This is a genomic window from Streptomyces sp. BR123 (assembly GCF_013401435.1).
In the GTDB taxonomy this organism is placed as follows: domain Bacteria; phylum Actinomycetota; class Actinomycetes; order Streptomycetales; family Streptomycetaceae; genus Streptomyces.
Window position 1 is genome coordinate 1 of sequence record NZ_JACBGN010000013.1, and the last position, 54,457, is coordinate 54,457.

At 72.9% G+C, this 54,457-nt stretch carries 55 protein-coding genes, 4 tRNA genes and 1 pseudogene; 27 read left to right on the forward strand and 33 right to left on the reverse strand.

The window, feature by feature from the left end:
* Window positions 1-255: 255 nt before the first annotated feature.
* Window positions 256-330 (reverse strand) — tRNA-Val (locus HYE82_RS03705).
* Window positions 331-394: 64 nt separating this feature from the next.
* Here HYE82_RS03705 and HYE82_RS03710 point away from each other — a divergent pair.
* Together HYE82_RS03710 and HYE82_RS03715 are read left to right on the forward strand one after the other, a co-directional pair.
* The gene (locus tag HYE82_RS03710) at window positions 395-1,684 is read left to right on the forward strand and encodes a hypothetical protein (RefSeq protein WP_179172461.1); all 1,290 of its coding nucleotides are present in this window, start codon (window positions 395-397) and stop codon (window positions 1,682-1,684) included.
* A gap of 324 nt (window positions 1,685-2,008) precedes the next feature.
* On the forward strand, window positions 2,009-2,548 hold the full coding sequence (locus tag HYE82_RS03715; protein WP_179172508.1) for a DUF4383 domain-containing protein: 540 nt from the start codon (window positions 2,009-2,011) through the stop codon (window positions 2,546-2,548).
* A gap of 9 nt (window positions 2,549-2,557) precedes the next feature.
* Here HYE82_RS03715 and HYE82_RS03720 read toward each other — a convergent pair whose 3' ends face one another.
* Window positions 2,558-3,721: a winged helix-turn-helix domain-containing protein gene (locus tag HYE82_RS03720; RefSeq protein WP_256986898.1), complete on the reverse strand. Its 1,164-nt coding sequence runs from the start codon at window positions 3,719-3,721 to the stop codon at window positions 2,558-2,560.
* A 78-nt stretch (window positions 3,722-3,799) separates the two neighbouring features.
* Between HYE82_RS03720 and HYE82_RS03725 the strand changes: the two genes are divergently transcribed.
* Window positions 3,800-4,816 carry an aldo/keto reductase gene (locus HYE82_RS03725; RefSeq protein ID WP_179172462.1) on the forward strand — a complete coding sequence of 339 codons (1,017 nt, stop codon included), beginning with the start codon at window positions 3,800-3,802 and terminating at the stop codon, window positions 4,814-4,816.
* A gap of 30 nt (window positions 4,817-4,846) precedes the next feature.
* Window positions 4,847-5,050 (forward strand): zinc ribbon domain-containing protein, encoded by a 204-nt coding sequence (locus HYE82_RS03730; protein WP_179172463.1) that lies wholly within the window; start codon window positions 4,847-4,849, stop codon window positions 5,048-5,050.
* Between the two features lie 55 nt (window positions 5,051-5,105).
* Here the strand turns inward: HYE82_RS03730 and HYE82_RS03735 are convergent, their stop codons facing one another.
* From HYE82_RS03735 to HYE82_RS03750, 4 genes are all read right to left on the reverse strand, one after another.
* The gene (locus tag HYE82_RS03735) at window positions 5,106-5,768 is read right to left on the reverse strand and encodes an O-methyltransferase (protein WP_179172464.1); all 663 of its coding nucleotides are present in this window, start codon (window positions 5,766-5,768) and stop codon (window positions 5,106-5,108) included.
* Window positions 5,769-5,832: 64 nt separating this feature from the next.
* Window positions 5,833-6,651, reverse strand: a complete 819-nt coding sequence (locus HYE82_RS03740; protein WP_179172465.1) for an HAD family hydrolase — start codon at window positions 6,649-6,651, stop codon at window positions 5,833-5,835.
* Window positions 6,648-9,182: a phosphoribosyltransferase gene (locus HYE82_RS03745; RefSeq protein ID WP_309144186.1), complete on the reverse strand. Its 2,535-nt coding sequence runs from the start codon at window positions 9,180-9,182 to the stop codon at window positions 6,648-6,650. The genes HYE82_RS03740 and HYE82_RS03745 overlap by 4 nt, the downstream gene beginning before the upstream one ends.
* A 57-nt stretch (window positions 9,183-9,239) precedes the next feature.
* Window positions 9,240-10,415 (reverse strand): HpcH/HpaI aldolase/citrate lyase family protein, encoded by a 1,176-nt coding sequence (locus HYE82_RS03750; protein WP_179172467.1) that lies wholly within the window; start codon window positions 10,413-10,415, stop codon window positions 9,240-9,242.
* A gap of 194 nt (window positions 10,416-10,609) precedes the next feature.
* Here HYE82_RS03750 and HYE82_RS03755 point away from each other — a divergent pair, with 194 nt between their 5' ends.
* Window positions 10,610-11,401, forward strand: a complete 792-nt coding sequence (locus HYE82_RS03755; RefSeq protein ID WP_179172468.1) for a TerD family protein — start codon at window positions 10,610-10,612, stop codon at window positions 11,399-11,401.
* A gap of 19 nt (window positions 11,402-11,420) precedes the next feature.
* Here HYE82_RS03755 and HYE82_RS03760 read toward each other — a convergent pair whose 3' ends face one another.
* The 6 genes from HYE82_RS03760 to HYE82_RS03785 all read right to left on the reverse strand — a co-directional run bounded on the left by HYE82_RS03760 (window position 11,421) and on the right by HYE82_RS03785 (window position 15,954).
* Complete coding sequence (locus HYE82_RS03760; protein WP_179172469.1) at window positions 11,421-12,158, reverse strand: Tellurium resistance; 738 nt, start codon at window positions 12,156-12,158, stop codon at window positions 11,421-11,423.
* Between the two features lie 153 nt (window positions 12,159-12,311).
* On the reverse strand, window positions 12,312-13,424 hold the full coding sequence (locus HYE82_RS03765; RefSeq protein ID WP_179172470.1) for a DUF475 domain-containing protein: 1,113 nt from the start codon (window positions 13,422-13,424) through the stop codon (window positions 12,312-12,314).
* A gap of 25 nt (window positions 13,425-13,449) precedes the next feature.
* Complete coding sequence (locus HYE82_RS03770; protein ID WP_179172471.1) at window positions 13,450-14,025, reverse strand: TerD family protein; 576 nt, start codon at window positions 14,023-14,025, stop codon at window positions 13,450-13,452.
* Window positions 14,026-14,169: 144 nt separating this feature from the next.
* Window positions 14,170-14,745, reverse strand: coding sequence for a TerD family protein (locus HYE82_RS03775; protein WP_179172472.1), 576 nt, complete (start codon window positions 14,743-14,745; stop codon window positions 14,170-14,172).
* Between the two features lie 167 nt (window positions 14,746-14,912).
* Window positions 14,913-15,371: a peroxiredoxin gene (locus HYE82_RS03780; RefSeq protein ID WP_179172473.1), complete on the reverse strand. Its 459-nt coding sequence runs from the start codon at window positions 15,369-15,371 to the stop codon at window positions 14,913-14,915.
* Between the two features lie 154 nt (window positions 15,372-15,525).
* Window positions 15,526-15,954, reverse strand: a complete 429-nt coding sequence (locus HYE82_RS03785; RefSeq protein ID WP_309144187.1) for a DUF3052 domain-containing protein — start codon at window positions 15,952-15,954, stop codon at window positions 15,526-15,528.
* A 444-nt stretch (window positions 15,955-16,398) separates the two neighbouring features.
* Here HYE82_RS03785 and aceE point away from each other — a divergent pair, with 444 nt between their 5' ends.
* Window positions 16,399-19,131: a pyruvate dehydrogenase (acetyl-transferring), homodimeric type gene (gene aceE / locus HYE82_RS03790; RefSeq protein WP_179172475.1), complete on the forward strand. Its 2,733-nt coding sequence runs from the start codon at window positions 16,399-16,401 to the stop codon at window positions 19,129-19,131.
* 202 nt (window positions 19,132-19,333) lie between these two features.
* Window positions 19,334-20,152, forward strand: a complete 819-nt coding sequence (locus tag HYE82_RS03795) for a potassium channel family protein (protein WP_179172476.1) — start codon at window positions 19,334-19,336, stop codon at window positions 20,150-20,152.
* A gap of 2 nt (window positions 20,153-20,154) precedes the next feature.
* On the opposite strand, the gene HYE82_RS03800 is transcribed toward HYE82_RS03795, so the two are convergent.
* Both HYE82_RS03800 and HYE82_RS03805 read right to left on the reverse strand, forming a co-directional pair.
* Complete coding sequence (locus HYE82_RS03800) at window positions 20,155-20,613, reverse strand: peptidase inhibitor family I36 protein (RefSeq protein ID WP_179172477.1); 459 nt, start codon at window positions 20,611-20,613, stop codon at window positions 20,155-20,157.
* A 188-nt stretch (window positions 20,614-20,801) separates the two neighbouring features.
* The gene (locus HYE82_RS03805; protein WP_179172478.1) at window positions 20,802-22,436 is read right to left on the reverse strand and encodes an MFS transporter; all 1,635 of its coding nucleotides are present in this window, start codon (window positions 22,434-22,436) and stop codon (window positions 20,802-20,804) included.
* Between the two features lie 210 nt (window positions 22,437-22,646).
* Here HYE82_RS03805 and HYE82_RS03810 point away from each other — a divergent pair, with 210 nt between their 5' ends.
* The 3 genes from HYE82_RS03810 to HYE82_RS03820 all read left to right on the forward strand — a co-directional run bounded on the left by HYE82_RS03810 (window position 22,647) and on the right by HYE82_RS03820 (window position 25,660).
* A complete protein-coding gene (locus HYE82_RS03810) occupies window positions 22,647-23,300 on the forward strand; it encodes a TetR/AcrR family transcriptional regulator (RefSeq protein ID WP_179172479.1) in 654 nt (217 codons plus the stop codon).
* A gap of 302 nt (window positions 23,301-23,602) precedes the next feature.
* Window positions 23,603-24,751 carry an alpha/beta hydrolase gene (locus HYE82_RS03815; protein ID WP_179172510.1) on the forward strand — a complete coding sequence of 383 codons (1,149 nt, stop codon included), beginning with the start codon at window positions 23,603-23,605 and terminating at the stop codon, window positions 24,749-24,751.
* A gap of 57 nt (window positions 24,752-24,808) precedes the next feature.
* Window positions 24,809-25,660, forward strand: a complete 852-nt coding sequence (locus HYE82_RS03820) for a DUF4429 domain-containing protein (protein WP_179172480.1) — start codon at window positions 24,809-24,811, stop codon at window positions 25,658-25,660.
* A 78-nt stretch (window positions 25,661-25,738) separates the two neighbouring features.
* Here the strand turns inward: HYE82_RS03820 and HYE82_RS03825 are convergent, their stop codons facing one another.
* Both HYE82_RS03825 and HYE82_RS03830 read right to left on the reverse strand, forming a co-directional pair.
* Entirely contained in the window at window positions 25,739-26,755 is a 1,017-nt protein-coding gene (locus HYE82_RS03825) for an aldo/keto reductase (protein WP_309144189.1), read from the reverse strand.
* A complete protein-coding gene (locus HYE82_RS03830) occupies window positions 26,752-27,138 on the reverse strand; it encodes a MerR family transcriptional regulator (protein WP_256986899.1) in 387 nt (128 codons plus the stop codon). The genes HYE82_RS03825 and HYE82_RS03830 overlap by 4 nt, the downstream gene beginning before the upstream one ends.
* A 70-nt stretch (window positions 27,139-27,208) precedes the next feature.
* Here HYE82_RS03830 and HYE82_RS03835 point away from each other — a divergent pair, with 70 nt between their 5' ends.
* Window positions 27,209-28,036, forward strand: a complete 828-nt coding sequence (locus tag HYE82_RS03835) for a serine hydrolase (protein WP_179172513.1) — start codon at window positions 27,209-27,211, stop codon at window positions 28,034-28,036.
* A 46-nt stretch (window positions 28,037-28,082) separates the two neighbouring features.
* On the opposite strand, the gene HYE82_RS03840 is transcribed toward HYE82_RS03835, so the two are convergent.
* Window positions 28,083-28,736 carry a pirin family protein gene (locus tag HYE82_RS03840; protein ID WP_179172481.1) on the reverse strand — a complete coding sequence of 218 codons (654 nt, stop codon included), beginning with the start codon at window positions 28,734-28,736 and terminating at the stop codon, window positions 28,083-28,085.
* A gap of 69 nt (window positions 28,737-28,805) precedes the next feature.
* Here HYE82_RS03840 and HYE82_RS03845 point away from each other — a divergent pair, with 69 nt between their 5' ends.
* From HYE82_RS03845 to fabF, 5 genes are all read left to right on the forward strand, one after another.
* Window positions 28,806-30,011, forward strand: coding sequence for a helix-turn-helix domain-containing protein (locus tag HYE82_RS03845; protein ID WP_179172482.1), 1,206 nt, complete (start codon window positions 28,806-28,808; stop codon window positions 30,009-30,011).
* A gap of 89 nt (window positions 30,012-30,100) precedes the next feature.
* Window positions 30,101-31,018 (forward strand): ACP S-malonyltransferase, encoded by a 918-nt coding sequence (locus tag HYE82_RS03850; RefSeq protein ID WP_179172483.1) that lies wholly within the window; start codon window positions 30,101-30,103, stop codon window positions 31,016-31,018.
* A 19-nt stretch (window positions 31,019-31,037) separates the two neighbouring features.
* Window positions 31,038-32,042, forward strand: a complete 1,005-nt coding sequence (locus HYE82_RS03855; RefSeq protein WP_179172484.1) for a ketoacyl-ACP synthase III — start codon at window positions 31,038-31,040, stop codon at window positions 32,040-32,042.
* A 57-nt stretch (window positions 32,043-32,099) separates the two neighbouring features.
* Window positions 32,100-32,348: an acyl carrier protein gene (locus HYE82_RS03860; RefSeq protein WP_179172485.1), complete on the forward strand. Its 249-nt coding sequence runs from the start codon at window positions 32,100-32,102 to the stop codon at window positions 32,346-32,348.
* A gap of 79 nt (window positions 32,349-32,427) precedes the next feature.
* On the forward strand, window positions 32,428-33,693 hold the full coding sequence (gene fabF, locus HYE82_RS03865) for a beta-ketoacyl-ACP synthase II (RefSeq protein WP_179172486.1): 1,266 nt from the start codon (window positions 32,428-32,430) through the stop codon (window positions 33,691-33,693).
* A gap of 136 nt (window positions 33,694-33,829) precedes the next feature.
* On the opposite strand, the gene HYE82_RS03870 is transcribed toward fabF, so the two are convergent.
* Window positions 33,830-34,324, reverse strand: a complete 495-nt coding sequence (locus HYE82_RS03870) for a DUF3145 domain-containing protein (RefSeq protein ID WP_179172487.1) — start codon at window positions 34,322-34,324, stop codon at window positions 33,830-33,832.
* Window positions 34,325-34,572: 248 nt separating this feature from the next.
* Between HYE82_RS03870 and HYE82_RS03875 the strand changes: the two genes are divergently transcribed.
* Both HYE82_RS03875 and HYE82_RS03880 read left to right on the forward strand, forming a co-directional pair.
* On the forward strand, window positions 34,573-35,469 hold the full coding sequence (locus HYE82_RS03875) for an SGNH/GDSL hydrolase family protein (RefSeq protein ID WP_179172488.1): 897 nt from the start codon (window positions 34,573-34,575) through the stop codon (window positions 35,467-35,469).
* 109 nt (window positions 35,470-35,578) lie between these two features.
* The gene (locus tag HYE82_RS03880; protein ID WP_179172489.1) at window positions 35,579-36,292 is read left to right on the forward strand and encodes a carbon-nitrogen hydrolase family protein; all 714 of its coding nucleotides are present in this window, start codon (window positions 35,579-35,581) and stop codon (window positions 36,290-36,292) included.
* Between the two features lie 138 nt (window positions 36,293-36,430).
* Here the strand turns inward: HYE82_RS03880 and HYE82_RS03885 are convergent, their stop codons facing one another.
* From HYE82_RS03885 to HYE82_RS03895, 3 genes are all read right to left on the reverse strand, one after another.
* Entirely contained in the window at window positions 36,431-38,038 is a 1,608-nt protein-coding gene (locus HYE82_RS03885; protein WP_179172490.1) for a DUF2142 domain-containing protein, read from the reverse strand.
* A 13-nt stretch (window positions 38,039-38,051) separates the two neighbouring features.
* On the reverse strand, window positions 38,052-38,261 hold the full coding sequence (locus tag HYE82_RS03890) for a hypothetical protein (protein WP_179172491.1): 210 nt from the start codon (window positions 38,259-38,261) through the stop codon (window positions 38,052-38,054).
* A gap of 347 nt (window positions 38,262-38,608) precedes the next feature.
* Complete coding sequence (locus HYE82_RS03895; protein ID WP_256986900.1) at window positions 38,609-39,253, reverse strand: DUF1707 and DUF4190 domain-containing protein; 645 nt, start codon at window positions 39,251-39,253, stop codon at window positions 38,609-38,611.
* A gap of 123 nt (window positions 39,254-39,376) precedes the next feature.
* On the opposite strand from HYE82_RS03895, the gene HYE82_RS03900 reads away from it, so the two are divergent.
* Window positions 39,377-40,102, forward strand: coding sequence for a hypothetical protein (locus tag HYE82_RS03900; protein ID WP_179172492.1), 726 nt, complete (start codon window positions 39,377-39,379; stop codon window positions 40,100-40,102).
* 156 nt (window positions 40,103-40,258) lie between these two features.
* Here the strand turns inward: HYE82_RS03900 and HYE82_RS03905 are convergent, their stop codons facing one another.
* Window positions 40,259-40,603 carry a helix-turn-helix domain-containing protein gene (locus HYE82_RS03905; protein WP_179172493.1) on the reverse strand — a complete coding sequence of 115 codons (345 nt, stop codon included), beginning with the start codon at window positions 40,601-40,603 and terminating at the stop codon, window positions 40,259-40,261.
* 96 nt (window positions 40,604-40,699) lie between these two features.
* On the opposite strand from HYE82_RS03905, the gene HYE82_RS03910 reads away from it, so the two are divergent.
* A complete protein-coding gene (locus HYE82_RS03910) occupies window positions 40,700-41,590 on the forward strand; it encodes an NAD(P)-dependent oxidoreductase (protein WP_179172494.1) in 891 nt (296 codons plus the stop codon).
* A gap of 306 nt (window positions 41,591-41,896) precedes the next feature.
* On the opposite strand, the pseudogene HYE82_RS03915 reads toward HYE82_RS03910, so the two are convergent.
* The 3 genes and pseudogenes from HYE82_RS03915 to HYE82_RS03925 all read right to left on the reverse strand — a co-directional run.
* Window positions 41,897-42,610 (reverse strand): annotated as a pseudogene (locus HYE82_RS03915) (EI24 domain-containing protein); the annotation flags it as partial.
* Between the two features lie 72 nt (window positions 42,611-42,682).
* Window positions 42,683-43,105 (reverse strand): organic hydroperoxide resistance protein, encoded by a 423-nt coding sequence (locus tag HYE82_RS03920; RefSeq protein WP_179172496.1) that lies wholly within the window; start codon window positions 43,103-43,105, stop codon window positions 42,683-42,685.
* 66 nt (window positions 43,106-43,171) lie between these two features.
* Window positions 43,172-44,200 (reverse strand): NADP-dependent oxidoreductase, encoded by a 1,029-nt coding sequence (locus HYE82_RS03925; RefSeq protein ID WP_179172497.1) that lies wholly within the window; start codon window positions 44,198-44,200, stop codon window positions 43,172-43,174.
* A gap of 90 nt (window positions 44,201-44,290) precedes the next feature.
* Here HYE82_RS03925 and HYE82_RS03930 point away from each other — a divergent pair, with 90 nt between their 5' ends.
* Window positions 44,291-44,713, forward strand: coding sequence for a MarR family winged helix-turn-helix transcriptional regulator (locus HYE82_RS03930; protein ID WP_179172498.1), 423 nt, complete (start codon window positions 44,291-44,293; stop codon window positions 44,711-44,713).
* 29 nt (window positions 44,714-44,742) lie between these two features.
* Here HYE82_RS03930 and HYE82_RS03935 read toward each other — a convergent pair whose 3' ends face one another.
* Window positions 44,743-45,504, reverse strand: a complete 762-nt coding sequence (locus HYE82_RS03935) for a hypothetical protein (protein ID WP_179172499.1) — start codon at window positions 45,502-45,504, stop codon at window positions 44,743-44,745.
* Window positions 45,505-45,583: 79 nt separating this feature from the next.
* Between HYE82_RS03935 and HYE82_RS03940 the strand changes: the two genes are divergently transcribed.
* The gene (locus HYE82_RS03940; protein ID WP_179172500.1) at window positions 45,584-46,216 is read left to right on the forward strand and encodes a hypothetical protein; all 633 of its coding nucleotides are present in this window, start codon (window positions 45,584-45,586) and stop codon (window positions 46,214-46,216) included.
* A gap of 24 nt (window positions 46,217-46,240) precedes the next feature.
* Here HYE82_RS03940 and HYE82_RS37625 read toward each other — a convergent pair whose 3' ends face one another.
* Window positions 46,241-46,444: a hypothetical protein gene (locus HYE82_RS37625; RefSeq protein ID WP_256986901.1), complete on the reverse strand. Its 204-nt coding sequence runs from the start codon at window positions 46,442-46,444 to the stop codon at window positions 46,241-46,243.
* Complete coding sequence (locus HYE82_RS03945) at window positions 46,432-46,971, reverse strand: triacylglycerol lipase (RefSeq protein WP_256986902.1); 540 nt, start codon at window positions 46,969-46,971, stop codon at window positions 46,432-46,434. Before HYE82_RS03945 ends, HYE82_RS37625 begins: the two co-directional genes overlap by 13 nt.
* Before the next feature lie 222 nt (window positions 46,972-47,193).
* On the opposite strand from HYE82_RS03945, the gene HYE82_RS03950 reads away from it, so the two are divergent.
* On the forward strand, window positions 47,194-48,231 hold the full coding sequence (locus tag HYE82_RS03950; RefSeq protein ID WP_179172501.1) for a rod shape-determining protein: 1,038 nt from the start codon (window positions 47,194-47,196) through the stop codon (window positions 48,229-48,231).
* 46 nt (window positions 48,232-48,277) lie between these two features.
* Window positions 48,278-48,418: a hypothetical protein gene (locus HYE82_RS03955; protein WP_179172502.1), complete on the forward strand. Its 141-nt coding sequence runs from the start codon at window positions 48,278-48,280 to the stop codon at window positions 48,416-48,418.
* A gap of 117 nt (window positions 48,419-48,535) precedes the next feature.
* Here the strand turns inward: HYE82_RS03955 and HYE82_RS03960 are convergent, their stop codons facing one another.
* Window positions 48,536-48,988, reverse strand: coding sequence for an Lrp/AsnC family transcriptional regulator (locus tag HYE82_RS03960; RefSeq protein WP_179172503.1), 453 nt, complete (start codon window positions 48,986-48,988; stop codon window positions 48,536-48,538).
* 70 nt (window positions 48,989-49,058) lie between these two features.
* On the opposite strand from HYE82_RS03960, the gene HYE82_RS03965 reads away from it, so the two are divergent.
* Window positions 49,059-49,736: a LysE family transporter gene (locus HYE82_RS03965; RefSeq protein WP_179172504.1), complete on the forward strand. Its 678-nt coding sequence runs from the start codon at window positions 49,059-49,061 to the stop codon at window positions 49,734-49,736.
* A 17-nt stretch (window positions 49,737-49,753) separates the two neighbouring features.
* Window positions 49,754-51,094 (forward strand): carboxyl transferase domain-containing protein, encoded by a 1,341-nt coding sequence (locus HYE82_RS03970; protein WP_179172505.1) that lies wholly within the window; start codon window positions 49,754-49,756, stop codon window positions 51,092-51,094.
* 45 nt (window positions 51,095-51,139) lie between these two features.
* Here HYE82_RS03970 and HYE82_RS03975 read toward each other — a convergent pair whose 3' ends face one another.
* Window positions 51,140-52,573 (reverse strand): MFS transporter, encoded by a 1,434-nt coding sequence (locus HYE82_RS03975; protein WP_179172515.1) that lies wholly within the window; start codon window positions 52,571-52,573, stop codon window positions 51,140-51,142.
* Between the two features lie 74 nt (window positions 52,574-52,647).
* On the opposite strand from HYE82_RS03975, the gene HYE82_RS03980 reads away from it, so the two are divergent.
* Window positions 52,648-53,847, forward strand: a complete 1,200-nt coding sequence (locus tag HYE82_RS03980; RefSeq protein WP_179172506.1) for a glutamate--cysteine ligase — start codon at window positions 52,648-52,650, stop codon at window positions 53,845-53,847.
* A 178-nt stretch (window positions 53,848-54,025) separates the two neighbouring features.
* Here the strand turns inward: HYE82_RS03980 and HYE82_RS03985 are convergent.
* The 3 genes from HYE82_RS03985 to HYE82_RS03995 all read right to left on the reverse strand — a co-directional run bounded on the left by HYE82_RS03985 (window position 54,026) and on the right by HYE82_RS03995 (window position 54,452).
* Window positions 54,026-54,099 (reverse strand) — tRNA-Ile (locus tag HYE82_RS03985).
* 202 nt (window positions 54,100-54,301) lie between these two features.
* A tRNA-Asn gene (locus tag HYE82_RS03990) sits at window positions 54,302-54,374 on the reverse strand.
* Between the two features lie 5 nt (window positions 54,375-54,379).
* Window positions 54,380-54,452 (reverse strand) — tRNA-Asn (locus tag HYE82_RS03995).
* Between the last annotated feature and the right edge of the window lie 5 nt (window positions 54,453-54,457).

Sequence of the window (54,457 nt, forward strand, 5' to 3'; positions counted from 1 at the left end):
CGACCATCCCACGCCCCCGCCAGCTGCCGACACCCCTCCGCCGGGATGCGTTGATCTGCCGGGCGGCGCGCGCCGTCCGGTCCGGGTGGTCCGCGTGGTGCGGGGCAGCCTGCCGTTCACGCTCGGCTGCCGCCCCGCTTCGACTGCGGGTGGCGCGGCACACCCTGGCGGTGCCGGCGGCCGGCCGAGTAAGCCACTGGCGTCACTCATAGCCGTCAAAGGCCCCCAACCATGATCGGTTGGGGGCCTTTTCCCTGGTGGGCGCGGACGGTTTCGAACCGCCGACATCTGCTTTGTAAGAGCAGCGCTCTACCCCTGAGCTACGCACCCGCGGTGAATGGACAGCCTACATGCCAGCCGCACCCCCCACGCAAATGCGTTCCCGTGGGGGAGAATGGACCGGGCACGGCGGTGGCGGGCGCAGTACGGGAGAGGGATTGTGACGACGGCATCCCGGCGGTGGTTCGGCGGGCGGGACGACAGTCGGCGGGCGGATGCTCAGGCGGCCAAGGATGCCGCGGCCGCCGCGTTCTACGAGCTGGACACGGCTCAGCGGGATCTGCGGATCTCGATCGAGACCATCGCGGCGGCAGACGGTTCGCCGGCGGCCCGGCAGGCGGGCGAGGCGTTCGCCGCGCTGGGGCAGCGGATCGACCAGGCCAGCCATGTGTACATCGAGGCCGTCGACGCGCACGACCTGGACCGGCCGGAGCTGGACGGTGCCGTGGCGACGCGGGCGCGGGACCAGCTGACGCGGGCGCGCGAGGAGCTGGTACGGGCCAAGGGGGAGCTGGACCGGTTCGCGCAGGGGATCCAGCCGCTGCTGGACCGGGCGGAGACGCAGCTCGCGCAGGTGGCGCCGGCCCGGGAGCGGGCGAAGGCGGCGCTGCTGGCGGCGAGCACGGCGCTGGACGAGGTGCGCGGGTCGGGGATGCGGGCCGATGACCTGGCGGTGCGGCTGGCGGCGCTCGCCCCGGAGCTGACCTTGCTGAACCAGGGCGTCGCCCGGCACGGGGTGCAGGACACCCTGCAGCGTGCGGACCGGATCCTGCGCGATGCCGAGGCGATACGGGCCGAGCTGGCGCGGCTGCCGGAGCGGGCGGCGGAGATCGACCGGCGGTTGGTGAGCCTGCAAACCCGGGCTCAGGCGCTGCGCAACCGGGCGGACCGGGTGGATCCGGTGCTCAGTGAGCTGCGCCGGCGGTTCAGCGCGGCGTGCTGGCAGGACCTGCAGAACGTGCCGGAGCAGGCCGTACGGGACGTCTCGCGGGCGGAAGAGCAGTTGCGGGAGGCGGCCGGGGCACGGGAGGAGCAGCGCTGGGCGGATGTGACGGCGCTGATCGAAGCGGTGCGGGCGGCCCTGGACGCCACGGGCGAGGCGGTGTCGGCCGCGCAGGACCGGCTGACCCGGCTGGAGGCGGTGGCGCGGGATCCGCAGCAGGAGGTGCAGCGGACCCGGTTCGTGATCCGGGACGCGCAGCGGCTGGCGATGGAGGGCCGCAGCGTACCGGATCCGCGGCACGCGGGGCCGTTGGACGAGTCGGTGGCCCGGGTGGAACGGGCGCTGGCCTCGCTGGAGGGCCGCCACCCCGACTACTGGCACTTCCTCCAGGAGATGGAGGAGGTCCGGGCGGTGGTGGGCCGGGTGGTGGCCGACGTACGGGGTGGGCGCGCCACCGGCTGAGCCGGGCCGGACCGGGTTGCGGCCGGAGTTGTCCGGGGCTGGGCATCGGGCGGATGCTGGGGGGACAGGGTCGGAGCAGAGGAGGGCGGTATGGCTGCCCACGCTTCACGCACTTCCCGCGTTTTCCGCACTTCCCGCGCGGCTCGTTCCTCCCGTGCGGCGCGTGCGTCCGCGGCTGGGCCTGCGCCGCGTGAGGGGTATGCGCCGCATGCGGTCTACGGGTGCCACGAGGCCCACGACAATTACGCGCCTTACGTGCCCCATGAGCCTTACGGGCCGCAGGTGCCGCAGGAGACCCACAGGCTTCGGCGCCGCGTGCGCCGCATGATGCATCCCGTCGAGGCGCAGCTCGACGAGCACCTGCCCGTCGACCACAAGCTCAGCATGGTGTACCGGGTCGGTGCCGGCCTGACCGGGATCCTGCTCGTCGTCTTCGGGATCCTCGGGCTGACGAACCGGATCGGGTTCTTCGACACCGGCGGCGACCAGGTCCTCTCCCTGAACACCAATGGCGCGCTGAGCGTCCTGTCGATCTGTGTCGGCCTGCTGCTCATCGTCGGGATGGTGGTCGGCGGGAACTTCGCGTCGACGCTCAACATCGTGCTGGGGCTGGCCTTCATCGCGAGCGGTTTCGTCAACCTGGCCCTGCTGGACACGGGCCTGAACTTCCTCGCCTTCGAGATCCAGAACGTGCTGTTCAGCTTCGTCGTCGGCGTGATGCTGATGTGGTTCGGGATGTACGGGCGGGTGGGCAGCGCGCTGCCGCACGACAACCCGTACTGGCGGGCCCGTCACCCCGAGCAGGCGGCCCGCGAGGACCGGGCCGGGATCCGGGCCCGGTCGAGCCCCGCCGCCGGCCGTTGACCCCTGCTCCTACCCCGCCCCCGGTCCCTGCCGGCCGCCCGGCGAGGCTGCGGCCAGCAGGGCTTCGGCGGCCGCAGTGCGCGCGTACAGCACGGTGCGGCCCGCCCGGTGGGCGCTGGCCAGGCCCGCGTCGCGCAGCGCGGTCAGACACTGGGAGACCCGCGCCGGGGAGAGGCCCGTGCGGCCGGCCAGCTCGGTGGTGGAGGCCGGGCTGTCCAGCTCTGCCAGGAGCGTGCTGCGGGAGTGTCCGAGTACGGCGGCGAGGGCCGCGGAGGCGGTGCGCGGCCGCGTCTCCCACAGGGAGCCGACGCCGCGGGCGGGGTAGACGAGCTGGGGCGGGTCCGGCGGCGCCACCCGTGTGGAGAGGCCGGATGGTGTGAACGCCGAGGGGATGAGGAGCAGCCCCGGGCCCGCCGCCTCCCGGCTGAGCGCGCGCTGCCGGGACGGTGGGTGCGCGAGCCGCAGGGCGACGCCGTCCCAGTCGGCCTGCGGGTCCAGGTGGGTGAGGAGGCGGGCGGCACCGTGCTCGGCGGCCTGCCGGGCCCGGTGCAGCACGTCGGCGTCGAGCACGGTCCGTATCCGTGCCCAGTAGGGCGCCAGGGCCAGCTCCCAGAAGGCCTCGGCCTCCTCCGCGACCCGGGCCAGCCGGGCGGGCGGATCCGCGTGCAGTGCCCGCAGCCGGGGGCCGGGCCGACCGTGGTGGTGCGCGAGGTGTTCGAGGTCCCGGCGTACCCGCTCCGCCGGGGTGGCCGTGATCGCGGCGAGTTCCCGGTCCAGTGCGGGGGCCGGGGCGGACGGCGCCGGGGTGAGGAAGTCGGGGGCGTAGCGGGAGGCGGCCGGGACCAGCTCGGCGAGCAGGCCGCGGTCCAGCCCGGCGGCCGCCACCCGCGGCCGCACCTGTGCGAGCCACGGGCCGTGCACGGGATGCCCGGCAGCGGCCGCCGGACCGGCTGTGGCCCGCACCGCCGCGGCCCGCACCGCCGTGGCCCGCCCGGCCGGCACCCGGCCCGCCGTCGTGCCCTCGGCCGCCGGCGTCGGCCGTACGCCGCCCGCCCCGCCCGAGGACCGGGCCAAGAGCCGGAACGCGGCCATGAGCTGCCACATCGGCGAGACCGCGAACCGCATGTGCGCCAGATCGTCCGCCGAGAACGGCAGCACCGTCGGCCGGCCCATGGCGGTCCCCCCGGGGCTCGGATTCAGCTGGAACCGAATCATTGGCCGCCCACCCTATCCCTCGTTGATCATTCCGGCATGACCCCACAAACGATCACCGCAGCAGCATCGGGCACCTGGAACCTCGGCGACCTCCGCGTCAACCGGATCGGCTTCGGCGCGATGCGGATCACCCAGGACGGCGCCGCCTTCGACCCTGACGCCGCCCCCGCCGACCGCGACCGCGCGATCCGCGTACTGCGCCGCGCGGTCGAGCTCGGCGTGAACCACATCGACACGGCCGCCTTCTACTTCTCCCGCCTGCGCTCCGCCAACGAGCTGATCAACCGGGCGCTCGCGCCCTACCCGGACGGTCTCGTCATCGCCACCAAGGTCGGACCGGGTCGCGACCCGTCCGGCGCCTGGATGCACCACGCCACCCCCGGGCAGTTGCGCGGCCAGGTCGAGCAGAACCTGCGCGAACTCGGCCGCGACCACCTCGACGTGGTCAACCTGCGCATCGTGGGGACCGGATCGATCGCCGAACGCTTCGGCGCGCTCGCCGAACTGCGCGAGGCCGGGCTCATCCGGCACCTCGGCCTGTCCAACGTCCGGCCCCATCACCTCGCCGAAGCGCAGGCCATCGCCCCGGTGGTGTGCGTGCAGAACGCGTTCGGCCTCGGGTTCACCCCGGAGCAGCAGGCCGAGCAGCGCGCGTTCATACGGCTCTGCGGGGAGCAGGGTGTCGCGTACGTCCCCTTCTACGCGCTGGCCGGGCAGCGCCGCGAGGCCGGCCTGCGCCCCGCCGACGCCCCCGCCGGAACCCCCGATGACGGAGACGGGACCGCCGCCGACAGCCAGGCCGACGCCGTCTCCGCTGTCGCGCAGGCCCGCGGGGTGAGCCCGGCGCAGCTGCGGCTGGCGTGGACGCTGCACCTCGGGGACAACGTCCTGGCCATCCCGGGCACCGGAAATCCGGAGCACCTGGCCGAGAACATCGCCGCGGGTGCGCTGCGCCTGTCCGAGGAGGAGCTGAGGCTCCTGGATCCTGCCGGTCAGGACGATCAGGACGGTGAGGACGGGCGGACCGGAGACCGGGCCGGGCTTCCCGGGTAGCCGGCGGGGCTTCCTCGGTAGCCTTGGCGCATGCCTCGATACGAATTCCGCTGCCGGACCTGTGACGACACCTTTGAGGTCAGCCGTCCCATGGCCGAGTCGTCCGCGCCCGCCGACTGCCCCGCCGGCCACTCCGACACCGTCAAGCTGCTCTCCGCCGTCGCCGTCGGCGGGACCAGCAGCGCCCCCGCCCCTTCCGGCGGAGGCTGCTGCGGTGGCGGGGGTTGCTGCTAGCCACCGGGGCACGCCCGCGCCGTACTCCCGATGCGCCGGGGCGGCGGGGCCGGCGTCAGCGCTTGCGCGACAGGGTGAGCCCGTCCGAGATGGCCAGCAGCACGGACTCCATCCGCGGGTCCGCCGCGACGTGGTCGTTGTAGGCGCGGACGCCGGCCGCGGACCCGCTCGTCGCCGTCTCGTCCACGACCGTGCCGTGGAACAGCGTGTTGTCGGTGACGATCAGCCCGCCCGGCCGCATCCGCGGCACGAGCTCCTCCCAGTACGCGATCTGGTTCTCCTTGTCCGCGTCCACGTACGCCATGTCGATGTGCGGCTCGGCGGGCAGGGCGCGCAGCGTGTCCAGCGCCGGGGCGATGCGCAGGTCGATGCGGTCGGCGACGCCGGCCTCCTCCCAGGCCCGGCGCCCGTACGCGGTCCACTCGTCGGAGATGTCGCAGGCGGTCAGGACGCCGTCCGCTGGCATCGCCTGGGCCATGGAGAGGGTGGAGAAGCCGGTGAAGGTGCCGATCTCGACGATGCGGCGCGCGCCGGTCAGCCGGACCAGGAAGGCCAGCAGCGGGCCCTGCTCCTCCGCGGACTGCATGCCCGCCACATCGGGGAACGTGGCGTACGTGGTTTCCACGAGCCCCCGCTGGATCTCGTCCAGCGGGGGGTTGTGGTCGAGCATGTACCGGTAGAGCTCGTCAGTCATCTTCGTCGTGTTGCCCGTGGTCATGCGGCAAGTGTGCCTGCCTCACGGACAGTCCGGCGGTCCGGCGGTCCGACAGCCCGTCAGCCCGTCAGCCCGTCAGCCCCGCAGCCCGGCCGAATGCCCGGACGATTTCCTCGCCCGCCGCGACGCCCTTCTCCGCCAGGGCCGTGACCGTCGGCGCGTGCCAGCCCGCGTCGGCCAGTTCGCCGTGCCCGGGCCTCCAGGCGGCGTCCGCGGCGAGCAGCAGGTCGGCGTCGAGCAGGGAGTCGCCGGCCGCGAGCGTCGTGGAGGCGCCCGTGCGCCGGGCCACTTCGCGCATCGCCGCGCTCTTCGTCAGCGGCCGCGGGACCGCGTAGATCTTGCGGCCCTGGAGGGAGACCGTCCAGCCGCGGGCCTCGGCCCAGGCGCTCAGCGCCTTGAGCCACTCCTGCGGGACCCGGTCGCGTTCGACGACCAGGTAGGCGAACAGGTCCTCCGCGACCCGCGCCTTGCGCAGCCATTCCGGGTCGGCGACGGCCAGCAGATGCCGGTGGACCTCCTCCAGCGGGGCGCACTCCTCGGCCAGCCGGGCGGCCACCTGCCGGCGCCAGTCCCGGTCCGGCACCCCGTCCACGAGCAGCTGCCCGCCGTTGGCGCAGATCGCGTACCGTGCCGGGCGGCCGGGGAAGCGGATGCGCTGGTACTGCTTGCGCGTGCGGGTCGTGGTCGGGACGAAGACCGCCGAGGGGTCGGCGGTCAGTTCGGCCAGCAGGGCCGCCGCGGTCTCCGTCATGTAGGACAGCGGCTTGCTCTCGTGGACCTCCACGCACAGCAGCCGGGGTGCCTCCGCGTCGGGCATGGTCAGGCCGAGGGCGGCCGTCGAGTAGATGAGCGTACGGTCGAGATCGCTGGCTACCAGGACAGTCACTTGGAGGCCACAGCCTTTCCGTCGGCGCCGGTCGCGCCGCGCGTGTACCGGGGGTGGATGAGTCCCACGCAGGTGTAGGGGAGCCCGTCGACCTCCTCCACCGGGACGCCGCGCTGCCCGGCGAGGAGCCGTACGTGGTCGAGGTCGGGGCCGGCGCCGCGCCGCGCCAGGATCTTCCACGGCACCCGGCGCAGCAGCACCCGGGTGGTCTCGCCGACGCCGGGCTTGACCAGGTTGACGTCGTGGATGCCGTACTCCTCGCTGATCCGCTCCACCGCGGCCCAGCCCTCCCAGGTCGGGGTGCGGTCGGCCGCGAGCAGCTCCTTGGCCTCGGCGTCGACGGCGTCGGCGACCTCCTCGAAGCGGGCGGCGACGGTGTCGACGAAGTCGGCGGAGACGTCGGATCCGCCGAGCTCGCGGTAGAACTTGGCGCCGTGGAAGTCGGCGGGGCCGACCAGGTCGGGGCGGAGCACCGTCCGCGATATGAGGCCCGAGACGGTGGAGTTGAGGCAGGCGGAGGGGATCAGGAAGTCCTCGCGGGTGCCGTACGTGGCGACGCACGAGCCGGGGTCGGCCAGGACCACGATGTCCGGGTTGAACTCCGGGCCGCCCTCCTGGTCGCGGTGGGCGCGCAGGGCGGCGGACAGCTCGCGCGTGATGGCGCCCTTGCCGGTCCAGCCGTCGACGAAGACGACGTCGGCGGGGTCGTGGTGCGCGGCGAGCCAGCGCAGCGCGTTGGTGTCGATGCCCCGGCCCCGCACGATGGAGACGGCGTAGTGCGGCAGGTCCAGGCCGTGCCGTGCCTTCGCCCAGCGGCGCATCAGCACGCCGACGGGGGTGCCTGCGCGGGCCAGGGAGACCAGGACCGGGGACGGGGTGCGCTCGGCGAGGACCGTCTCGGTGACGGTGCCGACGGCGCGGGCGATCCGGGCGGCGGAGGCGTTCAGCGCGCTCCGGTACAGCTCCTGGTACTGGTCGGACGGCTGGTACTCGACGGGCAGCGATTCGGCGTAGTGTGCGCCGCCCGCCTGGATGGCCTCCTCGCGTTCCTCGGTCGGGGCCTCCAGGGCCACGCCGGAAAGGTCCTGGAGAAGCCAGCCGACGTCCTCGGCAGCGTACGAGGAGAAGGCGGGGCCGCGCAGGGGCTCGGGCATGGTCGGCTCCTGCCGGTCGGGAAGGGTCTGGGGGGTCCGCGCGGGCGGTACGTACGAGGGGACGACGGCGAGCAGGACCTGCCCGGTGTGCGGGGCGAGGCGGGCGAGGAGCCCGTCGGGGGCGTGCAGCGTGTCGGTGTCCCCGTGGCCGTCGACCACGGCGACGACGCTGTCGAAGCCGGCCCCGGCGACGTTGTAGGCGTACCGGTCGCCCGGTCCGTCGGCGGGGGCGTCGTGGGCGGGGAAGACGAGCCGGGTGCGGATCGCGTAGCCGGGGTCGTCGACGGCGAGGACGGGCGAGCGGGTGGTGGTGGAGAAGCGGACCTCGCGGGCCGCACCGGACTCCTCCAGCGCCAGCGCGAGGCGCAGCGGCGCGTACATCAGCTCCTCGTTGCCGAGGACGAGGACACGGCCGGGCGCGGTGCCCAGCGCGTCGGCGAGCTGCCCGGCCAGCGCGGGCAGGGCCTTCTCCAGGCGGTCGCGGTGCGCGGAGGTGAAGCCGTGGCGCCCGCCGTCGGGCACCCCGGCCGGCCAGGCCAACTCCACCCGCCGGACCGGGGCGGGCCGGGGCGCGGGCACGGGCGATGAGGCGGAGCCGGAAGCCGGGGCGGAGCCGGAGGGCGTCTCGCGTTCGTGTTGCTCGACCAGGGCCTGTCCCTTGGCGAGGACCCCTTCGGGCAGGTGCACGGTCCCCGAGGCCAGCGCGAGCAGGTCGACCCGTGCGCCGATCTCGGCGGCGAAGGCGCTGAGCCGCTCGCGGTCGGCCGGGGAGCGCATGTCGACGAGGGCGACGACCACGTAGTGGGTGCGCGGGTGGCGGGCGTGCAGGTCGCGGATGGTGTTCAGGACCGTGTTGCCGGTGGAGAACTCGTCGTCGACGAGGACCAGCGGGCCGCCGCCCGCCAGCAGCTTCGGGTCCTCGGGCAGCAGCAGGTGGGAGGTGGCGTGCGAGTGGCTCTCCTCGAAGCCGCCGACGACCGCCACGCCCGGCACCGGGCGGCGCGTGGAGTGCAGGTAGGGGGCGGCCTCCAGACCGTCGGCCACGCAGTGGCCGAGGCCGGTCGCGGTCTCCGCGTAGCCGAGGACCACCGCGGCGGCCGGGTCCTCCCCGGCGGCGTCGAGCAGGGCCCGGACCCGCCGGCCGAGCCCGTATCCGGCGGCGTGGACGGCGCGCGGGGACTGCGGGACGTGCTTGCCGAGCACCTGCGAGACCAGCAGGTGGGCCCGCTTGGGGTTGCGCCGCAGGGCGAGGCCGAGGAGTTCCTCCAGCCCCGGCCCGCGGGAGCCGTCGGCTCCCTCCAGGCGTACGCCCAGCCGCTTCGCGACCCAGGTTCCCGACCACACCGCGTCGATCGTCTTGCCCTTCTCCGTCGTCACACCAGACACATCATTCACATCAGCCATGCCGGCCATGCCTGCCGCCCCGGGGCCCGCTCATGCCTGGAGCCCTGCCGTGAGCAGGTCGACGAAGCCGACCTGCTCCCTCGCCACTCCGAACGCCTCGGCGCGCAGCATGGTGCGCTCCGCCCAGGCCCGGTGGGGCTTCACCTCGTTCATCTTGTTCGTGTAGGCGGAGCGCATGACGCCGCCGCCGGTGCGCTCGGGGCGGAGGATGTCCTGGGCGTCGCTGAACTCCTCGTGGGAGACCACCGACAGCGCGTGCACGGGTGTGACGTGGACCGGGTGGATGCAGGTCTTGCCGAGGAGTCCGTTCGCCCGGTCGAGTTCGATCTCGCGCAGCAGCCCGTCCAGGTCGTGCTCGATCAGGGCGGTGCGCAGTTCTTCGACGCCCTCCTCCAGGAAGGGGCTGCGCCGCAGCTGCGGCTTGAAGAGGCGCTGCTGGCTGCGGAAGTACTCCCAGACCGGTCCGGTGACGGTGAAGCCGGTGCCGTCGGCGCGGCTGAGCACGTTGACCACGTCGGCGATGACCCCGGCGACGATCTGGACGTCGTAGGCGGTCATGTCGGAGGTGCGGCGCAGGCCGTACACGGAGCAGAAGTCGGTGACGCCGAGGCGCAGGGCGAGCACGCGCTCGCGGTAGCGGTTGACCGTGCGGGAGATCCCGGCGAGGGCCTCGACGCGGGTTTCGAGGTGGAGCAGGTCGGGGGTTTCCAGGACGGGCATCGCGTAGAGCCGCGGGAGCCCGCTGAGGGCCTCCGCCTCGGCGACGGCGTCGAGGAAGGCGGGGCCGCGGCTCGCGGTGAACTTGGGTAGGACGAATCCGGCCAGTCTGCGGACGGTGCTGCCGAGGCGGCGCGCGAGGTCGGGGATCTGCTCGGGGGTGCGGACGCGGATGAAGAGGAGGGGGAGCTCCGGACCGGCCGTGCCCTGTTCGTCGAGGGCGGTGAACTGGCGCACGAGGTTCTCCTCGGCGTCGCGCACGTCCGCGTCGCTGATGGAATCCTCCAGGCAGAGGACCATGGAGACGACTCCGCGGGCGGCCTGCTTGCGGATGTCGTCGGCGAGGGTGGGGCGGGTGGCGGGGCTGTAGAGGGTGGCCCCGAGGGCGGCGGCGAGCAGGCGTGCGGGCGAGGCGGCGGTGAACTCGGCCGGCTCCATGTGGAAGAGATCGTGCCGGACCGCGGGCGATATGTGCCCAAAGTGACGCATGTGCTTCCCCCGTACCGTCTCGGCGGCCCAACTGGCATGGCCGGTAATAGTACGTACGAATCTGGGTCAAGAGTTCCTCAAGCACATGAAGTTCAGGTAACCCTTATGCACCATGCCCACGGTCGACGGCCGGGGCAAGGCCCTGCGGGGGGCCGCGTTGTTCCGCGCCGCCCCGGGAGGGCAGGATGACGGGCATGACGCACGCGATGCAGAAGGGCTCGAACATCCCGGTGACCACGGCGGCGGTCCGGGCGGTGCTGCGCTGGACCGGCGGTCCCGAGGTACCGGACGTGGACGCCTCGGCGCTGCTGGTGGGCCCGGACGGACGGGTGCGCTCGGACGAGGACTTCGTCTTCTACAACCAACCCCGCCACCCCTCCGGATCCGTCTGGCGGCTCGGCAAGAAGCAGGTCGGCGAGTCCGTCACCGACGCCGTCCAGGCGGATCTGCGGACGGCGCCCTCGGCCGTGGACCGGATCCTGGTGGTCGCCTCCGCCGAGGACGTACCGTTCGAGCGGGTCCGGGACCTGCGGATCCTGCTGTACGACGCCACCGCGGCCGGCGCCTCCGAGCCCCTGGCCTACTTCGACGTACGGCCCGAGACCGGCGCCGAGACCGCCCTGATCTGCGGGGAGCTGTACCGCCGGGGCGACGCGTGGAAGTTCCGCGCGCTCGGCGAGGGCTACTCCGACGGGCTGGTGGGGCTGGCGACCGACCACGGCATCTCGGTGGACGAGAACGCCGCCGACGGTGCCGAGGGCCCGTCCGCGGGCGCGGGCGCGGCCGGGCCCACCTCCGAGCAGACGGCCGCGATGCAGCCGCCGACGCCGCCTCCGCACCCGCCCACGCCGCGGACGCAGGCCCCGCCGGCCGCACAGCCGGCGTACGGGTATCCGCAGCCGGTGTCCCCGGCGCCGGTGCCGGCGCCGGGCGGCGACCCGTCGTTCCGGCTGCCGGTGCAGGGCCCGCAGTTCATCCGCCGCTGACGCCGCCGGGTGGGGGCGGTCAGGCCTTGGTGCTCTTGTAGCCCCGCCCCCACTGCAGGCCCCAGCCGTACAGCCGGTCCAGCTCGGCCTGGAACCCGTACACGAACTTCACCTCGCGGCGCACGATCAGCTCGCCCTTGACGTGCTCCAGGGAGACCACCGCGCAGGAGCGGGCCTGCGGGTGCCGCTCCTCCAGCGGGATCTCGATCCGCGGCCCGGTGATCGGGTAGAGGGTGACCAGGGCGTGCGTCCGGTCGAAGGCCGGGGTCTGGTCGTAGATGTAGACGAAGACCAGCAGACGCTTGATCTCGTCCGCGTGGTCGAGGTTGACGAAGATCGTCTCGCCGGAGGGCGCGCCGAACCGGTCGTCGCCGCTGAGCTTCACGTACGGCGGGCTGTTGATGTCGCCCAGCAGGTTGCCCAGCGGCTGGACGACGCCCCGGGTGCCGTCGGCCAGCTCGTACAGGCAGCCGACGTCGAGGTCGACGTTGACCATGCCCTGGGTGTGCCCCTGCACCACGTCCGGCTTGAACAGCTTGAACGGGTGCCTCAGCAGCTGCCCGCTCCGGCCGCTGCGGCCGCCGATGTCGGAGCTGCGCATCCGCCAGGACAGGTTGACGCGCAGATTGCCGTGGACGGCCCCCTGCTTGGTCAGCGACACCGTCGGCTGGCGCTTGGTGAGCTCGATCGCCGAAGAGGCGTTGCCCGAGTCGAACTGCAGGGCACGGCTGCCCCTGATGCCGTCGAAGAATCCCATCCCCTGTCCCCCCTGACTGCCGGGATCCCCAAGATCCCCCTGTGGTTCCCGCGCGGGCCGCCGCGAGGGCGCGGCCACGCGGACGGGGCGGCCCCCCGGGTCCGTGGACCCAGCAGGCCGCCCCGCATGGAGCGTTCCGCAATACCGCCGCGGTCATGCCTCGGCAGACGCGCCCTCCAGCTCCAGCCGCTTGTTGCGGTGCACGGAGGACCAGAAGGAGGCGGCGATCAGGACCACGCCGATGAGGCCGGTGATGATCTCGCTGATCTCGTGCTGGATGGTGATGAGCAGGATGAAGGCGAGGGCGCCGATCGCGTAGTGCGCGCCGTGCTCCAGGTAGACGTAGTCGTCCAGGGTTCCCTGGCGGACCAGGTAGACCGTGAGCGACCGGACGTACATGGCTCCGATGCCGAGGCCGAGCGCCATCCAGAAGATGTGGTTGGTGATGGCGAAGGCGCCGATGACGCCGTCGAAGGAGAAGGAGGCGTCGAGCACCTCCAGGTAGAGGAAGAGGAAGAACGCGGCCTTGCCGGCCAGGCCGACGGCGGAGACCTGCTTGCCCTCGGCCTTGGCCTTCTCCTCCTCCTCGTGCTCGCGCTCCTCTTCCTCCTCCAGCTTGTCCTCGAAGTAGGAGGAGAGGCCGCCGACGATCAGGTAGGTGATCAGACCGGCGACGCCGGCCAGCAGGACGGTGGCGGACTTGTCCGCGTGGCCCGTGCTGATGTGGGCGTTCGTCGCGAAGGTCATCGCGGTGACCAGCAGGGCGATCAGGGCGATGCACACCGAGAGCATGTCGACCTTGCCGAGCTTGGCCAGCGGCCGCTCCAGCCAGGCGAGCCACTTGTGCTCGCGCTCCTCGAAGACGAAGTCGAGGAAGATCATCAGCAGGAACATGCCGCCGAAGGCCGCGATCGCCGGGTGGGCGTCGGTGACCAGCGCCTCGTAACGCTCGGGGTGCTCCAGGGCCAGCTCGATGGCCTCGATCGGACCCACCTTGGCGCTGATCGCGACGATGGCCACGGGGAACACCAGCCGCATACCGAAGACCGCGATCAGGATGCCGATCGTGAGGAAGATCTTCTGCCAGAAGGCATTCATCTTCTTCAGGACGCCGGCGTTGACGACCGCGTTGTCGAAGGACAGCGAGATTTCGAGGATCGACAGGATCAGCACGATCCCGAACGCCTCCCACCCCCACTGCCAAGCGGCGAAGGCAAGGCCGAGCGCCGTGATGGCGAACGACCAGCCGAAGGTTTTCAGAACCACTGGCACCCCATGTTCTCGTATGGCTTTACGAAACGTTGACCCCGAAGTCTAGAGCGATGCCCCTCAGGCCCGACGCGTACCCCTGACCCACCGCCCGGAACTTCCATTCGCCGCCGTACCGGTAGACCTCACCGAAGATCATTGCGGTTTCGGTCGAGGCGTCCTCCGTGAGGTCGTAGCGGGCCAGCTCCCGGCCGTCCGACTCGTTCACGACCCGGATGAAAGCGTTGGTCACCTGCCCGAACGCCTGCCGGCGGGCGTCCGCCTCGTGGATGGAGACCGGAAAGACGATCTTGTCGACCTCGGCCGGCACCTTGGTCAGGTCGATGATGATCGACTCGTCGTCGCCGTCACCCTCGCCGGTGAGGTTGTCACCCGTGTGTTCGACGGAGCCCTCGGGGCTCTTGAGGTTGTTGTAGAACACGAAGTACCGGTCCCCCAGGACCCGGCCGTCGCGGCACATCAGCGCGCTGGCGTCGAGGTCGAAGTCGGCCCCTGTCGTCGAACGCGCGTCCCAGCCCAGGCCGACCAGGATCCGGGTGAGGTTCGGTGCGGCCTTGGAGAGGGAGACGTTGCCCCCCTTGGCGAGTGTGACGCCCATGTTGAAGTCCTCCCCGGACGACGTGGTGGTCGGGCCCGTCCGCGGGTGGCCGGGCCTGCGGTGCGGTGACGCGGTGGTGCAAGCGCGTCCGGCGCCGTACACGGAATGTGTGCACGGCGCCGGACGGGTGAACAGCGGACGGGATCAGACGTTGACGCCGAAGTCCCGCGCGATGCCGGCCAGGCCGGAGGCGTAACCCTGGCCGATGGCGCGGAACTTCCACTCGGCGCCGTTGCGGTAGAGCTCGCCGAAGACCATGGCGGTCTCGGTCGAGGCGTCCTCGGAGAGGTCGTAGCGGGCGAGCTCCGTGTTGTCCGCCTGGTTCACGACGCGGATGTACGCGTTGCGCACCTGGCCGAAGCTCTGCTGGCGGCTGTCGGCCTCGTAGATCGAGACCGGGAACACGATCTTGGCAACGTCGGCCGGGACGGAGGCCAGGTTGACCTTGATCGCCTCGTCGTCACCCTCGCCCTCGCCGGTGCGGTTGTCACCGGTGTGCTCGACCGAGCCGTCCGGGCTCTTCATGTTGTTGAAGAACACGAAGTTCGCGTCACTGGTGACCTTGCCCTGGTCGTTGGTCAGGATCGCGCTGGCGTCGAGGTCGAAGTCGACACCGGTGGTGGTGCGAGCATCCCAGCCCAGACCGACGAGCACTGCGGTCAGGTTCGGCGCGCTCTTGGTCAGCGAGACGTTGCCGCCCTTGCTGAGGCTGACTCCCACGGGTCCTCCAATGAATTAATGTGCGGGGCGGTGCCCCTGTCGTGCGATGGGGGCCCTCCCAGCGGGGGCTGGGGGAGCTACCGGATCAACGTGCTGATCCTAGTGACGGGTTCCCGCCGCCACGCGGTATTTGCCCGCGGAAGCGCCCGGCGGAACGGGATGCGGGGTCACAGGCTGTCGAGCGCCTTGATGTACTCGTTCAGGTCACGCGCGTCGGGCAGCCCGTTGACGACGCTCCAGCGCACGATGCCGTCCTTGTCGATGATGAAGGTGCCGCGGACCGCGCAGCCCTTCTCCTCGTCGAAGACGCCGTACGCGCGGGAGGTCTCCCCGTGCGGCCAGAAGTCGGAGAGCAGCGGGTAGTCGAAGCCCTCGTTGTCGGCGAAGACGCGCAGGGTCGGCACGGAGTCGTTCGAGACGGCGAGGAGCTGGACCTCGTCGTTCTGGAAGCGGGGCAGCCGGTCGCGCAGCTCGCACAGCTCGCCGGTGCAGACACCGGTGAAGGCGAACGGGTAGAACAGCAGCACCACGGCCTTCTCACCGCGGAAGTCGGAGAGCCGGACGGTGGCGCCGTGGTTGTCCTTGAGCTCGAAGTCCGGTGCCTTGCTGCCGATCTCGATGGCCATCTGTCGCATCCCTTCGTTCCCGCATCCCTGCGTTCGGCTGTTCGGGTGAGAGTGCCAGCCTAGGGTGCCGGAACCCGCAGACGCACGCACCCCGCCGACGGGGTCGGCGGGGTGCGTCTCCGCTTGGCTGCGGCGCTCGGCTGCGGCGCGTCGCTCAGCGCTTGGACTTGGCGGCCTTGGGGGTCACCAGCTTGCTGGCGGCCCACTCCTTGCCGACGCTGACGGGCCTCGTCTGCGACAGGCCGGCCGTCTCGGCGGCCTCGCTGATGTCGCTGGCCTCGACGTAGCCGGGGCGGCCCGTCTTCGGGGTCAGCAGCAGGATCAGCGCCGCTTCCTCGACCAGCTCGGTGGCGTCGACGAGGGCGTCGGTCAGGTCGCCGTCCTCGTTGCGGAACCACAGCAGCACCGCGTCGGCCACGTCGTCGTAGTCCTCGTCGACGAGGTCGTTGCCGATCAGTTCCTCGAGCTCATTGCGGAACTCCTGATCGACGTCGTCGTCGTAGCCGATCTCCTGGACCACCTGTTCGGACTGGAAACCCAGCCGGGCGGCCAGGCTCTCCGCGTGGTCCGCGGTCGCGCTCACGGGGTGCCTCCTGCTCATGTTCGGTGAATGTCTTCGGCCGCGCGCGTACGCGCAGCATTGGGCGTAGTCCACACGGGCGCGGCGGATCGCGCAAGTACCCGGCCGCCGGGACCGCCGAAACGGTGACGATTGCGGCCGTCTCGCCGCAACTTTCAGCCTTCCCGCACGGCCCCGTGGTGATTCATCCCACACCATTGCAGCTGATTCGGCATTGCCTGGGAACTTCTTACCTGTTTGAGGGACCGAACATCCTTGCGATCGGGTGGTCGGTCCGGATGCCTGGACGCGGTCCGGCCGGAGCGGTCCGGGAGACATCGCAGGAGACATCGCAAATCGTCCGACTCCAAGGATTACCCAGTGGTAAAGATGACGATTCCGACCCAGCGTAAGACCATGGGAGGCGGCGAACCCAAGGCACGACTCCCCTGACAGCGAAGGAACAGCGTGGCTTCCGCATCCGATCGCAACCCGATCATCATTGGCGGCCTGCCGAGCCAGGTCCCGGACTTCGATCCGGAGGAAACGCGGGAGTGGCTCGACTCCCTCGACGCCGCCGTCGACGAGCGCGGCCGTGAGCGGGCCCGCTATCTGATGCTGCGCCTGATCGAGCGGGCGCGCGAGCGGCGCGTGGCCGTGCCCGAGATGCGCAGCTCGGACTACGTCAACACGATCGCGACCAAGGACGAGCCGTTCTTCCCGGGCAACGAGGAGATCGAGCGCAGGATCCTCAACGCCACCCGGTGGAACGCGGCCGTCATGGTCTCCCGGGCCCAGCGCCCGGGCATCGGCGTCGGCGGCCACATCGCCACCTTCGCCTCCTCGGCTTCCCTCTACGACGTGGGCTTCAACCACTTCTTCCGGGGCAAGGACGAGGGCGACGGCGGCGACCAGATCTTCTTCCAGGGCCACGCCTCTCCCGGCGTCTACGCCCGCGCCTACCTGTTGGACCGGCTCTCCGAGCAGCAGCTCGACGCCTTCCGCCAGGAGAAGTCGAAGGCCCCGTACGGCCTGTCCAGCTACCCGCACCCGCGGCTGATGCCGGACTTCTGGGAGTTCCCGACGGTCTCGATGGGCCTGGGCCCCATCGGCGCCATCTACCAGGCCCGGATGAACCGGTACATGGAGGCGCGCGGGATCGCGGACACCTCCGACTCACACGTGTGGGCGTACCTCGGCGACGGCGAGATGGACGAGCCGGAGTCGCTGGGCCAGCTGTCCCTGGCGGCCCGCGAGGGCCTGGACAACCTCACCTTCGTCGTCAACTGCAACCTGCAGCGCCTCGACGGCCCGGTGCGCGGCAACGGCAAGGTCATCCAGGAGCTGGAGTCGATCTTCCGCGGGGCCGGCTGGAACGTCATCAAGTTGATCTGGGACCGCTCCTGGGACCCGCTGCTGGCGCAGGACCGCGACGGCATCCTCGTCAACAAGATGAACTCGACGCCCGACGGCCAGTTCCAGACGTACGCCACCGAGACGGGCGCGTACATCCGGGACCACTTCTTCGGCGACGACCAGCGGCTGCGCGCGATGGTCGCGGACATGACCGACGACCAGATCCTGCACCTGGGGCGCGGCGGCCACGACCACAAGAAGATCTACGCGGCGTACGCGGCGGCCCGCGCCCACAAGGGCCAGCCGACGGTGATCCTGGCCAAGACGATCAAGGGTTGGACGCTCGGTCCGAACTTCGAGGGCCGCAACGCCACGCACCAGATGAAGAAGCTGACGGTCGACGACCTCAAGCGCTTCCGCGACCGCCTGCACCTCCCGATCACGGACGCGCAGCTGGAGAGCGGCGCCCCGCCGTACTACCACCCGGGCCGCAACTCGCCCGAGATCCAGTACATGCACGACCGGCGCAAGGCCCTGGGCGGCTACGTGCCGACCCGTGTGGTGCGCGCCAAGCCGCTGCAGCTGCCGGGCGACGCGGCCTACGCGGCGGTCAAGAAGGGCTCCGGCCAGCAGTCGATCGCCACCACGATGGCGTTCGTCCGGCTGCTGAAGGACCTGATGCGGGACAAGGAGATCGGCCGGCGGTTCGTGCTGATCGCGCCGGACGAGTACCGCACCTTCGGCATGGACTCGTTCTTCCCGAGCGCCAAGATCTACAACCCGCTGGGGCAGCAGTACGAGTCCGTCGACCGCGACCTGCTGCTGGCGTACAAGGAGTCCCCGACCGGCCAGATGCTGCACGACGGCATCTCGGAGGCGGGCTGCACGGCCTCGCTGATCGCCGCCGGATCGGCGTACGCGACGCATGGCGAGCCGCTGATCCCGGTCTACGTCTTCTACTCGATGTTCGGCTTCCAGCGCACGGGCGACCAGTTCTGGCAGATGGCCGACCAGCTGGCGCGCGGTTTCGTCCTCGGTGCGACCGCGGGCCGGACCACCCTGACGGGTGAGGGCCTGCAGCACGCCGACGGCCACTCCCAGCTGCTGGCGTCGACGAACCCGGGCTGCGTCGCGTACGACCCGGCCTACGGCTACGAGATCGCGTACATCGTCAAGGACGGCCTGCGGCGCATGTACGGCCCCGAGGCCGAGGACGTCTTCTACTACCTGACCGTCTACAACGAGCCGATCCAGCACCCGGCCGAGCCGGCCGACGTCGACGTGGACGGCATCCTCAAGGGCATCCACCGGGTGGCCACGGGCGCGTCCGGCTCCATCCCGGCGCAGATCCTGGCCTCGGGCGTGGCCGTCCCCTGGGCGCTCCAGGCGCAGCGGATCCTGGCCGAGGAGTGGAACGTCAAGGCGGACGTGTGGTCGGCGACCTCCTGGAACGAGCTGCGCCGCGAGGCCGTCGCGGTGGAGGAGCACAACCTGCTCCACCCGGAGGAGGAGCAGCGCGTCCCGTACGTGACGCGGAAGCTGTCGGCCGGCGAGGGGCCGTTCGTCGCGGTCTCGGACTGGATGCGGGCGGTTCCGGACCAGATCGCGCGGTGGGTGCCGGGCGCGTACACCTCGCTGGGTGCGGACGGGTTCGGTTTCGCGGACACGCGCGGTGCGGCGCGGCGGTTCTTCCACATCGACGCCCAGTCGGTGGTGCTGGCGGTGCTGACCGAGCTCGCCAAGGCGGGCCGGATCGACCGGTCCGCGCTGAAGCAGGCCGTGGACCGCTACCGGCTGCTGGACGTGGCCGCGGCCGACCCGGGTGCGGCGGGCGGCGACGCGTAGCGGCGGCCCCGCGGGGGTCGGGGGCCTGAGGATCCTGGGGTCATGTGGGCTTCTGTGCCTTGTGGGCTGTGTGGGCCTTGTGGCCCTGAGGTGACGGCCGGCGGGCCGGGGTGCGGGTGTGCGCCCCGGCCCGCCGCCGTGCGACGGCCGCCGCACCGCTGCGCCGGCCTGTGAGCTTTACGCGTTCCTTACGATGCTCCGTATGAAGGAACCGTCCCGCCAGCTGCGGTGGGAGCAGTGGAGTCAGACCCCGCTGCTCGTCCTCGCCGTGGCGTTCGCCGTCGCCTATGCCGTACCGATCGTGGCCCCCGACGCGGACGTCCGGGTGCACCGTGCGTGCACCGTCACCGAGTGGGGGGTGTGGGCTTCGTTCGCCTTGGACTACCTGGTGCGGCTGGGCCTGTCCGCCTCCAAGAAGGCCTTCGTCCGCGCCCACTGGCTGGACCTGATCGCCGTACTGCTGCCGATGATCCAGCCGCTGCGGCTGCTGCGGCTGGTGTCCACCCTGCTGCTGGTGGGCCGGCGCGCCCGGATGGCTCCCCAGATCCGGCTCACCACGTACGTGGCGGGTGCGGTGGTCGGGCTGATGATGTTCGGCTCCCTCGCCGTGCTGAGCGTGGAGCGGGACGCGCCCGACGGCAACATCCGGAACCTGGGTGATGCCGTGTGGTGGAGCTTCACCACGATGACCACCGTGGGGTACGGCGACCACTCCCCCACCACCGGGCTCGGCCGGGTGCTCGCAGTGGGGCTGATGCTGTCCGGGATCGCCCTGCTCGGTGTGGTCACCGCGAACATCGCGGCGTGGTTCATCGCCCGCTTCGAGTTCGACGACCAGGCCGAGCGGGAACAGACCGCCGCCATCGCCGAGCTGACCGCGGAGGTACGGGCCCTGCGCGCCGAGGTCGCCCGGCTGGGCGGGACCGCCCCGGGCGGGCAGGCCGGCGTTCCTGCCCAGGCGCCCGAGGCGGGGCCGCCGGCCGCGGTGGCCGCGGGGCCCCCGGCGGGCGGGATCCGCTAGCGCTAGCGTTCCCATACCTTGAAGGCGCGCACCAGGTAGGGCGACTCCGGCAGCTGGACCCCGTCGCCGGGGTACGTCTGGAACTCGCCCGTCTCGGCGCACTCGGCCGACTGGTAGGTGGTCACCGGCCGCCCGGTGCGGTTGACGAGGGACTGGGCGCTGGTCCCGGCGGGCAGCGCGGTGCAGCTGTTGACGTCCAGGGTGCTCAGCTCGTGGGTGTGCCGCTTGCCCTTGAAGCCGGGCTGTGCCCAGAGGCAAAGCTGCCCGGTCGCGCAGGGCACCGCCTGCCTCGGCGGCGGGCCCGCGGCGGGTCGGGCGGGCCCGCCGGGTGCGGCGTGCGCGGTGCCGGACGCGCCGGGCAGGAGGGCCGCGAGCACCAGGGCGGCCGCGGCCAGGGCCGCGTGGGCCCGCGCGGAGGCGGTGCGGGCGGGCGTGACTCCTGCGGGGGAACTCGTACGCATGACGGGTCAACTCCTTGTGGACGTGCCGCCCGCGGACCGGTTCCGCAGCGGCTCGGCCCCCACGCTGACCTGCGCGGACAGCCCGGCGGAAGGGGGTACGGGCGGGTCCACCCGGATAGGCGACAGCCCGCCGGAACCGCCCGGCGGGGCTGTGGAGCACAGCGGGTTGACGCCCCCGAGCCCGCCGCTCAGACGTGGGCCGCGCCCGCTCCCGCCGCCGCGTTGCCACCGCGCTTGGTGAAGCAGGCCACGACCGCGGCGAGGACCGCGACCACGCCGGCGACGGTGAAGGCGGTGCTCATGCCGGACACGAAGGTGTCGTGCGCCACCGTGGTGACCGCGTCGGCGACGGGCTGCGGCGCGCCCTGCGGGACCGGTGCGAGGCCGACCTGGACCGCCGTCTCGGCCATGCCCTGCTGCTCCGGGGAGAGCGGCGGCAGCTCCGCGGCCCGCCAGTTGTCCCCGAACGAGTCACCGACCGTACGGGCCATGACCGCACCGAGGACGGCGGTGCCGAGGCTGCCGCCGACCTGCATGGCGGCCTGCTGGAGCCCGCCGGCCACCCCGGACAGCTCCAGCGGGGCGTTGCCGACGATGACCTCGGTGGCGCCGACCATGACGGGGGCGAGGCCCACGCCGAGCAGGCAGAACCACAGCGACATCTCGAGGGTGCCGGTGCCCGGGGTGAGCCGGGACAGCCCGAAGCAGGCCGCGGCGGTGGCGGCCATGCCGGTGACGAGCGGGATGCGCGGGCCGACCGCGGTGATGGCGGCGCCGGCCAGCGGCGAGCCGACGATCATCATGCCGGTCAGCGGCAGCAGGTGCAGGCCGCTGTCGACGGGGCTCATGCCGCGCACGTTCTGCAGGTAGAAGGTGACGAAGAACAGGCCGCCCATGAAGGCGAACGCCATCAGCACCATGAGCACGGTGCCCGCGGACAGCGGCAGCGAGCGGAACATCCCCAGCGGGATCAGCGGCTCGCGGGCTGCGGTCTCCCAGACGGCGAAGAGCACGAAGCAGACCACGGACCCGCCGAGGAACAGCACGGTCCGGCTGTCGCCCCAGCCCCATGCGGAGGCCTTGATCAGCGCCCAGACCAGGGAGAACATCCCGGTCGACAGCAGCGCGACGCCGGGGAGGTCGAAGGAGCGCGGGGCGTTCTCGGTGCGGCGGTCGAGCAGGATGACCAGGCCGAAGGCCAGGGCGATGATGCCCACGGGAACGTTGACGAAGAAGACGGACTGCCAGCTGACGTGCTCCACGAGCAGGCCGCCGACGATGGGACCGCCCGCGGTCGAGGCGCCGATGACCATGCCCCAGATGCCGATGGCCATGTTCAGCCTCTCGGCGGGGAAGGCGGCGCGCAGCAGGCCGAGCGCGGCGGGCATCAGCAGGGCGCCGAACAGGCCCTGGGCCACGCGGAAGCCGACGAGGAACGCGACGCTGGAGGACAGGCCGATCGCTGCGGACGCCCCGGCGAATCCGGCGATGCCGAGGAGGAAGGTCTGGCGGTGGCCGAAGCGGTCGCCGAGCTTGCCGGCGGTGATGAGGGAGACGGCGAGCGCGAGCAGGTAGCCGTTGGTGGTCCACTGGACGTCGGAGAGCGAGGCTCCGAGGTCCTTCTGGATCTCGGGGTTGGCGACGGCGACGATCGTGCCGTCCAGGGTGACCATCATGACGCCGATGGCCACGGCGAAGAGGGTCAACCAGGGATGGCCGCGCAGCCGCGGCCTGGCCGGCGCCCCGCCCGGCGCCTTGACGGGTGTCCGGCCGTCGACGGGCGCCCCGTCGTCGGGGCCGTCGACGGCGATCTGACGAGTCATGCGAACAGGCTAGTGACAGCGGCTGACACTTCACAGACGGCTCAACGAGGCAGTCGCTGTCAGGTCCGTCACAGGTACCCTGACCGCTTGCTCAGCGTCAGATCGCGTACGCGGCCGGCTCGTTGGGCCACCTCCCGCCCGGCACCGGAGCCGGCCCGAAACCGGAACCGGCACGAAACCGGAACCAGCCCCGAAAGGACTCCCGCGGTGATGACCGACGAGCGGCCGGCACAAGCGTCGCGGGCGCCCGGACTGCGCGAACGCAAGAAGCGGCGCACCCGGGACGCGCTGCTGCGCGCCGCCCTCCTCCTCTTCATCTCGCAGGGGTACGAGCAGACCACCGTCGACGAGATCACCGACGCCGTGGACGTCTCCCAGCGCACCTTCTTCCGCTACTTCGCCAACAAGGAGGAGGTCGCCTTCGCCGCGCAGGACCTGGCCGAATCGCACCTCCTCGCCGCCCTGCGGGCCCGGCCGGCCGCGGAGGGCCCCCTCACGGCGCTGCGCGCAGCCGTGGGCGACGTGTGGGACACCCTCGACGAGGCCCTGTCCGAGGTGGTCCCGCTCGACCTCTACCTGCGCACCTACCGGCTCATTGAGTCGACCCCGGCGCTGCTCGCCGTCCACCTGCGCCGCTGCACCGAGCTGGAGGAGCAGCTGGCCCGGCTGATCGCGGAGCGCGAGGGCCTGGACGTGGACGCCGACCCCCGCCCCCGGGTGGTCGTCGCCGCCTTCTCGGGTGTGATGCGCGTCACGGGACGACTCTGGGGTCAGGGCGGGGACGCCGGCGTCGCCACGCTGCGGGACATGACCGAGGCGTACCTCGACCGGATCGGCCCGGCGCTCGCCTCGGACTGGCGCTGACGGCGGGTCACGTGAGCCTGGTCACCGCGGACCGGTTCGGGGGGTGAGCCCCGTCACCGTGAGGCCCGCAGCCGTGAAGCCCGTCACCGTGAGCCCCGTGGCCGTGAAGCCCGTCGCCGTGAGCCCGGTCACCGTGGCCGGGCTCACCCCGTGGTCCCCATCACCCTGTGCCTCAGGGCCCGTTCCGGTCTCATACGCTGGTCCCAGTGAACCTGCCCGGCCTCGCCCACCCCACCGCCGTCGGCGCCGATCCGCGCCCTGCCGTCCTGCGCACCCTGCTCGCGCTGGCGGTCGTCTTCATCATGCTGGCGACCACCGGCTGGACCGCCGTGCACCGGCCCGACGCCGGCACCACGCTGCGGGCCGCCGCGCTCGCCGCCTGGTCCACGGCCCGGATCGACGGCCGGCCCGTGCCGCCGGCCGACGCCCCCGTGCGCACGGTGGCCCGGTTCTTCGCCGACATCGACCCCGGACGGCAGGCCCGGCTCGCGGACGCCCACCCGTTCGTCGTCGGCAACCTCGACGGAGCCCCCGCCGCCCTGCGCTACCGCGCCAACCTGCGCGCCCTCGGACTGGCCGAGAAGGCCGAGCAGGCCCGCAGCCGCGACGTCAGCCTGACCCCGGCCGACCGCAACACGGCCGGACGGCGCGCCCACCGCTTCGCCTCCCTCGCGGGCCCCGGCCGGCAGATCCTCGCCTTCAACCCCACCGGCGGCGGCCGCGTCGCCGAGGTCTTCGGCGACCTCGACCAGGCCCGGCGGGTCTCGGTGATCGTCCCCGGCGTCGACACCGACGTCCTCACCTTCGAGCGCACGACGCGCCGGCTGACCGCCCCGGTCGGCATGGCGCAGTCGCTGTACGCGGCCGAGCGCGCCGCGGCTCCGGGCAGCCGGACCGCGGTCATCGCCTGGGCCGACTACACCGCCCCCTCCGGCGTCGGCATGGACGCGGCCACCGGGCGGATGGCCGTGGACGGCGCCGTACGGCTGGAGGCCCTCGCGGCGTCCCTGCCGGGGGACGCGAGCGTGGCGCTGTTCTGCCACAGCTACGGGTCGGTGGTGTGCGGGGTCGCCGCGCACTCGCTGCCGGACCGCGTGACGGACGTCGTCGTGGCGGGCAGCCCGGGGATGCGCGCGGGCTCGGTGGCCGACCTGGACACCTCGGCCCGCGTGTGGGCCACGCGGGACTCCGGGGACTGGATCGCGGACGTGCCGCACCTGGAGGTCGGCGGTCTGGGACACGGGGCGGACCCGGTGTCGCCGGAGTTCGGCGCGCGGCTGCTGTCCTCGGCAGGGGCCAAGCGGCACACCGGCTATTTCGAGCCAGGCACGGGTTCCCTGGACAACTTCGCCAAAATCGGAACCGGCAGCTTCGACTCCGTTGTCTGCGCGACCGGGGACGATGCCTGCCGCCGCGGAATTTCCGGGACAGACGCGCACCGACCCGCGTAGAGTCCCGGAAATCGGACCCCGCTCCGAGGGGGACGCACAGGGGCGTATCCCTTTACCATGTGCCGCATGGGTGACGTACTGGCCGGAAATCATGCCGCCTGGGAGTTCGACTCGGACTCGGTGCTCATCCGCTTCACCCGGGGGATGCGAACGCCAAGGCTCTGGAATGCCCTCGGGGCGCGGCGGATCCCGTTCGAGGCACTGTCCGCGGTGGACCTCGCCACGGGCCGACGCGACGCGGTGGTGCTGGAGGCCGTTCCGAGACCGGGAGCGGATCCGCTGATGGAGGCCGCCGCAGGACAGCTGCGCGCGGTCTGCGACCCGTACCGTCTGGTGGTGCCGGGCGACCGGGCCGCGCAGGCGCGGGAGTTCGCCGACCGGCTGCGCGAGCGGCTGTGCCCCGAGGCGGACGAGCCGGCCGAGCGCTTCCTGGTGTCGGTGGCGGAGCCGCCGCTGCAGCTGAAGGCGTACGACGCGCGCGTGGGCTTCGACGGCTCGGCCGTCGGCTTCCAGTGGTCGCGTACGGGCGCCACCGGCACCAAGTGGAAGGCGGGCGACCAGCGTTACCCGCTGTCGGAGCTGGCCGGAATCGAGTGGCGTTCGCCGGAGGGGCCGGGCGGTCACCTGCGGCTCATACGCCGCGACGACACCGGGGCCGACCCGCGTCCGGACCACGACCTCGCGACGGCCGTGTTCGGCACCGGGTACGGGGCCGTGCACGAGTCGCTGCCGTTCGCCGCGGCCGTGCTCGCCGCCCTGCGGGTGCGCACCCCGGTGGCCTCGGTGCCGGCGCCGCGCGCGGACGAGCGCCTGCACCACCTGAGCGAGCTGCACAGCGCCGGCCTGCTGACGGACGCCGAGTACTCGGCCCTGCGGGATCGTTTCACCACGGGCCTCTCCGACGCGTAGCGCCCGCCCGTCGCCGCGCGTGCCCGTCGCCGCGCGTGCCCCGGTTGCGCCTGCCCCGGTTCCGGCCCCGCGTCGGGCCTACGCCTCGCGGGCCGCCGAGGTGAAGGTCATGTCCGGGTAGCGGTCGCCCGCGACCTGCCCGGCGATCGGCTCCAGCAGGGCCAGCTCCGGCTCCGCCAGCGTGATCCGGGTCGCGGCGGTGTTCTCCGCGAGCCGCTCCGGCCTGCGGGTGCCCGGGATCGGGACCACCGTCAGCCCGTGCACCTGCGCCCGATGCTGCACCCAGGCCAGCGCGATCTGCGCCGGGGTGGCCCCGTGAGCGCGCGCGACCTGCCGCACCGGCTCCAGCAGCGCCGCGTTGGCCTTGGCGTTGTCACCGGTGAACCGCGGCTGGAAGGCGCGGAAGTCCCCTTCCGACAGCTCCGCGGCGTCCGCGAAGGCGCCGGTCAGGAAGCCGCGGCCGAGCGGGGAGTACGGCACGAAGGCCACGCCGAGCTCGGCCGCCGCACCGACCGCGCTGCACTCCACGTCCCGGCTGAACAGGGACCACTCCGACTGCAGGGCCGCGATCGGGTGCACCGCGTGCGCCTCCCGGAGCTCCGCCCCGGTGACCTCGCTGAGCCCCAGGTGGCGCACCTTGCCCTCCTGCACCAGCTCTGCCATGGCGCCCACGGACTCGGCCAGCGGGACCGACGGGTCGTGGCGGTGCATGTAGTACAGGTCGATCACCTCGGTCCCGAGCCGCCGGAGGCTGTCCTCCGCCGCCCTGCGGATGTACGCGCGGTCGTTGCGTATGCCGCGGTGGTGCAGGTCGTCGGTGCGCTCGATGCCGAACTTGGTGGCGAGGGTGATCTCCTCGCGGTGCGCGGCGACGAACGGTGCGAGGAACTCCTCGTTGCGGCCCCGCCCGTAGACGTCCGCGGTGTCGAACAGGGTGACCCCGGCGTCGAGCGCCGCCCGGAGCGTCGCGCGGGCGGCCGCCTCGTCCGTCTCCCCGTAGAACTCGCTCATGCCCATGCAGCCGAGGCCCTGGATGCCGACCCGCGGGCCGCCCTTGCCGAGTTCGGCCTGCCCGATGATGGTGTTCTGCGTCACTCGCGTGCCGCCTTCCCCGTGTAAATGTCGATCTTGAAGTCCAGTACGGCGAGTGCATCGCTCAGTTCCGCGATCCGCGCCCGCACCTCGTTCCGGGTCCGCTCCAGCAACTCGCGCCGCCGGTCGACGGTGTGCTCGCCCTCGCGGAGCAGTTCGGCGTACGTGACCATGTCGGCCACCGACATGCCGGTGGCACGCAGCTTGCCCACGAACGACAGCCACCGCAGGTCGGCGTCGCTGAAGCGCCGCTGCCCCGAGTGGGACCGGTCCACGTGCGGCATCAGGCCGATCCGCTCGTACCAGCGCAGGGTGTGCTGGCTCAGGCCGGTCAGGGCCTCGACCTCGCTGATCGTGTACCGCGTCTGCGTCCCTGTCAGGCTCATGGCGCCCACGCTAGAACCCTTGAGTGCACTCCAAGCAAGTAGGCTCGGCGGCATGGAGAGCGTGGAAACCATGGACAGCCTGCGGGCCGTCGACACCTGGCCCGTACCGACCGCCGCAGCGGCCGTCGTCAAGGCGGACGGGAGCCTGGCGGGCTCCCACGGGCCCCTCGGCCACCGGTTCGCACTGGCCTCGGTGACCAAGCCGCTCGCGGCGTACGCCGCACTCGTCGCGTACGAGGAGGGCGCCGTAGAGCTGGACGAGCCCGCGGGCCCCGAGGGTGCGACGGTGCGTCACCTGCTGGCGCACACCAGTGGCCTGGCCTTCGACGAGCACCGGGTCATGGCCCCGCCCGGGACACGGCGGCTGTACTCGAACGCCGGCTTCGAGGTGCTCGGCGACCACATCGCCAAGGCCACCGGCATCCCCTTCGCCGAGTACGTGCACCAGGCGGTGTTCGAGCCGCTCGGCATGGCCTCGACCACCCTGGAGGGCTCGCCCGCCAAGGACGGCGTCTCCACCGTGTCGGACCTGGTCCGCTTCGCCGCCGAGCTGCAGGCCCCCCGCCTGCTCGACCCGCGCACGGTCGCGGAGGCCACCGCCGTGGTCCACCCGGGCCTCAAGGGCGTGCTCCCCGGGTACGGGCACCAGTCCCCGAACGACTTCGGGCTCGGCGTGGAGATCCGCGGCACCAAGAGCCCGCACTGGACGGGCGCCTCCTCCTCGCCGGGCACCTTCGGCCACTTCGGCCAGGCCGGCACCTTCCTGTGGGTGGATCCCGCCGTGCGCGCCGCGTGCGTCGTGCTGACGGACCGCGCCTTCGGGCCGTGGGCCGTGGAGGCCTGGCCTGCCTTCACGGACGGGGTCCTCGCCGAGCTCTCCGGCCCGCTCTACCGCTGAACGGGCCGCAGGGCTTCCCCAGGACTGCCGCAGGACTGCGGAAGCCCTACGGAAGCTCCCAGATCAGCAGCTCCCCCGGGGACCCCGCGACGGCCTGCAGGTTCTGCTCGCCGGTGATCCGGGCCGAGTCCCCGGGCCCGAGCTCCACCCCGTCCAGCCGCAGGTCGCCGCGCACCACGTGCAGGTAGACCCGCTCCGCGGCGGGGACGGCGACGCGCTCGCCCGCGCCCGGCCGCCGGACGTGCAGGACGGCACCGGCCGCGGGGACCTCGTACGGGGTGCCGTCGGGGAGGCCGCGCACCAGCCGGTACGCGGGCTCACCGCCGGGGGCCGGCGGCGCGAGCCAGGTCTGCACGAAGCGCAGCGGCTCCGCGCCCTCGTTGCGCTCGATGTGCCGGGCTCCGGATCCGGCGCTGAGGTGCTGCACGTCGCCGTGGCGGAGCACGGCCTCCTCGCCGTTGCTGCCCTTGTGCGTCAGCTCACCCTCGATGACCCAGGTGACGATCTCGGTGTGGCTGTGGGGGTGCTCGTCGAAGCCGGCGCCCGGAGCGAGGGCCTCCTCGTTGCAGGCCAGGATCGGGCCGAAGCGCAGGTTGTCCGGGTCGTAGAAGCTGCCGAAGGAGAAGGCGTGCCGGGTGGTGATCCCCGCGTCGGGGTCCCCGCCCGGGTACCGGTCGGCACCGCGGCGTACATCAATCATGGGCCCACGGTAGACCTTGGGTGTGAGGCCGCACTCCGCGCCGCCGTCCCGATAAGGCAGTCTTGTCCCGTGCCCCAACCCGAACGTGAGCATTCCCCCGCGCATCCCGCTGCCGCCCATCCGCATGCCGCGACGCTGCGCCGGCTGGAGAAGTCCTCCGGCCGGCTCGCCGCGAACGCGATCGCGCGCATGGACGAGTCCCTGCCGTGGTACCGGGCGATGCCCCCGGAGAACCGGTCCTGGATCGGCCTGGTCGCCCAGGCCGGCATCGCCGCGTTCACCGAGTGGTTCCGGCACCCCGAGACCCCGCAGGCGATCTCCACCGACGTGTTCGGGACGGCTCCGCGCGAGCTGACCCGGGCGATCACGCTGCGCCAGACGGTCGAGATGGTCCGCACCACGATCGAGGTCATGGAGGCCGCGATCGAGGAGGTGGCGGCCCCGGGCGACGAGTCGATCCTGCGGGAGGCGCTGCTGGTGTACGCCCGGGAGATCGCGTTCGCGACGGCCCAGGTGTACGCGCAGGCCGCCGAGGCGCGCGGGGCGTGGGACGCCCGGCTGGAGTCCCTGGTGGTGAACGCGGTGCTGTCCGGGGAGGCCGACGAGGGCGCGCTGTCGCGGGCCGCGGCCCTGGGCTGGAACTCGCCGGAGCACGTGTGCGTGGTGCTCGGCACCGCGCCGGAGGGCGACAGCGAGCTGACGGTCGAGGCGATCCGGCGGGCGGCCCGGCACCACAAGCTGCAGGTGCTGACGGGGGTGCTCGGCGACCGCCTGGTGGTGATCGCGGGCGGCAGCGACAACCCGCTGCAGGTGGCGAAGTCGCTGATCGGGCCGTTCGCGGCGGGCCCGGTCGTCGCGGGCCCGGTGGTCGCGGACCTGCTGAACGCGACGAAGTCGGCGCAGGCGGCGGCAGCCGGCCTGAAGGCCTGCTCGGCGTGGCAGGACGCCCCCCGGCCGGTACTCGCGGACGATCTCCTGCCGGAGCGCGCGATCGCCTCGGACCCCTCCGCCCGGGAGCAGTTGGTGGAGGAGATCTACAGACCGCTGGAGGAGGCGGGGTCGGCGCTGCTGGAGACGCTGAGTGTCTACCTGGAGCAGGCGAGCAGCCTGGAGGGCGCGGCGCGGATGCTGTTCGTGCACCCGAACACGGTGCGCTACCGGCTCCGACGTGTGACCGACGTCACCGGCTGGTCGCCGTCCGATGTCCGCTCGGCGTTTACGCTGCGGATCGCCCTGATCCTCGGGCGTCTGGCTGACAATGATCAGCAGCTCTAGACTTTTGTCGGACTTCAACAATTAGCCTGACGGTTCTTGGTCCCTGTCCCCACGGGCGGCTGGGACCCTCGACAAGAGAGAGTGTGAGGGTGCTCGTACTCGTCGCTCCCGGCCAAGGCGCACAGACGCCCGGCTTCCTGACCCCCTGGCTCGAACTGCCCGGCGCCGCCGACCGCGTCGCGGCATGGTCGGACGCCATCGGGCTCGATCTCGCCCACTACGGCACGAAGGCGGACGCGGACGAGATCCGCGACACGGCCGTGGCCCAGCCGCTGCTGGTCGCCGCCGGCCTGCTCGCCGCTTCGGAGCTGGGCTCGCGTACGGCCTTCGGTGCCGTGGCGGGCCACAGTGTCGGCGAGATCACCGCCGCTGCGTACGCGGGTGTGCTCTCCGACGCCGACGCGCTGTCTTTCGTACGGACCCGGGGGCTGGCGATGGCCGAGGCCGCCGCCGTCACCGAGACCGGCATGGCCGCGGTGCTGGGCGGTGACCGCGACGTGGTCGTCGCGCACCTGGAGAAGCTGGGCCTGACCCCCGCCAACATCAACGGCGCGGGCCAGATCGTGGCCGCGGGCACCAAGGAGCAGGTCGAGGCCCTGGTCGCCGAGAAGCCCGAGGGCGCCATGAAGGTCGTCGCGCTGCAGGTCGCGGGCGCCTTCCACACGCACCACATGGCTCCCGCGGTCGCGACGCTGGACGAGGCCGCCAAGGCCCTCGCCCCGGCCGACCCGGAGCTGAAGTACGTCTCGAACAAGGACGGCCTGGTCGTCACCTCGGGCGCCGACGTCGTCGCCCGCCTGGTGGGCCAGGTCGCGAACCCGGTCCGCTGGGACCTGTGCATGGAGACGTTCGCCGACCTCGGCGTCACCGGGCTCGTCGAGCTCAGCCCGGGCGGCACGCTGACGGGTCTGGCCAAGCGCGCCCTCAAGGGCGTGCCGAACGTGGCCCTGAAGACCCCGGACGATCTCGAGAAGGCCACGGCGCTCATCGCCGAGCACTCGGCCTGAGAGAAGGAGCCCCCACAGCATGTCGAAGATCAAGCCTGCCCAGGGCTCCCCGTACGCCCGCATCCTCGGCGTCGGCGGCTACCGTCCGACCCGGGTGGTTCCCAACGACGTCATCCTGGAGAAGATCGACTCCTCGGACGAGTGGATCCGCTCCCGCTCGGGCATCGCGAGCCGGCACTGGGCCTCGGCCGAGGAGACCGTCGCCGCGATGTCGGTGGAGGCCTCCGGCAAGGCGCTGGCCGATGCCGGGATCTCCCCCGAGCAGATCGGTGCCGTGATCGTCTCGACGGTCTCGCACTTCCGGCAGACCCCGGCGGTCGCGACCGAGATCGCGCACCGGATCGGCGCGGTCAAGCCGGCCGCGTTCGACATCTCCGCGGGCTGCGCCGGCTTCGGCTACGGCCTGACCCTCGCCAAGGGCCTCGTCATCGAGGGCTCGGCCCGGTACGTGCTCGTCATCGGCGTGGAGCGGCTGTCGGACCTGACCGACCTGGAGGACCGCGCTACGGCCTTCCTGTTCGGTGACGGCGCCGGCGCCGTGGTCGTCGGCCCCTCGGACGTGCCGGCCATAGGCCCCACGGTGTGGGGCTCGGAAGGCGACAAGTCCGGGACGATCAAGCAGACCGTTCCGTGGGACGAGTACCTCGGCAAGCACGCCGGCGAGAAGTTCCCGGCCATCACGCAGGAGGGCCAGGCGGTGTTCCGCTGGGCCGTCTTCGAGATGGCCAAGGTGGCCCAGCAGGCGCTCGACGCCGCGGGGATCACCGCGGACGACCTGGACGTCTTCATTCCGCACCAGGCCAACATGCGGATCATCGACTCGATGGTGAAGACCCTCAAACTGCCGGAGCACGTCACGGTCGCCCGTGACGTGGAGACCACCGGCAACACCTCGGCCGCCTCGATCCCGCTCGCAATGGAGCGGCTCCTGGCGACCGGAGCGGCGAAGAGCGGCGACACCGCGCTCGTCATCGGCTTCGGGGCGGGGCTCGTCTACGCCGCGACGGTCGTTACCCTCCCCTAGGGCCCGGAACCACATCCGGGTCTGTTTCACCGCAGTCAGCTACAGAAGGAGCGCCACATGGCCGCCACGCAGGAAGAGATCATCGAGGGTCTGGCGGAGATCGTCAACGAGATCGCCGGTATCCCGGTCGAGGACGTCGAGGCCGACAAGTCGTTCACCGACGACCTGGACGTCGACTCCCTTTCCATGGTCGAGGTCGTCGTCGCCGCCGAAGAGCGCTTCGACGTCAAGATCCCGGACGAGGACGTCAAGGGCCTCCGGACCGTCGGTGACGCCGCCGACTACATCCTGAAGCACCAGGCCTGAGCCTGACGAGCGTTTGTCGCCACCCGGCGGTGGCGCCGTGACAATTCAGCACCCCCTGAGACGTGGAGAAAGAATTCCTGTGAGCCCGACCAATCGCACCGTGGTCGTCACCGGTATCGGCGCAACCACTCCGCTGGGTGGCGACAGCGCTTCGACCTGGGAAGGTCTGCTCGCCGGCCGGTCCGGTGTCAAGCCCCTGGAGGGCGAGCGCTTCGCCGAACTCCCGGTCCGCATTGCCGCCCCGGTCGCCGTCGACCCGAGCGAGGTCCTCCCGAAGCCCCTGGCACGCAAGCTGGACCGCTCGGCCCAGTTCGCCGTCATCGCGGCCCGCGAGGCCTGGGCCGACGCCGGCTACAAAGCCCCGGCGGGCGAGGACGCGTCCGTCGCGCCGGAGCGCCTGGGCACCGTGATCGCCTCCGGCATCGGCGGTGTCACCACTCTGCTCGACCAGTACGACGTACTGAAGGAAAAGGGTGTGCGCCGGGTCTCCCCGCACACCGTCCCCATGCTCATGCCGAACGGCCCGTCGGCCAACGTCGGTCTGGAGGTCAACGCCCAGGCGGGCGTGCACACCCCGGTCAGCGCCTGCGCCTCCGGCGCCGAGGCCATCGGCTACGCCGTCGAGATGATCCGCACCGGCCGCGCCGACGTGGTCGTCGCGGGCGGCACCGAGGCGGCCATCCACCCCCTGCCGATCGCCGCGTTCGCCAACATGATGGCGATGTCCAAGAACAACGAGAACCCCGAGTCGGCCTCGCGCCCGTACGACAAGGGCCGTGACGGCTTCGTCCTCGGCGAGGGCGCGGGCGTCGTGGTGCTGGAGTCCGCGGAGCACGCCGCCGCGCGCGGCGCCCGCGTCTACTGCGAGGTGCTGGGCCAGGGCCTGTCCGCGGACAGCCATCACATCGCACAGCCGGAGCCGACCGGCCGCGGTGTCGCCGCCGCCGTGCAGAACCTGCTCGACAACACGGGCCTGAACCCGGCCGAGCTGGTCCACGTGAACGCACACGCCACGTCGACCCCGCAGGGCGACACGGCCGAGGTGAAGGCCCTGCGCAAGGTCCTGGGCGACGACCTCGACCACGTCGCGATCTCCGCCACCAAGTCGATGACCGGCCACCTGCTGGGCGGCGCCGGCGGTATCGAGACCGTCGCGACCGTGCTGGCCATCTACCACCGGACGGCCCCGCCGACCATCAACATCGACGAGCTGGACGAGGACATCACCGCGGACATCGTCCGCGGCGAGCCCCGCAAGCTGCCTGCCGAGGGCCCGATCGCCGCGATCAACAACTCGTTCGGCTTCGGCGGCCACAACGTCACGCTGGGGTTCCGCAGCGTCTGAGGCCGAGGGGGCGGGCGTTCGCCGCTCCGCGCCGCAGCCACGGACGCCGCGCCCCGTGCGCATGAGGCCCCACCCGGGATTCCCCGGGTGGGCCTCTTCGCATTCCCCCGCGCCCGGTCAGGGCGGCGGGACCCGGCTAGACCACCTGGTGGAGCCAGCGCACGGGGGCGCCCTCGCCGGCGTAGCGGAAGGGCTCCAGTTCGTCGTCCCAGGGCTTGCCGAGCAGCCGGGAGATCTCCGCTTCCAGGTCGGTCTCGCCGCGTGCGGAGCGGGCGAGGGCGGCCCGCAGCCGGTCCTCGGGGATCAGGATGTCGCCGTGCAGGCCGGTGACGGCGTGGAAGATGCCGAGCTCCGGTGTGGAGCTGTAGCGCTCGCCCTCGGCGGTGGCGCAGGGTTCCGCGGTCACCTCGAAGCGCAGCAGGTGCCAGCCGCGCAGCGCGGAGGCGAGTTTCGACGCGGTGCCCGCCTCGGCCTGCCAGGAGAACTCGGCTCTCCAGGTGCCCGGAGAGGCGGGCTGCCGGATCCAGTCGAGGTTCACCCGCACCCCGAGCACGCCCGCAACAGCCCATTCCACGTGCGGGCAGAGCGCGCGCGGTGCGGAATGCACGTACAGAACTCCACGTGTCGTCACCGGGACCTCCAGTGTGGGACGAGGTCGGGAATAAACTACAGAAAACGGACAGAATATGACGTGACGTAATGTAACGGAAATAATTTGACATCGCGCTGCGGGACCTGCGGCCGAAACGCCACGGGAAAAAGCTACCGTGCGGCAGGGGTCATGGTGTGTCGTACGGTCGGTCCGAGGCCGCCAAAACCAGAGCTTTCACTCAGCAGGACGCCCCTGAGGACGCGGGGCGACAAGGAGGGGACCACCCGATGCGCACCACCGTTCCCGGACACCGCACGCGACGCACACTCGCGGGCGCGGGCGCGGCCGTGGCCCTGCTGGCAGGGGCGCTGACCGGGTGTCAGGCGTCCGCCGCGCCCGAGGAGGGGGAGCGGGGCGCGCAGGCCGGGCCGCGCTGGAACACCGCGCCCGCGTCGATCGCCGCGGTCGGAGACTCCATCACCCGTGGTTTCGATGCCTGTTCGGTCCTGGCCGACTGCCCCGAGGTCTCCTGGGCCACCGGGAGCGATCCGGCGGTCCACTCGCTGGCCGCCCGACTGCTCGGCGACGCGCAGGTGGCGGCGCGCAGCTGGAACTACGCGGTCACCGGCTCGCGGATGGCGGACCTGGAAGGACAGCTGGCCTCGGCCTCCGGACACAAGCCCGACCTGGTCACGGTGATGGTCGGTTCGAACGACGCATGCCGCCCGTCGACCGCGTCGATGACCCCGGTGGCCGAGTTCCGGGCGGGCTTCGAGAAGGCGCTCGGCGTGCTGCGGGCGGCCTCGCCCGCCTCCCAGGTGTACGTCTCCAGCGTGCCCGACCTGCAGCGGTTGTGGCAGCAGGGCAAGGACAGCCCGATGGTGCGCCAGGTGTGGAAGCTGGGCATCTGCCAGTCGATGCTCGCGGATCCGCTGTCGTCCGCGGCGACGGCAACGGCCCGGCGCGAGCAGGTGCGGGCGCGGGTGGTCGAGTACAACGAGGTGCTCCGCGAGGTCTGCGCGAAGGACGCGCTGTGCCGCTACGACGGCGGCGCGGTGTTCCAGTACCCCTTCGGCGCCGAGCAGTTGAGCCACTGGGACTGGTTCCACCCGGGCAAGAACGGGCAGGCGCGGCTCGCCGAGCTCGCGCACCGCCAGGTGACCGCCGCCGAGCCGCCGCGCTGACGCCACCCACCCAGGCCCCGCCTCCGGTCCCGCCACCGCCCCCGTCACCGGGCCGGTTCCGAGGGCGCTTTCCGGCCACCCGTCGGCGGCGGTCCGGCATCCTGGGCGCATGAAGATCGCCGCAGCGCAGCTGACCTGCATACCCGCCGACGTGCCCGGCAACACCGCGCGGGCCGCGGCCCTCGCCGCCGAGGCCCGGGACACGGGCGCCGGGCTCGTGGTGTTCCCGGAGCTCGCACTCACCGGCTACGAGCCGGCCGCCCTGGCCGCCGACCCGGGCCTGTGGATCGCCGGCCCGGACGACCCCCGGCTCGACCCGCTCCGGTCCGTCGGCACCGCCGTCGCCGTCAACGCAGCGCTGTGCACCGGCGGCCCGCGGCCCGCCATCGCGACGCTGGTCTACGGGGCGGACGGCGGGCACGTCACCACGTACGCCAAGCAGCACCTGTACCGGCAGGAGCGGGACACCTTCACACCGGGCGGCCGCGACGGGCACTTCGAGCTCGGCGGGATCCGCTTCTCGCTCGGCATCTGCTTCGACAACCACTTCCCCGATCTCGCCGGGCGCGGCGCGGCGGCCGGCTGCCGCGTCCACCTCGCCTCCTCCCTGTACGGGACGAACGGCGGGATCGAGGAGCGGGCCGCGGTCCACCCCGGGCTGGCGGAGGAGCACGGCCTGTACGTGGTCCTCGCCAACCACGTGGGCCCGGCCGGCCCGTGGACCGGCTGCGGGCGGTCCGCGGTGTGGGCCCCCGGCGGCGCCCTGCTCGCCGAGGCGGACGACCGCACGCCGATGGTGGTGACGGCCGAGATCACCGCCTGACCGGCCCTCCGGAGCCCCGGGTCAGGCGGTCGGGCGGTCAGCGGGCCGCCGGTCAGACGGTCGGGCGGTCAGCAGGCCGCCGGTCAGCCGGTCAGCGGTCAGCCGGTCAGCGGCCCGCCGTTCAGCCGGTCAGCCGGGTCAGCGGGCCGCCGGGACCCGCGGACCGTGCTGCCACGCACTGGCGACGGGCTCGTCCTGTTCCGCCGGGCGGCCTCCCGGCCCATCGGACTCCCGGTCCCTTGCCAGCGCCGGCAGCACCAGCGCGAACGCCGCGAAGGTGTACACCGCGGTCCACAGCACCCAGCCGCCCGGCGGCGCCCAGTGCGCCGCGAACGGCACCCAGGGGCCGGACGTGCCGACCGCGAAGCGCCGCAGCGTCCAGAAGAACGCGGCCACGTGGGCGAGCGCCAGCCCGGCCACCGCGAAGCCGGTCAGCCTGCGCCAGGGGAAGCCCCCTGCGGGCCCCTCGGGGGACCGGCTCGCAGCGGTCATCACGGCCATGAGCGGCAGGCCCACGGCGAAGGGCAGCAGGTAGCGGCCTTGCCACACCATGCCGAGCTTCTCCGCCTGGAGCGTCTGCGCCACCACCGGCACCACCACGATCGCCAGGAGCATGCCGAGCAGCGCCACCACCTCGCGTCCCCGCCCGTAGACGAGCCCCAGCATGGTCACCACCGCGAGCACGCCCAGCCACACCAGCCAGGTGAGGGCCGGCGCCGGGGTGTCCAGCCAGCCGAAGTAGCCGAGCATCTGCTGGACGTACGTCTCGGTGTTGCCGAAGGTCTGCCGCGCGGCCTCCTTCATGGTCAGCGTCTTGGGCGTGTTGATCACCGAGTTGTCCGGGTGGGCGCCCGCCCAGAGCAGGGCACCGGCGGTGGCTGCGCCGAGCAGCGCCGTCCACACCCACAGCGCCTTGCTGCGCAGCACCTGGCCGAGGACGCCCCGCCGCTGCAGGAGCAGCGCGAAGAAGACCGCGCCGGCGAACCAGATCAGGCCGAGCGGACGGATGTCGATCAGCACCAGGCCGCCGATGCCGACCCGGGCGAGCCGCCGGTTCAGCAGCTGCCCGTCGGAGGCCATCACGATCGAGAGCAGGGCCGTCCACACCAGGACCCCGGCGGCGATCTCACCGCCGCTCGGATTGACCATGCCCCCCATGTACAGCGCCATGGGCGTGGCGGCGGCGAACACGCCGAGCAGCGCCACCGAGCGGCGCCGCCACTCCGCGGCGGTGACCACGGCACCGGCCAGCAGCGCGGAGCAGAGGGCCGCCGACACCAGCCGCATCAGGTACAGCCCGTTGGGCCCCTTCACCAACAGGCTCGGCCAGCCCGTGGCCAGGTAGTAGGCCGGGTGGTAGCGGCCAGCGGCGGTCGTGGCCTGGGCGGTCTTCTCCGAGCCCCCGATGGCCGGCGCGCAGGACGCGGGCGTGCGCTGGCTCCAGGCGTAGCAGTCGTGCTGCGACGGCAGCTCCGTGTACCACTGCGGGAGCCTGACCCCCGTCTCGGCGAACTTCCCCTCGATGCCCGCCACCACGTGCGGGACCATCACCTCGGGGCCGTTGATCTGGCCCCGGGCGACAGCCGCGGCGCGGATGAAGTGCGCGTGCTCGTCGGGGGAGCCGCCGAGCGGGGTGGCCACCGACCAGGAGGCCGACAGGGCGAAGAACAGTGCGAAGGCCGTGGCCCAGAGCCGCTTGGGGGTCCGGGCCGACCGGTCGGCCGCCCGTTTCAGTGCGGAGATCATCGGTTCCCTCTGGTCATCGGATGTAGCTCAGCCAGCCCTGGTCGCCGTCCTTGGAGCACCGGCCCTCGGGCGCGAACTTCGGGCACTTCCCGTCCTGCATCCGGATGGTGTGCGACACCCACGGCAGGATCCGGTACGTGCCGTCCTGTGCGGGCATCAAGCGGTCGGACATCGACGAGGAGACCGTACCGAGCAGCAGGAGCGCACACAGCGTCCCGATCACCCCCCTCCCGGCCGGGGAAGCCGGAGCTTGCCGGGGGGTGCCCGGCGGCCGGTCTGCTCGGGGTGTCGGGGCGCGCGTCCGCCGACGCCTCGGTGCTGAGTGTCACTGACGGTGTCCCTACTGCTGGTCGGTGCCCGGCCGGGCGGCCGGGCGTCGTTGGGCAGCACGTCTCGGCCGGGCGTCCGCGCCCGCCGGTCCGGCGCCCCTGGGCGGGCGGTGGATCGAGGGTGAGGGGTGCGGGCGGTTCCGGCCTTCACTGCCAGGCGTACAGATTTTCGCTGCCGGGCATATTATCGGGCCACGTCAAAGGGGCGGCGGGCGCGGAGGCAACGGTTCCGCTTGGTGGCTCAGCCGAGCGCGCCGAAGCCCGCCAGTACGAAGAGCAGGGTCCAGCCGCCCATCGCCAGCCAACCGAGCGCCAGGCCGAGCGTCGCCGGGCTGTCACCCTCCTCGCCGCGGGCGCGGATCTGCGCCTTGGCGATGTGGCCGGTGATCACGGCACCGGGGGCGGCCATCCCGAGGGTCGGCAGACACAGCACACCCAGAACGAGTGACGCGATCGCCATCCCGTTGACCCGCCGCACCGGCCCGGGCATCGGCCCGGGCATGGGCATGGGCATGGGCATGGGCATGGGCATGGGGACCGGCGCCGCGTGTCCGGCGAAGGCCGGCCCCGCCGTCACCGCGGCACCGTAGGGGACCGCCATCGGCCCGGCCGGCAGATCGGCCACCAGCTGCGCGAGCTGGCCGTACGTCTGCGCCTGCGAGGCCGCGTCGAAGCGCTGCCCGTACTCCTCGCGGGAGAGCCGACCCTCCGCGTACGCGGCCTTGAGGACGTCCACCGTGCGGTCGCGGTCGGTGTGCGAGGCGCGCATCGCGGACGGCGGAACCTGCGCGGACGGCCAGGCCTGCCCCGGCTGCGGGGGCAGCGCGCCGTACGGGGACCCGGGCGGGTGGACCGGGTACTGCTGCCCCCACGGCTGCTGAGCCATCCCGCCACCTCCGAAACCCTGCACACGTCCGTGCGCGCGTCCGTCCAAGAATGGAGGACGAACGCGCTGCGGCAAAGGTTGCCGCTCTGCCGCCGGACCGGCGCGTGTGATGAGGTGTCGCCCATGACCGACTTCGAGACGATCACGGTTCCCGGCCTCCTCTGCGGATACCCCGGAGTCGCCTTCGGCGGGTACGTCGCCGGGGTGCTGGCCGCGCACACGGCCGCGAAGACCGTACGGGTGGACTTCCGCCGGCCCGTGCCCACCGACGCCCCGGTCCGGCTCGTCCCGACCGCCGGCGGCGGAGCCGAGCTGACCGACGGCACGGACCTGCTGGCGGCGGCGACCCCGGCCGAGCCGACGGTCGAGGTCCCGGCTGCCCCGTCCTGGGAGCAGGCCCTGGCCGCTGCCGAGGCCTACAGGGCGGCCCCGCCCGACGGGTCGGTCGACTGCTTCGGCTGCGGCCTGGACCGCACCCCGGACACCGGCCTGCGCCTGCACTGCGGCCGGGTGCCCGGCACGGCCCTGGTCGCCACCGCCTGGACCCCGGGGCCCGCGCTCGCCGGCCCCGGCGGGCTGCTGCCGACCGAGCTGGTGTGGGGTGCGCTGGACTGCCCGGGCAACGCGGTGGGCCGCCTCCTCGACGACCGGCGGGCCGGCGCGGTCACGGCCGCCCTGACCGGGCAGCTGCTGCGGCCGGTCCCGGTCGGCGCGGGCCTGGTGTCGTACTCCTGGCTGCTCGGCGGCGAGGGCCGAAAGTACCGCGCGGGCACGGCGCTGGCCACGGCCGAGGGAGAGCTGTGCGCCGTCGGCGAGGCCCTGTGGGTGGAGCCCCGCCCGGCCCGCTGAGCGGGATCGGTGAAGTCCGGCGCGATACCGCGCCCTGTCCGGTGCGCCGTACGGCGCCCTGTCCGGTGCGCCGTACCGCGCCCCGGCCGGGGCGCCGTACCGCGCGACCATCACCCACCGGCCCGCCGTTTCACGACCGGACTTCCGGCGGAGCGCTCAGGCGGACGCCGCCCCGTCCGGGAGGAGGTGTCTGCTCCCCCACTTCCCCAGGGGTTCCAGGGCCGCGTTCAGGTCGTGGCCCAGCGGGGTCAGGGAGTACTCCACGCGCGGCGGGACCTCGGCGTAGACCTCGCGGTGCACCAGGCCGTCCGTCTCCAACTCGCGCAGCTGGGCGGCGAGCACCTTCTCCGACACCCCCGGGACCAGCCGCCGCAGCTCGCCGAAGCGGCGCGGCCGCTGGTCCAGCTCCCACAGGAGCGACACCTTCCACTTGCCGTCGATCACGGACATCGCCGCGGCCACACCGCAGTGGTCCGCCCCGGGCCTCCGCCCCACACCCATCGCACACCCTCCCCGCCTGCTCACTCACTTTGAAGTAACCACCCACTCCAAAGTACGTACTTGAGTACCTTTCGGCCCGGCACCAGTCTGAATGCCATGACCGACAAGAACGTTGCACAGCGCTCCCTCACCCTGCTCGGCCTCGGCGACATGGGCACCGCCCTGGCCCGCACCTGGCTCGCCGCCGGGCACTCCCTGACCGTCTGGAACCGCACCGCCGCCAAGGCCGAGGCCCTCGCCGCCGAAGGCGCCCGCGTCGCCGCGAGCCCCGCCGAGGCGGTGGCCGCGAACGACCTCGTCGTCGTCTGCCTGCTGGACGACGCCAGTGTCGGCTCGGCCCTGGGGGACGCCGACCTGACCGGCAAGGACCTGGTCAACCTCACCACCGGCACCCCGGCCGAGGGCCGGGCCCGCGCGGCCTGGGCGGAGGCCCGCGGCGCCCGCTTCCTGGACGCCGGGATCATGGCCACCCCGGTGATGATCGGTGTTCCCGAGGCCGGCGGCTACGTCTTCTACAGCGGCTCCAGGGCCCTGTTCGACACCCACCGGGCCGTGCTGGAGGTCCCGGCTCCGGCCCGGTACGTCGGCGAGGACGCGGGCCACGCCGCCCTGCACGACGTGGCGTTGCTCAGCGGGATGTACGGGCTGTTCGCCGGCATCTCACACGCCTTCGCGCTCATCGAGGGCGAGGACATCGCCCCGAAGGACCTGGCCCCGCTGCTGTCGGAGTGGCTGGGCGCGATGGGCTTCTTCGTGGGCAACGCGGCCGAGCGGCTGACCTCGGGCGACTTCACCACCGGGGTGGTGTCCAACCTCGCCATGCAGGTGACGGCGAGCGGGACGCTGCTGCGCACCGCGGAGGAGCAGGGGGTCAGCACCGAGCTGATCAACCCCTACTTCGAGCTGATGCGGCGCCGCCTGGCCGCCGACCGGACCGCGCACGCCGGGGAGGACACGGCGGGCGCGATCACCCTGCTGCGGCGGTAGGCCACCGGATCAGGAGGCGTACGGGTTCGGCGGCGTCCCGAAGCCGCCGGCCGGCCCCGAGGCGGGACCGGAACCGCCCGCCGGGTACGGGGGCGACTGCCGGGCCTGCGGGTACTGCGCGGGCTGCTGCCCCGGGTACGGGGCCTGCGGCTGTGCCTCGGCGGGGTACTGCGGCGGGTGCGGGGCGCCCTGCGCCGGCTGCCCGCCCGGGTACGGGCCATGGCCGTGGCCCTGGGGCCGGTCCTGGCCCGGGGAGTCCTCGCCCTCGCCGGCCCGGTCCTCGTCCTCGCCCCGCAGGTGCCGGACCATGAGCGTCGCCCCGGCCACCGCGCCCGGCATGAGGAACACCGCCACCAGCGGCAGCAGGAAGGCCAGCACCAGCGGCACGCCGAAGCCGAGCGTCAGCATCCGCCGCCCGCGCAGCAGGACGAGCCGATCCTTGAGCTCCACCCGGCGGCGCTGGAGCGCTACGGCGGTGAGCTCCTCGGTGAGGAAGAAGCCGGACACGCAGAACCCGACGACAGGGATCACGGTCTGGCCGACCACCGGGATGAACCCGAGTGCGAACAGCAGGATGCCGTACAGCGCGACGCGCAGGAGCACCTTCAGGCTGTCCCGGGCGGAGATCCACAGCTCCCGGACGAGCGGCAGCCCGGACTCCGGGACGTCGCCGCCCTCGCTGCGGTCGACCTGCTCCGACAGCGACTCGTAGAAGGGCTGGCCGATGAGCAGGGTCACGGCGGTGAAGGTGATCACCGCGAGGAACAGGCCGAGGCCGAAGACCAGTGTGGTCAGGAAGCCCCGGAACAGGCCCTGCCAGGGCGAGGTCCAGTCGTCGGCGAAGGGCGTGGCCCAGGCCGTCAGGTCGTCGGCTCCGTAGCCGAGGGCGATGAACGCGACGGCGTAGAGCACCAGCGAAGCCAGCCCCGGCAGCAGGCCGAAGCCCAGCCACCGTCCGTGACGGAACACCCATCTCTGTCCGGCCAGCAGGTAGCCGAATCCCCCCGCAAGATCACGCATGGGTCCAGCTTAGGTGAAGGCCGCCCTCCGGTGGTTCGGGTGGGCGGCCTTCGAACGCGAGCGGCTACCGGATCAGACGGCGAGCTCGACCGTGATGTTGCCGGCGGTGGCCTTGGAGTACGGGCAGACCTGGTGGGCCTTCTCGATGAGCTCCTTGGCCTTGGCCCGGTCCACGTTCGGGATCACGGCCGAGATCTTCACGATCAGGCCGAAGCCCTCGTCGTTCTTGCCGATGCCGACCTCGGCGGTGACGGTGGAACCGGAGATGTCGGCGTTCTCGTTGCGGGCGACGACGCCCAGGGCGCCCTGGAAGCACGCGCTGTAGCCGGCCGCGAAGAGCTGCTCCGGGTTGGTGCCGGCGCCGCTGCCGCCCATCTCCTTCGGGGGGTTCACCACGACGTCGAGCCGGCCGTCGCCGGTGGAGACGCGGCCGTCACGGCCGTTCTCCGCGGTGGCCACGGCGGTGTAGAGGACATCGGACTGCTGGATGGACATGTGGACAGGATCCTTCTGGTGGTCGCCGCGACTCGCGCCCACGATCGCGGCGGTTCGGAGCCGAGCCTAACCGGTGAACGAAACGATCATCTTTCCGGTGTTCTCGCCGCGCAGCATTCCGAGGAAGGCCTCGGTCGCGTTCTCCACGCCCTCGACCACCGTCTCGTCGGCGACGAGCTCGCCCGAGCGCAGCCAGCCGGAGACGTCCTTGACGAACTGGGGCTGGAGTTCGGCGTGATCGTTGACCAGGATGCCCTGCAGGCGCAGCCGCTTGCCGATGGCCTGGACCAGGTTGCGCGGGCCGGGGGCGGGCTCGGTGTCGTTGTACTGGGCTATCGCCCCGCACAGGGTGGCCCGGCCGTGCACCTTCAGGGAGGAGATCGCGGCCTCCAGGTGGTCACCGCCGACGTTGTCGAAGTAGACGTCGATGCCCTCGGGGGCAGCGTCCTTCAACTGCTCGGCAACGGGGCCGTTCTTGTAGTTGAAGGCGGCGTCGAAACCGTACTTCTCCGTGAGGAGCGTCACCTTCTCGTCCGAGCCGGCCGAGCCGACGACCCGGGACGCGCCCTTGATCCTCGCGAACTGGCCGACCAGGCTGCCGACCGCGCCCGCCGCGCCGGAGACGAAGACGGAGTCGCCCTCCTTGAAGGAGGCCACCGCGAAGAGGCCGGCGTAGGCGGTCATGCCCGGCATGCCGAGCACGCCGAGGTAGGCGGAGAGCGGGGCGAGCGTGGCGTCGACCTTGGTGGCGTGCGCCGCGTCCACGTCCGCGTACTCGCGCCAGCCCAGGCCGTGCAGGACGTGGTCGCCGGCCTCGAAGCCCTCGGCGGCCGAGGCGACGACCTCGCCGACCGCGCCGCCCTCCATCGGCCGGTCCAGCCCGAAGGGCGGGATGTAGGACTTCACGTCGTTCATCCGGCCGCGCATGTACGGGTCCACGGACATGTGGAGGTTGCGCACCAGGATCCGGCCGGGGGCCGGCGCGGCGACCGGCACCTCGCGCAAGGCGAAGTCCTCGGCCACCGGCCAGCCCTGGGGACGGCGGACGAGGTGCCACTCACGGCTGACGGAGGGGATCGCAGGGGTCTTGGACATGGTGCACTCCAGATCGCGAATACTTCAGGACGTGAAACAACCATGCGCCTGGATATTTCAGGTTGTCAAGCAAATGGGTACGCTGGATCCATGCCCAGTCGTCGTGTGGATCCCCTGACCGTCGAGGTCGTCGAGCTCATCGGCACCGTCGTGGCCCGCTACCACGAGGAGTACGAGCACGCCGCCGCCAGCCACCGGCTGACCGGCGCGCAGGCGCGCGTGCTGAACCTGCTGTCACTCGAACCGATGCCGATGCGCCGCATCGCGCAGAAGCTGAAGTGCGAGCCGTCCAACATCACCGGCATCGTGGACCGACTGGAGTCGCGCGGCCTGGTCGAGCGCCGGCCGGACCCGGCCGACCGGCGCGTGAAGCTGGCCGCGCCCACCGAGGAGGGCCTGCAGACGGCCGACCGGCTGCGCGAGTCCCTGGACTTCGCGCGCGAGCCGCTGGCCGGGCTGTCCACGGCCGAGCGGGCGGTCCTGCGCGACCTGCTCAAGCGGATGCTGGGCTGAGCCGGCGGCTCGGCACCCGAACCGCCGGTTCAGCAGAAGATCCACCAGCAGGTCTTCGGCGGCTTCGTCGGCGACGGGCTCGGCAGCGGCGGAACGGGCTGCGGCGACCCCGTGCCGGAGGCGCTCGGCGAGGGCCGCCCCGACTGCCCGGGCTTTACGGACGGCCCGTTCCCGGCACCCTGCAGCGATCCGGACCTCTCCGAGGCGGAGGCCGACGCCTCCGGCCCCGGCTGCGTGCCGCCCCCGGCGGGGTCCCCGGACCGGGACGGCTGCGCGGCGTTCGCACCGGCCTTCGCCGCGGCCGTGGCCGTGGCCGGCCTCAGCGGGGCCGGAGCGCTGGGCCCGCCGGTACGGCTGGGCAGCGGGGCCGGCTCCTGCGGACCGTCGTCGTCGGTCAGCATGACGTTCGCCGCCCGGTCGGCGTGGTCACCGTCCGCCATCAGCTGCGCCAGGCCCACCGACCCGCCGACTGCGACCGCGAGGCCGAGCCCGACCGTGACGAAGGTCCGTCGGCGCCGGCGGTTCGCGGCCCGGGCGCGGGCGCCGGGCCGCCGCTCGGCGGTGCCTCCGGACAGCACGACGAGGGAATCCGCGAAGGGGTCCGAGGCCTCCGCCCGCGGCGCCCCCGGGGGCGCGGAGGGCCCGTACTGCACGTCGGCGGATCCGTACGGGGCGGCGGGCGCGAGGGGGACGCCCGGCACGGCGGGGGGCAGGTACTCGGCCGGGGTTCCGCACCCGGCGCACGCCAATGCGCCGTTGAGGTGCCTCCGGCAGGCGTGGCAGTAGTCCATGGCGGATGTGACGCTACGTGGTTTCAGGCCACATTCGCATCGCGGGTTCGTAAAGGTCCTGTGTGGAATCGTGGTCCGCATGACGCCGCTGCCCCCGCCTCCGACGCCTCCGGACCCGCCGTCCACGCCACCGCCGGGACCTGCGGCTTTCGGCCGGAACGCGTTCCAGCTGGTGCTGCTGCGGCGGATGGCCGACTTCCGGCCGGAGCTCGCCGAGGAGGCCCGGCGGCGCCTCGGCGCCTCCCTCACCGAGCAGCGGGAGGCGAACCGGCGCTGGCAGGCGATGGTCCGCTCGCCCCGCTCCCGCGGGGCCCTGGCGCGCTACCGGTCGGCGCTCGGCCCGCCGGAGTCCACGGCCCGGCGGACCATCGGCGACCTGGAGTGCGAGGCCCTGCTGTGGCCCCTGCCGCTCTGGCCCGACCTGCGCTTCGAGGTGCTGGCCGCGCCGGACGGGGCCGTGTGGAACGAGTGGCTGGTGCGCGCACCGGGCGCCCCCGGTCCCGTCCTGCGCGTGCCGGAGGACCTGAGGCCCTGGTCGGCGACGGTGGACGAGGTGGCGCGGGCCTTCGCGCCGGTGCGACCGATGGAGGGCACTGCGCCGACCCGGTGGCGGCTCGCCTTCACCGCGCAGGGGCGGCCCTGCGTGGCGGAGTTCACGTACGGCCTGCTCCAGCGGGTCTGCGTGGACGGCGCCGAGTTCGAAGCCCGTTGACCGGAACCCGTGGCGCGCCGGGCGTTACCCGGCGAGGAAGGCGCGCACCCCGGCCGAGGCGGCGTCGTCGCCCGGCAGGTCGTTGTGGCCGAGGCAGCCGACCGCCGTGTTCGCCGCCGCGGCCGGGGAGACGCTGCTGTCCGGGTCGACGACCTCGTCGCAGTCCGAGCGGAAGGTCGCGTACCGCACCGCGCCCGGGGTCTCGTCCCCGGAGTTCAGGTTCCGCACCGCGTACGAGTCCGGCTCATGTCCCGGCACGCCCGGTCCCACAGGGAGCAGGCCCAGGCGGTGGCGGTGCCGTGGTGGGGGCCGGCGAGCGAGACCCAGCGGTCGACGGTCGCGGTGCCGCCGCCGTGTGTGGCGTACCAGCGGCTGACGAGCGATCCGAACGAGTGCGAGACGACGTCCACCCGCTCGGCGCCGGTCTGCCGGCGGACCCGGTCGACGTACGCGCCGAGCTGTCCGGCCAGGACCTCGTTGACGGACCTGTGGGTGTCGTAGCCCCAGGAGAAGAGCTCCGCGTCCGTGTATCCGGCGGCGCGCAGGTCCGTGCGCAGGGAACCCCGGACGCCGGGGTCGGCGTTGTGGCCGTGGACGAGGACCACCGGGCGGTGAGGGGGAACCGCCGACGCAGCGGCGGCGTGGGCGGCCGGGAGCGGCGCGAGGAGCACCGTGCCGAACGCGGCGCAGACCACGGCGCAGAGCGCCGCACGGAGCGTCAGGAGCGCCGTCGGATTCCGGCGGGGCGTCAGCATCGGGCCCCCTTTACCTTGTTACGCGCGAGTAGCGCGGGCGGTGCGGGCACTGTGCTGCCTGTCGGTACAGAAATCCACCCCCGTGCAGCACCTCCCGCCCCGTGTGCGCGCCCCGGCTGGAGCATCTCAACGGGCGCCACGCCCCATTCGCCCGAGAAGATATGAAATGCAACCGGCAACAACGCCGGTCTTCCAGCACCAGCGCTCTCGGGAGGACCTGCCGTGACCGTCAGTCTTGAGCAGTTGCGCCGCTGCCACGTCGCCGTCGACCTCGGGGCAGCCAGGACCCGCGTCTACGTCAAGGGCGCCGGCCTCGTCGTCGACGAACCCAGCGCGGCCGCCGTGAACACCCGCACCGGCGCGCTCATCGCCGTCGGGAGCTTCGCCGAGCGGATGACCGGCCGCACACCCGACTACATCCGGGTCGTCCGCCCCGTCTCCGGCGGCACCGTCGTCGACATCGACATGGCCCAGCGGATGCTGCGCCACCTGCTCGGCGAGAAGCTGCGCCGCGCCCTGCGCCGCAAGCCCCGGCTGCGCGCCGCCGCCTGCACCCCGCACGACGCCGACCCGCTCGCCCAGCGGGCCGCCGTGGAGACGATGGTCGGCCTCGGTGCCCGCCGCGTCGAACTCGTCGACACCCTGATCGCGGCGGCCGTCGGCTGCGGCCTGCCCGTGGAGCAGCCGACCGCGACGATGATCATGGTGTGCGGGGCCGCCGCCACCCAGGTCGCCGTCCTCTCCCTCGGCTCGATCGTCACCGCCCAGCGGATCCCCGTCGGCGGCGAGGCCATCGACCACGCCGTCGTCCAGCACCTGCGCCACGCGCACGAGCTGATGCTGCCCAGCCAGGCCGTCCGCCCCCTGCAGCTGGCCCTGCACGGCAACGGCATCACCGACGAGGGCCCCGCCTCCACCCTGATCCACGGCCGCGACGTGGCCACCGGCCTGGCCCGCTCCGTCCACGTCGACACCGCGGCCGTCCGCGACGCCATCCACACCCCGCTGACCGCCGTCCTCGACGGTATCGGCAAGGTGCTGCGCGACTGCCCGCCGGACCTCGTCGCCGACCTGACGGACCGCGGGATCATGATGGTGGGAGGCAGCGCCCTGCTGCCGGGCCTGGACCAGATGCTGCGCGACGCCACGGGCATGCCCGTAGCCATCGCGGAGAGGCCGGACGTGTGCGCCGTGCTCGGCCTCGGCGCGATGCTCGAAGGGAAGGTCGCCCCGATGGTCCTCAACCCGCTGACCGGATGACCCCGGCCAGGGAGCCCGCCGCCCCCGACGGGGAGCCGGTCTCCCCGTGCTGCCGGAAGCAGTCCTCGGCGTCGGCTCGGAACCGGACCAGGAGGCCGCCCTCCAGCACGTCGCGGACCCGCCGCCGAGCTGTGCACAGCCCGCTGTGGAACGCCCGGAGTCGTCGACCCCGGGCGCGTCCGGCTGAGCGAGCCGTACACGGCCGTGGTGACCGGGGCCGAACGGGCCGCGACACCCCGGCTGCCCGACGGCCGGGCGGCATCCTCGGCGCCCTCAGGAGGGGCGGGGACGTGAAGCGGCGGGTTCAGGCAGTGTTCGGGCCGGACGGCGGCCGCTGCGCCGCCCGCAGCGCGAGCCGGGTGCTGGACTGCGCCACCCCTGTCTCCCGCTTGAGGCGGCGCAGCAGGGCGTCCAGCGCGGCCGGATCAGCGGCCCGGGCCCGTACGAGGTAGTCGTACTCGCCCGTCACGTGCACCACCTCGGTGATCCCCGGCAGTCCGGCGACGCGCTGCTCGAACTCCTCGTTGGTGGTGTCCGGGCGGAGCGTGAGGTCGATGAAGACGACGAGCCCGCCCCGGGTGTCGGCAGCCGGATCCACGATGACCGTGAACCCGCGGATCACCCCGTCGCGCAGCATCCGCCGGACGCGGTCGGCAGCAGCGTTGGCGCTGAGTCCGACGCGGACGCCGAGGTCCCGGTACGAGATCCGCGCATCCTGCTGCAGGATGCCGAGGATTTCCCTGTCCAAGCGGTCCATGCCGCGATTCTCGCAGCGGCGGCCGATAATCGCTGCCGCGGCCGCCGCCGCGCACCGCACTCTGCCGGGCATGACCGAACTACTGACTCCCGCCCTGGCGGGCACGGTCGCCGGGCTCGGCGTGGCGATGCCGATGGGCGCGATGAGCGTGCTGCTGCTGCAGGAGGCGATGCGCGACCGCCGGACGGCCGTGGCCGCGGCGGCGGGCATCGCCGCCGTGGACCTCGGCTACGCGGCCCTGGCCACCGCGCTCGGGCCCTGGGTGGCCTCCCACGTGGCCCCGGTCGAGGCCTGGATCCGGCTGGCCGCGGCAGCGATCCTGCTGGCCATCGCCGCGCACGGCCTGCGGGGTGCCGCCCGGGAGCCGGGTCCCGCAGCCTCCGACCCCACGGCCCCCGACTCCACGGCCCGCGATCCCGGGGCCGCGGCCGATCGCAGCACCGGCCATCGCGGTGGCCGCGCCAGGGCCTTCGCCCGCTACGTCGGCCTCACCGCCGTGAACCCCACCACCGCCCTCTACTTCGCCGCCCTCACCACCGCCCAGGCCGCCACCCTGCACACCGCCGCCTCCGCCGCCGCCTTCCTCACCGGGGTCGCCGCCGCCTCCCTCCTGTGGCAGCAGACCCTCGTCGCCGTCGGGGCCCTCGCCGGACGCAAGGTGCCCGCCCGGGTCCGCGTCTGGACCTTCCGCCTCGGCTACGGCCTCGTCGCCGCCTACGCCGTGAAGGTCGCCCTCCCGCTGCCGTAACCCCCTAGGGTGACCCCGTGACGACCCGCCTCTCGGCCCGCGCGGCCATCGCCTCCGTGACCGACCCCGGAAGCTTCGCCGAACTGCCCGTGGTCCCACGGGAGTCGGCCGACGACGGCCCACTGGGCTGGACCGGCTACGACGCCTCCCGGGCCCGTGCCGCCGAACGCACCGGCGAGGAGGAATCCGCGGTCGTCGGGACCGCCCTCGTCGGAGGCCGGCAAGTGGTGCTGGTCGCCTTCGAGTTCGGCTTCCTCGGCGGCTCCCTCGGCGAACGCACCGGCGACCGGCTCGAAGCGGCGTACGGCCACGCCCGCGAGCACCGCCTTCCGCTGGTGTCCCTGATCGCCACCGGCGGCTCCCGGATGCAGGAGGGCATGCTCGCGCTGGCCCAACTCCAGCGGGTGGCCCGCCAGTCCGTCCTGACCCGGGCCGCCGGGCTCCCCCAGATCGCCGTCCTGCGCGATCCCACCACCGGCGGCGGCTGGGCCACCCTCGGCGCCGGAGCGGACGTCGTCCTCGCCCTCCCGGGCGCCCAGGTCGGCTTCGCCGGGTCCAGGGTGCGGCCCGCAGACGCCGACCCGGCGGCCTACACCGCGGAGAGCCAGTACGCCGCCGGGCACGTGGACGCGGTGGTGGAACCGGCCCGGCTGCCCGGCCTGCTGGCCGATTGGCTCCGGGTGCTGGCCGCGCCCCGCCCGGCCGGGCCGGTCGAACCCCCCGCCGCCCTGGCCGACGTGGCGCCCCCGGCCGACGGCTGGGACGCCGTACGCCAGGCCCGGCACCCCGCCCGGCCGCACGCCGAGGCCTACCTGGACGCGTACTTCACGCTGCGCCTGCCCCTGTCCGGAGACCGGGCCGGGGGCACCGACCCCGGCATGCTGTGCGGCTTCGGGCTGCGCGAGGGCCGGGCCGTCGCGTACGCCGCCCAGTGCGGCACGGCGACCCGCCCGGCGGGATACCGCACGGCCGCCCGCGTGATCCGCCTCGCGGACCGGCTCGGCATCCCCGTGCTGACCCTGGTGGACACCCCCGGCGCGGCCAACGACGCCGCGGCCGAGCGGGCGGGGGCCGGCGCGGCCATCGCCGACACCTTCGCGGCGGTCGCGGCGGCCACGGTCCCGGTCACGACCCTCCTCATCGGCGAGGGCGGCTCCGGCGGGGCCCTTGCACTGGCGGCTCCGGGCAACACCTGGGCCACCCCGGACAGCTACTTCTCCGTCATCGCCCCCGAGCTGGCCGCGGCCATCCTCAAACGGCCCCCGTCCGAGGCCCCGGCCACCGCGGACCAGCTCCGCATCCGCCCCCAGGACCTCGTGGCCCTGGGCGTCGCCCGCGGCGTGGTCGGCCCCGCCTGACCGCCGCGGCCAAGTCCAAGGCCACGTCCACGTCCACGGCTACGGCTACGGCTGCGGCGAGCGGGCGTCGTAGCGGGCGAAGCCGCGCCAGCGGGCGGCGAGCAGCGCAAGGACCAGGACACAGGCGAGGCCGCCGCCCGTGATCGCCGCCGTCGGGGAGGCGAGGTCGCCGACGGTCCCGGCGAGGAAGTCACCGAGCCGCGGACCGCCCGCGACGACCACGATGAAGACGCCCTGGAGGCGGCCGCGCATCTCGTCGGGGGTGGCGGCCTGCATCATCGTGGAGCGGAACACCATGGACACCGTGTCCGCGCAGCCGGCCAGGGCCAGGAAGAACAGGCCGAGCCACAGGTTCCGGGTGAGCCCGAACACGGCCACGGCCATCCCCCACGCGGCCACGGACAGCAGGATCGCCAGCCCGTGCCGCCGGATCCGGCCCTGCCAGCCGGAGAACAGCCCGCCGAGCAGCGCCCCGACGGCGGGCGCGGCCGCGAGCAGGCCGACGGTGGTGGCGTCGCCGCCGTACCAGAGCACGGCCACGGCCGGGAACAACGCCTTGGGCTGGGCCAGGACCATCGCGGCCAGGTCGGAGAAGAAGGTCATCCGGATGTTGGGCCGGGTCCCCAGGAACCGCAGCCCGTCGAGGACGGACGCTCTCCCGCGCTTGCCGCCCTCCCGGTCGGGCAGCATCGCCGGCAGCCGCCACATCGCGTAGAGCGCGGCGGTGAAGGCGACGGCGTCGATCAGGTACGCGGCCTCGTAGCCCCAGCGGCCGACGACGAGCCCGCCGAGGACCGGCCCGAGCATGGCCCCGGAGGTCATCGTCACCGAGTTCAGCGCGTTGGCGGCGGGCAGCTGCCCGGCCGGCAGCAGCCGGGGGATCATGGCGGACCGGGCGGGCCCGTTGAGGGCACCGCAGACCGCCTGCAGCGCGACGATCGCGTACAGCAGCCAGACCCGGTGGTAGCCGGCCAGCGCGGCACCTGCCGGCAGCACCGACAGGGCGGCCATGCCCAGGGAGCTGTACAGGCCGAGCTTGCGCCGGTCCACGGTGTCGGCGATGGCACCGCCGTACAGCCCGAAGACGACGAGCGGGACGAACGAGAAGAGCCCGACGAGGCCGACCGAGAAGCTGGAGCCGGTGATGTCGTAGACCTGGAGCGAGATCGCGAGGGCGGTCATCGCCTGGCCCATCCAGGAGATGGTGCTGCCGACCCACAGCCGCCGGTAGTCGGGCGAGGTGCGCAGCGGGGTGAGGTCGGCGAATATCCGTGAGGAGCGCCGCGCGGGTGCGGACCCGGGGGCGGGCGTGGGCGTGGATGCGCTCGTACCGGTCACAGCGGATGATAACCGGCGGCGCGCCCGCGGACCCGGAGCCGGAGCGCCGCCCCTCACGCATCCGCCACAGTCGCCCCACCCGGATCCGCGGTTGCAGGCCGCGCGGATTCTTGCCGGTAACTCGCCATCCCCCCAGGACATTTGACTGAATCGACGCGCGCTCGCCGCCTGGTGTCGGCTCATGATGAAACGACTCGTATGTCCAGGGAGGCGTAGTGATCGAACCTGGCAACAGCACCACGAGCACCGACACCACGGGCACCGGCAGCACGGGCACCAAAAGCACGGGCGACACCGCCAGCGCGGACAACGACGTCCACGCGCCCCTGACGGTCGGGGTCGAGGAGGAATTCCTGCTCGTCGACGCCCGCACCTTCCGGGTGGTCCCGGCCGCCCCCCGGGTCCTCGAAACCGCCGCGGGCCTCCCCCACGAGGTCCATGCAGAAGGCACCCGCTACCAGGTGGAAATCTCCACCCCGGTCGCCGACTCGGCCCCGAAGCTGCGCGAGGAGCTGGCGGCGCTGCGCCGCACCCTCTCCCGGGCGGCCCGCGCCCACGGCTGCCGGCTGCTGGCCGCGCCCTCACCGGTCATGGCCGTCGAGGGGCCGCTGCACCTGACGGACGACGAGCCGCGCCAGCGCGAGCAGCACCGCCGCTTCGGCGCGCTCACCGACACCCTGGTCAGCTGCGGCCGCCACATCCACATCGGCACCTTCGACGTGGACACGGCCGTCGCCGTGTCCAACCGGGTCAGACCGTGGCTGCCCACCCTGATCGCGCTGGCCGCCAACTCGCCGTTCTGGGGCGGCCGCGACACGGCGCACGCCAGCTGGCGCGCGATGGCCTGGTCGGGCTGGCCCTCGGCGGGCCTGCCCCCGCACTTCACGTCCACGGCCCACTTCCGGCGCTCGGTGCAGGACCTGCTCGGCTCCGGGGCGGCCCTGGACACCAAGATGGTCTACTGGGACCTCCGCCCGTCCGGACACTGGCCGACGCTCGAGATCCGGGCGCCCGACATGTCCTCGGACATCGACACCGCCATCCTCCAGGCGGAACTGGTCCGCGCCCTGGTGGCCAGCGTCCTCGGGGACATCGCGCAGGGGCGCCCCGAGCCGGTCGTACGGGACGAGGTCCTGTACCTGGCGCGCTGGCGGGCGGCTCACGACGGACTGGAGGGCTTCGGCCTGGACCCGTACACGGGGGCCGAGCTCCCGGCGGCGGACCTGGCGGAGGCCCTGCTCGACCTGGTGGCCCCGGAGCTGGCCGCCTGCGGCGAACTGGACCACGCGGCGGAAACCCTGGGGCGCCTGCTCCGCGACGGCTCGGGCGCCCACCGCCAGCGCGCGGCGTACGCCCGCCGCCAGGACCTGCGGGACGTACTGCGCCACCTCGCGGACGAAACGGAGGACGTCTGACCCCTCCGGGCCGCAGGCGGGCCACCCCTCCGCCCCCGGCCGACCCGACACCCCGGGCCGGAACCCCGGACACCGGCGTGACGACCGCCACACCCGTGGCTTCCGGCACCCCGAGCCCACGCACCCCGGAAAACACCAAAGCCGCAGGTGCAATCGTTTCTGCACCTGCGGCTTGCGGTGGGGCGGGTGGGACTCGAACCCACGGCCGACGGATTATGAGTCCGCTGCTCTAACCGGCTGAGCTACCGCCCCTTCACGGCGTGGCGCGTACAAGTGTGCGCGCCGTCTGCCGCAGCATAGCCGCTCATACGATCTCCTGCCTCGGCTGGGCCGTGTCATCGGCTTCGCTGTCGGTGGAGACCGGTTTGAAGGCTGCCCGGTTCCGCCGGCGGGGCAAAAGTTTCCGCACGCGGGCAAAAAAAGAAGAGGACCCCTCGGGGCCCTCTTCCCTCTGCTCCCCCGGCTGGACTCGAACCAGCAACCCTCCGGTTAACAGCCGAATGCTCTGCCAATTGAGCTACAGGGGATCGCGCTCCCCCGACTGGACTCGAACCAGTAACCTGCCGGTTAACAGCCGGCTGCTCTGCCAATTGAGCTACAGGGGATTGCT

Bases quoted from the DNA above. Each gene is read 5' to 3' on its own strand.
- HYE82_RS03940 (WP_179172500.1), top strand. From the start codon at position 45,584: ATGACGCCGCTGCCCCCGCCTCCGACGCCTCCGGACCCGCCGTCCACG.
- HYE82_RS03710 (WP_179172461.1), top strand. From the start codon at position 395: ATGGACCGGGCACGGCGGTGGCGGGCGCAGTACGGGAGAGGGATTGTG.
- HYE82_RS03905 (WP_179172493.1), bottom strand. From the start codon at position 40,603: ATGGGTGTGGGGCGGAGGCCCGGGGCGGACCACTGCGGTGTGGCCGCG.
- HYE82_RS03945 (WP_256986902.1), bottom strand. From the start codon at position 46,971: ATGCTGACGCCCCGCCGGAATCCGACGGCGCTCCTGACGCTCCGTGCG.
- HYE82_RS03895 (WP_256986900.1), bottom strand. From the start codon at position 39,253: ATGGCTCAGCAGCCGTGGGGGCAGCAGTACCCGGTCCACCCGCCCGGG.
- HYE82_RS03930 (WP_179172498.1), top strand. From the start codon at position 44,291: ATGCCCAGTCGTCGTGTGGATCCCCTGACCGTCGAGGTCGTCGAGCTC.
- HYE82_RS03730 (WP_179172463.1), top strand. From the start codon at position 4,847: ATGCCTCGATACGAATTCCGCTGCCGGACCTGTGACGACACCTTTGAG.
- HYE82_RS03860 (WP_179172485.1), top strand. From the start codon at position 32,100: ATGGCCGCCACGCAGGAAGAGATCATCGAGGGTCTGGCGGAGATCGTC.
- HYE82_RS03800 (WP_179172477.1), bottom strand. From the start codon at position 20,613: ATGCGTACGAGTTCCCCCGCAGGAGTCACGCCCGCCCGCACCGCCTCC.
- HYE82_RS03810 (WP_179172479.1), top strand. From the start codon at position 22,647: ATGACCGACGAGCGGCCGGCACAAGCGTCGCGGGCGCCCGGACTGCGC.
- HYE82_RS03770 (WP_179172471.1), bottom strand. From the start codon at position 14,025: ATGGGCGTCACACTCGCCAAGGGGGGCAACGTCTCCCTCTCCAAGGCC.
- HYE82_RS03960 (WP_179172503.1), bottom strand. From the start codon at position 48,988: ATGGACCGCTTGGACAGGGAAATCCTCGGCATCCTGCAGCAGGATGCG.
- HYE82_RS03755 (WP_179172468.1), top strand. From the start codon at position 10,610: ATGACGCACGCGATGCAGAAGGGCTCGAACATCCCGGTGACCACGGCG.
- HYE82_RS03925 (WP_179172497.1), bottom strand. From the start codon at position 44,200: ATGTCCAAGACCCCTGCGATCCCCTCCGTCAGCCGTGAGTGGCACCTC.
- HYE82_RS03720 (WP_256986898.1), bottom strand. From the start codon at position 3,721: ATGGGCCGGCCGACGGTGCTGCCGTTCTCGGCGGACGATCTGGCGCAC.
- HYE82_RS03910 (WP_179172494.1), top strand. From the start codon at position 40,700: ATGACCGACAAGAACGTTGCACAGCGCTCCCTCACCCTGCTCGGCCTC.
- HYE82_RS03840 (WP_179172481.1), bottom strand. From the start codon at position 28,736: ATGATTGATGTACGCCGCGGTGCCGACCGGTACCCGGGCGGGGACCCC.
- HYE82_RS03805 (WP_179172478.1), bottom strand. From the start codon at position 22,436: ATGACTCGTCAGATCGCCGTCGACGGCCCCGACGACGGGGCGCCCGTC.
- HYE82_RS03885 (WP_179172490.1), bottom strand. From the start codon at position 38,038: ATGATCTCCGCACTGAAACGGGCGGCCGACCGGTCGGCCCGGACCCCC.
- HYE82_RS03725 (WP_179172462.1), top strand. From the start codon at position 3,800: ATGACCCCACAAACGATCACCGCAGCAGCATCGGGCACCTGGAACCTC.
- HYE82_RS03735 (WP_179172464.1), bottom strand. From the start codon at position 5,768: ATGACCACGGGCAACACGACGAAGATGACTGACGAGCTCTACCGGTAC.
- HYE82_RS03780 (WP_179172473.1), bottom strand. From the start codon at position 15,371: ATGGCCATCGAGATCGGCAGCAAGGCACCGGACTTCGAGCTCAAGGAC.
- HYE82_RS03835 (WP_179172513.1), top strand. From the start codon at position 27,209: ATGGACAGCCTGCGGGCCGTCGACACCTGGCCCGTACCGACCGCCGCA.
- HYE82_RS03975 (WP_179172515.1), bottom strand. From the start codon at position 52,573: ATGTCCTGGGGGGATGGCGAGTTACCGGCAAGAATCCGCGCGGCCTGC.
- HYE82_RS03795 (WP_179172476.1), top strand. From the start codon at position 19,334: ATGAAGGAACCGTCCCGCCAGCTGCGGTGGGAGCAGTGGAGTCAGACC.
- HYE82_RS03760 (WP_179172469.1), bottom strand. From the start codon at position 12,158: ATGGGATTCTTCGACGGCATCAGGGGCAGCCGTGCCCTGCAGTTCGAC.
- HYE82_RS03900 (WP_179172492.1), top strand. From the start codon at position 39,377: ATGACCGACTTCGAGACGATCACGGTTCCCGGCCTCCTCTGCGGATAC.
- HYE82_RS03750 (WP_179172467.1), bottom strand. From the start codon at position 10,415: ATGCGTCACTTTGGGCACATATCGCCCGCGGTCCGGCACGATCTCTTC.
- HYE82_RS03965 (WP_179172504.1), top strand. From the start codon at position 49,059: ATGACCGAACTACTGACTCCCGCCCTGGCGGGCACGGTCGCCGGGCTC.
- HYE82_RS03820 (WP_179172480.1), top strand. From the start codon at position 24,809: ATGTGCCGCATGGGTGACGTACTGGCCGGAAATCATGCCGCCTGGGAG.
- HYE82_RS03830 (WP_256986899.1), bottom strand. From the start codon at position 27,138: ATGAGCCTGACAGGGACGCAGACGCGGTACACGATCAGCGAGGTCGAG.
- HYE82_RS03855 (WP_179172484.1), top strand. From the start codon at position 31,038: ATGTCGAAGATCAAGCCTGCCCAGGGCTCCCCGTACGCCCGCATCCTC.
- HYE82_RS03920 (WP_179172496.1), bottom strand. From the start codon at position 43,105: ATGTCCATCCAGCAGTCCGATGTCCTCTACACCGCCGTGGCCACCGCG.
- HYE82_RS03815 (WP_179172510.1), top strand. From the start codon at position 23,603: ATGCTGGCGACCACCGGCTGGACCGCCGTGCACCGGCCCGACGCCGGC.
- HYE82_RS03715 (WP_179172508.1), top strand. From the start codon at position 2,009: ATGATGCATCCCGTCGAGGCGCAGCTCGACGAGCACCTGCCCGTCGAC.
- HYE82_RS03880 (WP_179172489.1), top strand. From the start codon at position 35,579: ATGAAGATCGCCGCAGCGCAGCTGACCTGCATACCCGCCGACGTGCCC.
- HYE82_RS03875 (WP_179172488.1), top strand. From the start codon at position 34,573: ATGCGCACCACCGTTCCCGGACACCGCACGCGACGCACACTCGCGGGC.
- HYE82_RS03935 (WP_179172499.1), bottom strand. From the start codon at position 45,504: ATGGACTACTGCCACGCCTGCCGGAGGCACCTCAACGGCGCATTGGCG.